Genomic DNA, 41,219 nt, shown 5'->3' on the forward strand with positions numbered 1-41,219 from the left:
GGCGAGCCGAGATAGCCGGTGACGAGCACCGCGGCCTCGTCGACGAGATCGCGCTCCTCCACGCCCCTCAGAAGATCAGCGACGAGCTCCGTCTCCAGCACGCGCCCGCGCAGGCTCGGATAGCGCGGATGGTTCGACAGCAGCGTTGTCGGCACCGCCGCGACGTTCACGCCCTCCGCCTGCACGGCATAGGCCGCCGCGCTGTTGCCGACATGGCCGTGGACCACCTGGCTTTGAATGGAGATGACGAGCATGCAGAGGTCCGTAAGGTCAATTGTTGCGCGACGCAAGCGTAGCTGGCGTAGCCCGGCTGGAGCGAAGCGTAATCCGGGAATCGTGCCGCAAGCTCAAGACCCGGATTTCGCTTCGCTCCATCCGGGCTGCAGGATTTCATACCCAAGCCCCGGCCGCAGCGCCTGCATCTTCCGCGCCAGCCGGCGGTGGCCACTCTCCGCCGACCGCGCCAGGTAGCCGGCGACCGCGACATGGTCCGCATCGCTCTTGTGCTGGTTGAGCTTCGCCTGCCCTTCGATTTGGTCGACCACGAGATCGATGACGCGGATCGCAGCCAGCATGCTCTCGCGCTTGTCCGGCTCCATCTGCGCGAGGTCCCAGGGCTGCTTCGGCAGCCGCGCCTCGGCGACCGCGAGCAGCGCATCGCCGTGCCCGCGGTTCTCGTCGAGCCCGCGCAGATGCGCCACACCCGACAGGTGCACCGCCTCGTAGAGCCAGGTCGAGACGTTGTCTTGCGAGGCGTACCAGTCGTTGGAGATGTAGGCATCGTCGCCGGCAACGATCAGCAGGAAGCGCCTGGTGCCGTCCGCAAGCGGCACGAGTGGATTCCTGGCCGTGAGATGGATCTGCACGACGGCGCGGCCGTCGCGCTGGTCGAGCACGAACGGCACGTGCGAGGCGCGTGGGCCGCGCTCGTCCGCCGCCACGATCACGCCGAAGCCGCGCTCACTTGCGAATTCAAGCGCGCGCTGCTCTTCGATGCGGAACTGGGGACGGAGGACATGCATGGCGCGGCGCTCGATGGCTGGATGAGGACCGCGCGAGGCTATCCCATGATCCGGCGAACTCCGAAACGAAATTGGGCCGCGAATGCAGATGTCAGGAATGATCTCGGCGTCGTGAGAGCTCGCCGAGATAGGCGCAAAACATGTCGGCGAGCCCGTCGGCATGGCGCACGATCTCCGCCTCGCTGCGCGGCGCCTCCGAGAAGTGCTTGCCGACCTCACTCAGCGTCGTCTTGATCAGCTCCCCGGCGAGTTCGCGCGTCGCCTCCGAGGCTTTTGGTAGTGCCTCTTGCATGAAGGCCGCGACGATGCCCTTGCCGGCGGCCCGCGCATCGTGTGCCTCGGGCGCATCACGATAGAGCGGCGCGGCGTCGCTGAGCGCCGTGCGGATCGCAGCCTCCTCGCACTCGGAACGAATGAAAGCCTGGACCAGCGCACGCAGCCGCGCCGGTGGCGGTTTCGCCCGGTCGGCAAGGATGCCGCGCAGCAGTTCGCTCGTGCGTTGCCATTCGTCGCTCTGGAGGCGGAACAGGATTGCCGCCTTGTTCGGAAAATACTGATAGAGCGATCCGACGCTCACCCCGGCCCGCTCGGCCACCCGCGCCGTCGTGAAACGCTGCGCGCCCTCCTTTGCCAAAACCTGAACGGCGGCATCCAAAATAGCCGCGACCAGCTCGTTGGAGCGGGCCTGTTGCGGCTGTTTTCGCGAGGAAACTGAACGACTTCGACGATCGGCCATGATGCGCTCGGGGTAATGCGAATAGGAAATGCGACGAATTAGTCGTATTTCAGTTCGCACGCAAGCCCGCGCATTGCCGCGAACTCTGGAGACACCAAATGACCACCCCGACTATCACGTCGCTGGCGCCGCTGCTGGATCGCCTGTTCGACCAGGACGAAGCAGCACGCAGCGCTACGCGAGCCGCGTTCGCTCATCTCACCGACGCCGACCGGGCGCGAATGATGCGGAGCAAGACCGATTACGCCGACCTCTACGGACGCCTGAAGGACGTCCCGCTCGCGGTCTCCCGCGAGACCGGCGCGCTGCTCTACATGCTGGCGCGCAGCTCCCGCGCTAGAACGATCGTCGAGTTCGGCACCTCGTTCGGCATCTCGACCCTGCACCTTGCCGCGGGCCTGCGCGACAATGGTGGCGGGCGCCTCATCACCAGCGAGTTCGAGCCGTCCAAGGCGGCGCGGGCGCGCGACAACCTCTCGGCCGGCGGGCTGCTCGATCTCGTCGAAATCCGCGAAGGGGATGCGCTGAAGACGCTCAGCGCCGATCTGCCTGATACGATCGACCTCGTGTTGCTCGACGGCGCCAAGGCGCTCTACCCTGAGATCCTGGAGCTGGTCGAACGCCATCTCAAGCCGGGCGCGATCATCGTCGCCGACAACGCCGACGACAGCCCCGACTATCTGGCGCGGGTGCGCATGCCCGGCAGCGGCTACATGTCCACGGCCTTTGCCGAGGACGTCGAGCTCTCCGTACGGATCAACTGACGCTACATCGAACTGCCACGATACCACGGAGCCGCCGCACGATTCATCGCGCGGCGGCTTCGCTTTGTCGGCGACAGATCGCGGAACATCGGATCCGCGCCCGTGTCGCAGCCTCGTCACTCACATGTGATAGCTACTGCTGGCAAGAGCCATCTTCCACGTGCTAAACATACCTACCGCGCGGTATCTTTGTTGCGCACCACGCCCGAACCTGCCATGACCTCCGCCTTCAACGCCTACATCGCGCTTGCCCTTGCCATCGTCTTCGAGGTCATCGCATCGGCCTTCCTGCAGCAGTCCGCGCAGTTCACGCGGCCGTGGCCGACGCTGGCCATGGTGCTGTTCTATGTCGCCTCGTTCTACGCGCTGTCGGTCGCGATCCGGGTGATCCCCCTGAGCATCGCCTATGCGATCTGGGGCGGGGTCGGCATCATCCTGACCGCCACGGTCTCCTTCGTGCTGTTCCGCCAGATGCTGGACGCCGCGGCCTTCGTCGGCATCGCGCTGATCGTGTCCGGGGTCGTCGTCATCAACCTGTTCTCGGAGACGACGGTGCATTGATGCCGGCCAGCGCCTATAGCCGCACCAAGCAGCCGGAGCAGGTGCGGCGCGCCCTGCTCGACCATGCTGCGTCCATTGCCATGGACCATGGCGTCTCCGGCATCACGGTGCAGGCGGTGGCGGCGGCAGCCGGCGTCACCAAAGGCGGCCTGTTTCATCACTTCGGCAGCAAGCAGGCGTTGATCGAGGGCCTGTTCGCCGATCTGCTCGCCCGCGTCGATGCCGAGATCGACGCCGCAATCGAAGCTGATCCCAAGCCGCGCGGCAGCTTTACGCGCGCCTATGTCAATGCGGTGTTCACCGGCAAGGCGTTCGGCTTCACCACGCCCTGGGCGGCACTGAGCATGGTCGTCGTCACCGATCCGTCACTGCGCCGGCTCTGGAACGACTGGATGAAGGCACGCCTGAAGCGGCATCGCGCAACCGACGGCACGCCCGAGCACCATGTCGTGCGCCTCGCCGCTGACGGTGCCTGGCTGTCCTACGTCACGACGGGACAGACGCGCATAAATGCCGAGCTGCGCGCCGCGCATGGCCGGCTGATCGCGCAGACCTATCGGCGCGAATAGCGACCTTGTTCGCGCTGACTACTGGCTTGTCGCCGGCTTTGGCGGACGCGGCGCGGACCGGGATGATTTTGCGCCGGGCTTGGCCGCGGCCCGCGGCGGCGGCGCATCGACCGACACCAGATACGCGGCGAGCGACTTGGCGGAGTCGGAACTGGTCGCGTAATGGTCCTTCAGGAACCAGGTCAGCGTCAGGCTGAAGCGCCCCTTGGCAAGACCGCGCGGGCTCCGATGGCAGGTCGCGCAACCATCGGCAAACAGCTTTTCGGGCGACTTGCCGGCATCGAGATTTTGCGCGAACGCGACCGTCGCCGTCAGTGCGACGGCGGCTGAAAGAGTCATCAGGAGCGCGATCAGGTCGCGCCCCGGCCGAAAGTGCGAAGTCAAATGTCGTCCCCTAGCCCCGTCCTGCGGTCACGCCGCCAGCAATTGATCGAATTCGGGTGGCGCGTAGGCCTTGCCGTCCTGATCGGTGATGACGACCCGCCACCCCTCGCTCGCCCACACCCTTGCCTTCGCCACGATGAGCAGCCGGCTCTCGCGGGCGAAACTGTACTTCTCATTGTCGCGTTCTGCGACCATTTTGTAGGCCAATGCGCATCCCCTCGCGTCGCCCCCGCGCCCGCTCCCCTCGTGGCAGCGGGCTTTGGCGGCAATTCGCCGGGAGCGTGGCAATTTGGTGCCATCCGCAGGCAGCATCGCACCGGCGCACCCGCAGCCGGGTGACCGGGATCGAGCGCTCCGCACTGGTAGCAGGGCCGGCCCGTCACATCAGCAACGGAACCGATCGCGCCCTGTCCGAGCTCCGCTAATGGACGCGGATGATGTGCGGACGGCCGAGATCGATCAGCCCTTGCACCGCCGACAGGCGATCGTCCAGGGCCGCGATCGTGAGCAGCAGATTGTTGCGCCGTTCGTCGAGAGCACCCATCTCGGCGCCGGACAGCTTGGTGTTCGCCCGCTGCTTGCGGATGCCGTCGAGCGATTCACGCAGTGTGGCGATCAAGCCGGTCAACTGCTTGACCTCTTTTGTCATCGACCGCTTCGCGACATTTTGGCGGCGCGTCTCCGCCTGATTCTGTCTCATCGTCATCCTCCCGTGCCCCGCTGCCCCGAGTGGATGCTTACAGCTTTGGATAGACATATTACGATCGATGAAATCTACCCGCGAAGAACCTTCTTAAATTGTACGCGCACGGAACCCGGCCCGCTCCGAAAAGAAAGCCCGGCACGAGGGCCGGGCTTTCGCAACGACGTTAGCGCTTCTCGTGACCGCCGCCGGGACCACCGGCGGGCGCGCCGCCACGCGGAGCGGCGTTGATGTGCGGAGCACCGCCGCCTGGATGCGGCGTCGCAGGTGCTGCCGCGCGCGGCGCAGGCATCTGCGCATGGGCATTCATCGGCGAGCCGTGGCTGACGTTCGGCTGCGCCACATGCGGCGTCGCGGGCCGGGCCGCAGGCGCGGCCGACACACGCGGAGCTTCATGAGCACGCGCCATCGGCTGAGTACGCGCCATCGGCTGCGCATGCGTTGGCTGCGCATGCGTTGCGGCGCGGCTCGCCGCATGCTCGTGCACCATGCGCGCCTGCGCATCGCGCGAGTTGCGGTTCTGCTGCACGCTCGTCCGCGCGTTCACCAGGCGATCGCTTCGTCCGGCGCGAGTCCGGTCCGCCGCAACCGCAGCGTCACGCTTTGTGATCGCAGCGTCGCGCTTGGCGGTCGCAGCGTCGCGCTTTGCGATGGCCGCGTCATGCCGTGCCGTCGTCGCATCACGGCCGGAGATCGCGGGAGCGGCCTTTGCGTTCGCGCCGCCGCGTCCCAGTGCGATCGCCGCGTCGCGCGTCGCGGCACGCCCGATACGCGCCGCGCGCGGATCGATCGTCATCCGCGTCGCGAAGCGCTCGTGCGAGGTCCAGTAATTATTCCAGTAGGCATGGCGGCGATACCAGGGTCGCCCCTGATAATAGCTCGACCAGTACGAGGTCAGCACGAAGGGCACGACGGGCACGTCGATCTCGTCGACATAGTCGGGGAGATAGACGTAGTGATTGCGGTAGAGATATTCGAGATATTGCGACGACACCCAGCCGCGATCGTCGGAGAAGCTCACGTCGCACCAGGCATTGCCGCGCAGGCAGCCATGGATGTTGACGCGGGCGCCCTCGGGGATGCTATCGACCACGGGGAATCCCGAACCCGGCCCGGCGCGCAAGCCGGTCGAGACGGTGACGATGCCCGGCGCGGCCAGCGCGGCCGTCGGGGCGAGCAGCAATGCTGCAACCAAAATGCTTCTGAGTCTCATGGCGTGTTCCTCCTCTGCGAGTCCGAACGCGCGGGAGGAACGAGCGTTCCGCCTGGAGCGGCCGCATCAGCCGAAAGATTGAATGCGCGCGGAGTTCAGTATTCATCCGCCGTTCATCTGCACGACGAGCGCAACACCGCGAACGTCAGTTCACCGGCAGCATGAACCCGTCGAAGTACGACGCGAGCCCAGTAAAATCGTCGAGCGGCAGCACGTTCGCGACATATTGGTCCGGCCGCACCACGACCATGCAGCCGGCCTTCCGATCGATGCCGCGCATCGCAAGCACGTCGTGACCGCTCTTGATAGCCGGACAGAACATCTTTTCGTAGTCGAGCAAACCGTAGCGGCCTTTGCGCGGGAGCAGCAGCGACGGCATCGCCTCGACGGCGAGCTCGCGGTGATCCTGCTGGAAGACCGCCCGCAGGTCGATCACGGCGTCGATGTCGGCGCCTTCGGGGGTATATCGCCTCACCGGCGATTCCCTGGCCTCGGTGAGAAAGTTGCACAGCGCGCGAATGGCAGAGCCGGCCGCCGCCGGATTCTCCGCACCGGAAAATGCATAGATGCGGAAGCGTCCGTCGGCCTGCGCGGCGTGGCCGAGATGAACGGGCTTGGCGTCCGCCAGCCGGATCACCGGCGCGGAATGGAAGCGCTTGCCGATCACGAGGCCTTGCGCGAGATGCTGATGGGACGCAGCCCCCGTGAGGATCGACGGCCTGTAATGCGTCGCGGTGCCCGCCGTGTAGCGGCCGTGCCGGACGAAATAGTCCTGCGTCCTGGCGGCATCGGCGCCACCGGCCTTGGCGGCAGAGGCCAGAATGCCCGCCCATTCGCGGTCGAAGTCGATCAGCTCTTTCGCAACGGCCTGACGCTCCGCCGAATAGGAATGCAGCAAGCTTGGCGCACTCTGCTTGCGGAGCACGGCGGCGAGCTTCCAGCCGAGATTGAAGGCATCCTGCATCGAGACGTTCATGCCCTGCCCCGCCTTCGGGCTGTGGGTATGGCAGGCATCGCCGGCGATGAAGATGCGCGGCAGGCGGGTCGCGATCTCGGCCTCCGGCACGTCGTCGAATTTGTCGGTCAGGCGCTGGCCGATCTCGTAGACCGACCACCAGGCGATCTCCTTCACCTCCAGCGTATGCGGCTTCAGGATCCGCTGCGCCTTGGCGATCACGTCATCGGCGGTGATGTTGCGGCTCGCGACGCGCTCGCCGACGTCGAGCTTGGCGAGCTCGACATAGATGCGCACCATGTAGCCGCCTTCGCGCGGAATGATCAGCAGGCTGCCGTCGTTCGCCGACTGGATCAGGGCCTTGAAGCGGATGTCCGGAAAATCGGTCACCGCCAACACGTCCATCACGCCCCAGGCGTGATTGGCGGAATCGCCATGCAGCTCGCGGCCGATCGATTTGCGCACGGTGCTGCGCGCGCCGTCGCAGCCGACGACATAGCGTGCCTTGACCGTCTCGACCTTGCCCTCGCTTCCGGGATCGACGCGTTCGACGCGCACGGTCACGGCATGGTCGCCGGGCCCCGCGGCCGGATCGACCTGGAGGTCGAGCAGACGGCGGCTGTAATGGGGCTCGAGCTTGGCCGGCGATTTGCGCATGAGGTCGAGAAAGCCGTCATGGATGCGCGCCTGGTTGAGGATGACGTGCGGGAATTCCGACAGCCCGTCCTCGACGTCCTGCACCCGGCCGCTGCGGACGATGGTCTCGGGCCGCCGTTCGTCCGGCTTCCAGAACGTCGTCTCGTTGACCCAATAGGCCTCCTTCAGCACGCGCTCGCTGAAGCCATAGGCGTGGAACATCTCCATGGTGCGGCAGGCGACGCCGTCGGCCTGGCCGACCGACAGCCGGCCCGGCTTCTGCTCGACGATGCAGGTCTTGATGTCCGGAAATTGCGCAAGCTGGGCCGCGAGCGTCAGGCCCGCGGGCCCGCAGCCGACGATGAGGACGTCGGCCTCCTCGGGCACGGCGCCCGCCGCGCCGGGGGCCTGAACGCGTTCGGCGGGATCGGCGATTTCAGGGTCGCCCGGCTGAAATCCATTGAGATGGAATTGCATGAGCACCTCTCCCGTCAACGTCTTCTTCGACATTGCTCAGTATGCTGACTATCAGTATACTTGTCAACGTTCCCGCACCGTCACTGCGGCTGAGGAGAATTCGGTGAAAGACAACAACGACATGCCCGGTCATCTGGCGCGTCGGTTCCAGCAGATCGCGGTCGCGGTCTTCCTGACCGAGGTCGGGGATGCCGGCTTCGACCTCACGCCGGTGCAATTCGCCGCGCTCGCGACCATCAAGGCCAATCCGGGGCTCGACCAGGTGACGCTCGCGGGATTGATCGCCTATGACCGCACCACCATCACCGGCGTGATCGATCGCCTCGTGCAGAAGGGGCTGGCGGAACGCCGCGCCTCGAGCCGCGACCGCCGCGCCCGCGAACTCGAGATCACCGACGAGGGCCGGCGCACGCTGCGCAAGATCACGCCGGCGGTCGAGTCCGCACAGCGCATCATGCTGCGCGGCCTCAGCGCCAAGGAAGGCGAGGAGCTGATGCGTCTGCTGCGCAAGGCCATCGCTGCTGGCAACGAGCTCAGCCGCGCGCCGCTCCGCGATGTGCAGGCTTAAGCCGCATCCAGGTCCGTACTTGTCGCGGTGCCGCGAAACCAGGAACTAACTTTCGGCTGCTACCGTCGGCCCCATTCGGCGTTTAACGCGCGATTAACTTTGCGGCCCGGGAGTTTCGGATGTTCAGGTTCCTCATTGCGGCCGCGGCCATCGCGCTCTCGACCGGTCATGCGCTCGCAAACGGCCATGGCGGCGGCGATGCGCCTCCTCCGCCGAAGCCCGAGGCGACGACCGCGCCGGCGAAGGTGGTCATCACCAAGCAGGGTCCCAAGCTCGTCGATCTCAAGGGCATGACGCTCTACTATTACGAGCGCGACACCACCGGCAAGACGTCGAACTGCAACGGCAAGTGCGCCGAAAGCTGGGTTCCGCTCGCCGCAACGGCCGACGCCAGGGCCGTCGGCGACTTCACCGTGATCAGCCGCAACGACGGTAGCAAGATGTGGGCATACCGCTATCGCCCGCTCTACACGTCACCCGCCGACAAGGCGCCGGGCGATGCCAACGGCAACGCCACGACGCTGCAATGGCGCGTCGCACGGCCTGGAGAGTAGGACCCGAGCGGCGGCAGCTCCGATCAGCGCTGTGACGCGCTCGTCACCTTCGCATGGGTCGTTGGACCGGCCGAGGCATAATTCACCTCCGGATCCCAATGCAGCGCCATATACACGGCCATTCCGGCCAGGATCGATCCATAAAATGCAACGGTCACCAGCCGCCACTTGCGGACAACCCGGCGATCGCCTTCGGTCAATTGATCAATGAATTTTTGCATGATGCCTCCAATGGCAACCGGCCATCGAAGCATAGCGCAAGGCGAGCGGATCGCCTGTGAACCAGTTCACCCTTGCGGAATCGCAGATCCCGCGCGCATTCACGCGTGAGTGAGCGCCCTTCTCACCCGCGCCAGTTCCTGGCCGTCTCGGCCTGCGCGTTCTGCCCGGGCGGCAGCACCACGACCATCGAATTGAGTTTCACCCGGTCGTAGAGATCGATCACGTCCTCGTTGCGCATCCGGATGCAGCCCGACGAGATCGCCTGCCCGATATATTCGGGCTGGTTGGTGCCGTGGATGCGGTAGAGCGTGTCCTTGTTGCCGACAAAGAGATAGATGCCGCGCGCGCCCAGCGGATTGGCGGGACCACCGGCGACGCGCGCCGGATACGGTCCAAGCCGCGCCTGGATGTCCGCAGTCGGAACCCAATCGGGCCATTCCGCCAAGCGGCCGACGCGCGCGACGCCCGAGAAGGCCATGGCCTCCTCGCCGACCGCGACGCCGTAGCGGATCGCCTTGCCCTCGGGCAGCACGAAATAGAGATAGCGCGCATCGGTATCGACCAGGATCGTGCCTGGCTGCTCCTTACGCGGGTAATCGACGATATGACGGAGATATTGCTCGGGCACCTTCGCCTGCGCGTATGGCGTATGTGCGAGCAACTGACGGTCGCGCGGCGTCATGCTCGCATCCGTCGATGGCGAAAGCGTCGTCTGCATGCAGCCGCCGAGCGGCAGCAGGGCAACAACGAAAAGAGCGAGAACAGATCTTGGCACCGCCGGCCCCCCTATAGCGGATCGCAGCACCCCCAGCAGCCTCAGATATTGCCAAAATCGTGCTGAAAACAAGGCAATGCGGAACACGACCGCGTGTTTTTCCGGCGGAGTTCCATCACCACAAACGGCAGAAGACCGTCGCATCATCTCCATCTCCTCGCCTTGCTTTGGTCAAACCCGGCTGGACTCGTGCGTCATCAGACTTGGGATGGGGCTCACCTCAACAGATCGGCTCGCGCCAATGCGGACGACGAAGGCTTCAAAGGAGCTGCGATGCTCGCGATGCTGAACAGCAAGCAAATCGTCGATGAGATCGTGAAGGACACGGTCAAAGACAATGATCCGCACGACGCGGTTCAGATCTCGCCGGATATCGTGCTGGCCTCGCGCCCCATCAGCGTTGCCCCCGCGCTGGCGCCTGACGTCACGCCCCGTCCCGAGCCGAAATTCGCGCCGGGGCCCAGGAGCAATCCGGAGCCGAAGTTCAGTCCTGTCGTGGAGCCGCAGCCGGCGGCCCCCTCGGTCGACACCGCGGTGCGCATAACTGCAAGCGATGGTCACGGCCGGCGGAAGCGATCCTCCGTCGGCAAGTGGCTGCGCGGCGCGTTCCTCACGTTTCTGTTCGCGGGCGGCAGCGCCGCTGCCACCATCGCCTGGGAGAAACACGGCGACGTGGCGAGGCAGATGTTCGCCGACTGGAAACCCGTATTGGCGTCGCTGATGCCTTCGTCGCTGACGCCTTCAACGTCACAACAGACGGCGCCGGTCGCGGCCGCGCAGGCCGCTCCGCCCGCGGCGGAAGCGGCAACCGATCAAACAGCCGACCAATCCCCGACGTCGGCTACGGCTCAGTCTGCGGCCGTGCCCGCAGCAACGCCGCCCGAAGCAGTTCAGTCGGTGCAATCGATGACGCGCGATCTCGCCGCGATGGCGCAGCAGATCGAGCAGCTCAAGGCCAACATCGCCGAGTTGAAGGCCGGACAGGAACAGATGGCGCGCGAGATGGCGAAGCCGTCCGCACCGAAGCCGATGGCTGAGACGAGGCCGATCGATCCGCGCCTCGATCCGCGCGCGCGCGTTTCCGCGCTACCGCCGCGGCCTCAAGCCCCGCCGGTTCGCAAGCCGAAGCCGGCCGTGTCGCAGACCTACATGCCGGCGTATTCGCCCGCACCGGTCGCATCACCGCCGCCGCCTTCGCAGGCTGCCGCGGTCCCGCCGCCGGTCGCGCCGGTCACCACGACACAAGCCGTTGCCGATGACGACGGACCTGTCGTGCGTCCGCCAATGCCGCTGCGCTAGACCAACGCAAGGCGATGCACGGCGTCGCTCACGCAGCGTCACTGCAAGCTGTCCGACTCGATGTGATGCGTTGAGTCCGGGCGACTACGGAGATCGATGCTTCGATCGTCTTCCGCCAAACGAATCCGCCAAGAGAAAAGGCCGTCGGGATCTATGCCGACGGCCTTCTCTTGCAACTGCCGGTTCCCGGAGCCCGGTTCTGTTGCAATTCCATGCCTCATGATCACGCTGACATATTTAATAAAATCTTAACACGCCTGCGCGCTGCACATGATTTCTGCGCCATACGCACAGAGATTGCGCGCTTCGCTCGTTCGATAAAGATCGACTCAGTGGTACCATCCGACATGTGTTGAGACTTCCGTTGAAGACTTGTTTTCCAGACTTGTCGTCGAGACTTGGGTCGTCACAGCGGGGAATTCAGATGCCGTACTACTACTTCGATCTCGTGGTTGGTGAAGAGTTCAAGAACCAGGGCGGAATCATCCTCGAAGACATCGAGGTCGCCTCGGATCGCGCCCAGCAACTGGCCAACGAGCTGTCGCAGGTGAAGCCGGAGCTTCAGCAAAAGGGCTGCGCGGTGCGCGTCACCGACCGCGATCACAACGAGCTCTATCGCACGCCGCTAGATCCCGTGCCGGCCTGGCAACGCTAAGCTACTCCAGCACCGGCGCGTCGAACCAGTTCGTCAGCGACAATCCGCCGTCAACGACGAAGGCTGCGCCGGTGACGTAAGCTGACAGCCTGTTCGACAATACGGTCAGCGCCATCGGCGCAAGGTCTTTTGCCTCGCCGAGACGCCCGAGCGGGATGTGCCGCGCCAGCGAGGCATCCGCGACGAAACCGCCGGCCGCGATCGCACCGGGCACCAGCGCGTTGACGCGGATGCCGTGGCGCCCGAACGTCTTGGCGAGCTCCTTCACCAACATCGCCATCCCCGCCTTCGCCGTCGAGTAATGCGGCAGGTTGCGCGGCGTGGCCGCATGCAGCGAGGTGAGGAACAGGAACGAGCCGGGCCGCTTCGCCGCGATCAGCCGCTTGGCGATCTCGCGCGCCAGGTGAAAACCTGCATCGAGATTGACGGCGTGCATCTCCTGCCAGGTTTGGCGATCGACCGCGAGCGCATGATCGGCCTCGCGCCGCGGCGGCGAGGCGCTGTGCACGAAATGCGTCACCTGCCCCAGCGCGGCGTGTGAAGCGGCAAGCAGCGCATCGCAGGCGTCCAGCTCGGCGAGATCGCCGACCCAGGGCACCGCGTGTTCTGGCCGCTCGCTCGCGCCGATTGCGGCACTCACCCGTTCCGCACTCAGATCGGCGAACACGGTCCGCACGCCCTCGCCGACCAGGGCCTCCGCGATCGCGCGACCGATGCCGTTGCCCGCGCCGGTGACGAGCGCCGTGTCGTGCTGGGGATCGAACGGCGTGCTGAACAGGCTCATGGCGCTCTCCGGGTCCGGGAGGAGCCAATTTAACGCAACGCACGCAGACGCGACAATTGCGTCCCGGCACCATTGCGGAGCGGCGCGCCGGACGCTAGCCTCCCAAAAAAATCGAGGAGGGACCAAGGATGCGCTATGGTTTTCTGATGGCAGGCCTGTTGCTGATCGCCGCACCTGCCCGGGCGGAGGATCATCCACGCTCGGCCTATGTGACGATGGTCTTGCAGGCCTTCGCCGCCAGGGTCGAGTGCCCCAACACGGATCTCGTCTATCAGGACCTCGTGCAGAAGGCACAGCAGATGCAGCTGCCCGACGGCACCACCGAGAAGGTGCGCAAGGCAATCGCCTGGATGCATACCGGCGGCAAGATGGGCGAGAAGCAGGACGACGACCTGATGGCCGAGGTCGCGGTCGCGACGCAGGCGACCGATATGGACCAGCGCCGTCTCGGCATGCCCGGCTGGTGCGAGGCCCAGAAGACCAACCTCGCCGGCCTGATCCGCAGCAAGGGCGGCTAACCGGCTTTTCCAGGCGTTAAGCACACAGCGGCGGAACCGCCGCCGCGGCCAATAATCGTCACAATCCTCGCCAGCATGCGGGCCTCTTCGAATTCGAACAGGGACCCCCTCATGCGGAAGATCCATTTCGTCTTCGCCGGCACGCTCGCGGCCGTCACGGCGCTGACCGTCCCCGTGCTGGCGAAGAATTCAGACACCCAGAAAGCCGAGGGCAAATCGCCCTCCTCCACCTGCAGCGCGTATCAGCAGGCACCGGATGGTACCTGGGAACAGCTTCCCTGCAAGGAGACCGGCGATCGCAGTCAGCCGCAAACCCAACGGTCCCAGTCGCAAGGAACCGAGCACGAGGACCGCTGAGGCGTTTCCTGTCCGGCGATCAGCTATGGTGCGGTCCGCGCATGATCTTCATGGCATCCTCGATGTGACGCCACTCCTTGGCCTCATCGGCCTCGCCGCGGCCCTCGCAGGCCTGGGCCTGCTCGGCGGCCTTCGCAATCGCAGCGAAGCCGTGCCGTTCGAGCATCTGGCGTGCGACGGTGTGGATTTGGAGCTCCGATATCATGGGCGCTCTCCCGTTTGATGGAACCGCAGTGCACGCTTGGTGGGTCCGCGGATTTCCTACAACGATCAAGTCGCAGGTCTCGTTCCGATCATCCGCAGCGACGACAAAAGGCGGCCCGCCATGCCCGGCGGACCGCCTTCTCACCCACCCCAAAACCTGAAATCGCCGGCCGCGTCCCCTACGCGACCGCCACGCGCTTGCGCTCGAAATCGTTGGGCACCTCGATATCGACCTCCAGGGTCGACACCTCGTCGCCGCGCTCGAGCCGAACGATGACCTTGGTCGGATCCAGCATGACGTGCCTGGACACGACAGCGAGGATTTCCTCACGCAGCACACCGAGCAGATCGGGCTGGCCGCGCATTCCGCGTTCATGGGCAAGCAGGATCTGCAACCGTTCGCGTGCGACGGGTGCCGAGGCCTTCTTGCCGCGGAGAAGTCGAAGCAGACCCATGCTCATGCAGCCCTCCGTCGCAGCAGACGATCCATCAGACCTCTGCGCTCGGCGGGAACGTGCATCGTGACGTTCTCGCCGCAGAGGCGCTTGGCGGCGTCCATATAGGCCCGCGCCGGCGCGCCGTCCGCATTCGACAGGGTCACCGGTGTGCCGACGTTGGACGCCTTCAACACGTCCTGGCTCTCGGGAATGATGCCGAGCAAGGGCGTGGCAAGGATCTCGAGGATGTCGTCGATGGTCAGCATCTCGCCGCGCGCCGCGCGGGAAGCATCATAGCGGGTGATGAGAATGTGCTTCTCGACCCGCTCGCCCTTCTCGGCCCGCACCGTCTTGGAATCGAGCATGCCGATGATGCGGTCGGAATCGCGCACCGAGGAGACTTCCGGATTGGTGACGATCACGGCCTCGTCGGCAAAGCGCATCGCCATGGAGGCGCCGCGCTCGATGCCGGCCGGGCTGTCGCAGATCACCCAGTCGAAACGGCCGCGCAGATCGTCGATGACCTTGCCCACGCCCTCTTCCGTCAGCGCGTCCTTGTCGCGGGTCTGCGAGGCCGGCAGCAGCCACAGATTCTCCAGCCGCTTGTCGCGGATCAGCGCCTGCGGCAGCTTTGCCACGCCCTGCACCACGTTGATGAGGTCGAACACCACGCGGCGTTCGGCGCCCATCACGAGATCGAGGTTGCGCAAGCCGACGTCGAAATCGACGACGACGACCTTGTCGCCGCGCTGCGCGAGCGCAGCCCCCAGCGCGGCGGTCGTCGTCGTCTTGCCGACGCCGCCCTTGCCTGATGTTACGACCAGTACCTTACTCATCTGAAATGTCTCCTTTGCTGGTCAGTTCAGCGCTGTAATTCGCATGGTATTCCCCTGCAGCCAGGCCTGCGCCGGCTTGCCGCGCAAGGCGGCGTCGATGTCGTCCGCAGTCTGGTAAAACCCGTCGATTGCAAGCAGTTCAGCCTCGATTTTCTGGCAGTAGATGCGCGCGCTCGTGTGACCGTTCACGCCCGCCATGGCGCGGCCGCGCAGCGCGCCATAGATGTGGATGGAGCCGCCGGCGACGACCTCGGCGCCGGAGCCGACCGAGCCGAGGATGGTGACGTCGCCTTCGGGGAAGATCACGGTCTGGCCCGAGCGCACGGGGGCCTCGAGCAGCAACGAGGTTGGCTTGGCCTCGGCCTTCGCTTCGGCCTTTTTCGGCGCGCTCGGCTCGACCACGCAGCTGCGCCCGCCCGAGAGCAGCGGCGGCATCATGGGGGTCAGCCGGCCCTCCTCCACGCCCTCGATTCCGAGCACGCGGATGTTGCGATCCTGAAGGCTGGTAAGCAGATGATTGATGCCGGACTGGCTGAGATCGACCGAGGACAGGTCGATCACCACGGGCCGGCCGGCGAAGAAGCCCGGCGAACGCGCGATGGTGGTGTCGATCTCCTGCAGCCAGTCCTGGATCGGAACCGTCGGCACGAACACGAAGGCCACGTAGGAGCGCCCGCGCAGGCGCACCATTTGGCGTTGGACTTTTGCTGCAGCCTCCATGGCGGCCGACTCGTTCCCTGTTATTGAATGGTTAACGATGCGGCGGATATGGTTAACGGCCGGTTAATTTCTCCCTGGGGCTACGTGAGGGGTGGCCTGGGCTTGCCCGTGGGCATGGACGCGAGACAGCCGCCTCAACCTCCAGTGTCGTCCTGGCGAAGGCCAGGACCCATACCGCGGAATCTATCGATTGCGGACGGTGGGAGTACCGAACGACAAGTCTTCGCCAAACGACGTCTTGGGGTAATGGGTCCTGGCTTTCGCCAGGACGACGAAGCCCCCCTACTTCTTCACCTTGCTCGCATCCATCTTGATGGCGGGATCCAGCATCCTGGTCGTGAACGCCGTCGTCACGTCGAACGGCTTCTCCATGCCGAGATAGGTCTGGACCAGCTCGTAGTCCTTCTTCATGCGCTCGCCGTCGATCCAGCCGAGGCTCTTCGTCGTCGTGAACTCGTCCGTCATCAGGAACTTGATGCGCTCCCACTGGCGCACCTGGTTCTCCTTGTCGAGGCCGGAGACCTGGTCGAGCAGCGCCTTCAGGCACGGGGTGACGTCGGCGACGCAGGCCGCGAAGGCCTTCTGCGTGACGCGCACGAACTCCTCGACCAGCTTCGGGTTCTTCTGGAGATAGGCACCATTGACGATCAGCGAATTGCCGTAGGGGTTGAGGCCGATGTCCTTCCAGTTGACGTAGCCGAGATCGGGTCCGAACTCGATCACCTTGAGGTCGTGCTCGTTGTAGAAGTCGCTGATGATGTCCACGGTGTGGCTCTTCAGCGCCGCGATCTTCGCAGTCGGCCCGACATTGACGAAGCCGACCGCATCAGGCGCAAGCCCTGCGGCCTTGGCGAAGGCCGGCCACATCACGCGCGAGGCGTCCCCGGGCGGATTGCCGATCTTGTGGCCGGCGAAATCCTTGACGCCGTTCACGCCGTAGCTCTTCAGCCAGTAGAAGGTCTGGCCGGTGTTGGCGTAGACGCTCATCACCGCGACGGTGTCGGCGCCCTTGCTCTTGGCCACCAGCATGGTGGCGAGGTCGGCGACGCCGAACGGCGAGCCGCCGGAGCCGACCTTGGCGGCGGAGACGCCGGAGCCCTTGCCGGTCTCGATGGTGAGGTCGATGCCGGCCTTCTCGTACCAGCCTTGCGCCTTCGCGTAATAATAGGGCGAATGATCGGCCGTCGGCGTCCAGTTCAGGATCATGTTGACCGCCTCGCCCGCGTTCGCGGGCACGCCCGGCAAACCGAGCATCAGGGTCACAACCGCCGCCTGCAAACGCTTCATCGCATGTCTCCTCAATGCCGCGACCCGGCTTGTCGCTCTCCCCTTGTGAGGATACCAATGCAACAAGCCCGCCCTCCACTTGTCAACTGTTTGGTTGGAAATGCCCGCAAAACGATCTGGCGACACCGTGCCGCAGCGGCGCGACCCCGTTGCCACCCGCAAGAAGCTGCTCACCGCGGCGCGCCTGGAATTCGCCCGGCACGGCCTTGCGGGCGCCCGCGTCGACGAGATCGCCGAGCGTGCCGGCGTCAACAAGCAGCTCGTCTACCACTACTTCGGCGACAAGGACACGCTCTACCTCGCCGTGCTCGAATGGGTCTATGAGGACATCCGCGAGCAGGAGCGCAGGCTCAATCTGGAGGGCCTGCCGCCCGACAAGGCGATCCGCCGGCTGATCGAAGCCTCGTTCGACCACCTTGCGGCACACCCTGATTTCATCGTGCTTCTGAACGACGAGAACCGCGGCGGCGCCCGCCATGTCCGCGGTTCCACGCGGCTGGAGGCGATGCATTCCCCGCTGGTGAAGAGCGTCTCCCACATTCTCCAGGAGGGCGTGCGTAGCGGACTTTTCCGCAAAGGGATCGACCCCGTCCAGCTCTACATCTCCATCGCGGGCCTCAGCTATTTCTTCTTCTCCAACACGCCGACGTTGTCGGCGATCTTCGGCAAGGACCTGTCGAGCCGCGCCCAGCGCCGCGCCCGCCGCAGGCATGTCGTCGACCTGGTGCTCCAGTCGCTCCGCCCATAATCAACCAACTGGTTGAAACTTGCCCCGGGGACGGTTAGGCTTGCCGTCGCGGCGGAGAGGCCGCGAGCAACGGGGAGCCAAAAGGTGGCAGGTGACGGAGCAGGCCCGGCCCGCAACTTTGCGATCATCCTGATCGTGCACCTCGCCGTGCTCGTGCTGTGGCAGGTCGCGGTCGATGCCTTCCACGTGCCGAAATTCATCCTGCCCTCTCCGCTCGCGACCGTGCAGACGCTGGGAACCGCGAGCTATGCCTGGGGCGCCAATACGCTGGTGACGGCGATCGAGATCCTCGGCGGCTTTGCGCTCGGCGCATTCGTCGGCGTCACCCTCGCGGTGATCTTCAGCTGGGCGCCGCTGGTGAGCCTCGTGCTGCTGCCGCTGTTCGTGACGCTGAACATGATCCCGAAGGTCGCGCTCGGCCCGCTTCTGATCGTCTGGTTCTCCTACGGCATCGTGCCGAATATCCTGATCGCCTTCAGCATCTGCTTCTTCCCGATCCTGCTCACCACCGCCCGCGGCCTGCGCGAGGTCGAGCCGGACCTGCTCGATCTCGTCAAATCGCTGCGCGGCTCGCGCTGGACGCTGTTCCGCAAGATCCAGCTGCCGGGATCGCTGCCTTACGTGTTCTCCGGCATGAAGGTCGGCGCCATCCTGGCGGTCGCCGGTGCCATCGTCGGCGAGTTCATCGCCTCCGAGCGCGGGCTCGGCTACCTGATGATCCAGGTGCAGTCGTCGCTCGACACGCCCGCGATGGTGATGGCCGTCGTGCTGCTGACGCTGCTCGGCGTCGCCCTCTACGGCCTCGTGCTCGCCCTCGAACGCATGTTCGTCGTGGGCGACGCCCGGCAGACTTAGCTAAAGGAACGATCCATGCTCCTCACCCGCCAGACGCTGCCGAAGACCATTCCGGATATCGCAGCCCTCGACGATCTCCTGTGCCGGCCGACCCAGGCGCTGATCGACGACCTCGCCAAGGTCGAGGGCGACATCATGATCCTCGGCGTCGCCGGCAAGATGGGCCCGACGCTGGCGGGGCTCGCCAAAGCGGCCGCACCGGATCGCCGCGTCATCGGCGTGGCGCGCTTCAGCGAGGCGGGCGTCAAGGATTGGCTGCATGGGCGCGGCGTCGAGACGATCAATTGCGACCTGCTCGATGAGGCCGCGATCAAGGCGCTGCCGAAGGCGCCCAACATCGTCTTCATGGCCGGCCGCAAGTTCGGCGCCGAGGGCGATCTGTCGCTGACCTGGGCGATGAACGCGCATGTGCCGGCGCTGGTCGCGCAGGCCTTCCCGTCGTCGCGGATCGTCGCGTTTTCGACCGGCTGCGTCTATCCGTTCGTGCCGGTCGACGGCCAAGGCGCGACCGAGGACATCGCGCCGAACCCGCCCGGCGAATACGCCCAGTCCTGCGTCGGCCGCGAGCGCATGTTCGAATATTTCTCGCGCAAATCTGGAACGCCCGGCCGGCTGTTCCGGCTCAATTACGCGATCGACATGCGCTACGGCGTGCTGCACGACATCGCCACCAAGGTCCTCACCGGCACGCCGATCGACGTCAGCCTTGGCCATGTCAATTTCATCTGGCAGGGCGATGCGTCCGCGCAGGCGCTGCGCTGCCTCGCCCATTGCACGGCGCCGACCTCGCCGATCAATGTCAGCGGCCACGAGATCCTGGCGGTGCGCGATCTCGCGGCGAAATTCGGCGCCCGCTTCGGCCGCGCACCGGTGCTGACCGGCAAGGAGGAGCCGACGGCGTGGCTCACCGATACCTCGCAGGCGGTCGGGCTGTTCGGCCTGCCGGTCGTCGACACCGAGCAGTTGATCGCCTGGACCGCCGACTGGGTATCCCGCGCCATGCCGAGCCTCGGCAAACCCACCAAATACGAGGTGCGCGATGGCCGCTACTGACACCCCGCCCATCCTCAAGCTGGGCGCCGACGACGCCATCGCCGGGCTGGTGCTGTCGGTCGAAGCGCACTGGAACCAGACCGAAGAGGACTGGCGCATCTTCCTGCGCGATGGCGTCGTGTTCGGCATTCGCGACGGCATGCGGCTGGTCGCAACCGCAGCGCTGCTGCCCTATTCCGGCAACAACGCCTGGATCAGCATGGTGCTGGTGACGGCGACGCATCGCCGCCGCGGCCTCGCAACGCGCCTCGTCGATGCCTGCCTGGAAACTGCGCGCAAGAACGGCCTGACGAGCTGGCTCGACGCAACGCCCGACGGGGCTGCCGTCTACGGGCCGCTCGGCTTCACGCCGACACTGCAATTGCGCCGGCTGAAGCTGGCGAAACCCTCGCGAGCCGAAGCGCCGCGACCTTCTTCCGCGACAATCGAGGCGCTTCGCGCGCGGGACCGGCGGGCCACCGGCTTCGACCGGAGCGCCCTCCTCTCCGCCTTCGCACAACGCTCCGGCTCGCGCATCGTCTCCGCGGACGGCGCCATCGCGCTGGTTCGCGACGGCAGAACCGCCCGCCATATCGGCCCGTTGTTTGCGAATGACGCCGTGGAAGCATTGGCTCTGGTTGGTGCGATCGTCCGATCCGAGACCGCCCCTCTGCTGATCGATGCCGTCGCGTCACAAGGCGCGTTCCTGGAAGGATTGACCGCATCCGGCTGGACCGTCGAACGGCCGTTCCAGCGCATGCGCTTCGGCCCCGCCACCGCTACCAGCGAGGAAATGCCGTTCGCCGTCGCCGGCCCCGAATTTGGATAGGACATCATGCACCACAGCCAGATCAACAGCGACATCCGCAAGCTGATCGCCGAGGGCACCGTGCTGCCGGCGCACCCTCTCGCGCTCACCGCCGAGCGAAAGCTCGACGAGAAGCATCAGCGCGCGCTGACGCGCTACTATATCGACGCCGGCGCCGGCGGCCTTGCGGTCGGCGTGCACACGACGCAATTCGCGATCCGCGACGTCGGCCTCTACCGTCCCGTGCTGGAGCTCGCCGCCGAGACCGCCGCGAGCTGGACCAGGCGTCCGTTGGCGATGGTCGCGGGACTTGCCGGTTCGACCCGGCAGGCAACCGCCGAGGCGCGCACGGCCCGCGACATCGGCTATCAGGCCGGCCTGCTCAGCCTGGCCGCGATGAAGAGCGCCTCCGAGGACGAGATCATTGCGCATTGCGCTGCGGTCGCCGCCGAGATCCCGCTGGTCGGCTTCTATCTCCAGCCGGCCGTCGGCGGCGTCATCCTGTCGAGCCGGTTCTGGCAGCGCTTTGCCTCGATCGACAACGTCATCGCGATCAAGATCGCGCCGTTCAACCGCTACCGCACGCTCGACGTCCTGCGCGGCGTCGCGGCGGCGGGGGCGCTCGACCGCGTCGCGCTCTACACCGGCAATGACGATCACATCCTGCTGGACTTGATGCTGCCGTTCGACCTGCGCGACAACGGCGTCACCACGCGGACCTACTTCAAGGGCGGCCTGCTTGGCCACTGGTCGGTGTGGACGGCGAGCGCGATCAAGCAGTTCGAGCGCTGCAAGGCGGCGCGACACAAGGACAGCGTGCCAGCGGATCTGCTCGCGCTCGATGCCCGCGTCACCGATTGCAACAGCGCCTTCTTCGACGTCGCCAACAACTTTCACGGCTGCATCGCCGGCTGCCACGAGATCTTGCGGCGTCAGGGCCTGATGCAGGGGCTGTGGTGCCTCGATCCGGCCGAGGGCCTGAGCCCCGGCCAGAAGGAAGAGATCGACCGCGTCTGCCGCGAGCACGCCGACCTCAGCGACGATGCCTTCGTGGCCGCCAACCTCGACAAATGGCTGGCATGACGGAAGAGCCCTTCATCAGCCTGCGCGGCGTCCGCAAGGTCTATCGCAGCGGCGGAGCCGAGTTCCTGGCGGTCTCCGACGTCACGATGGACGTGCAGGAAGGTGAGCTCGTCTCGCTGGTCGGCCCGTCCGGCTGCGGCAAGACCACGGTGATGAAGATTCTGGCCGGCCTGCACGGCGCCGACGGCGGCACCGTGAAGATCGGTAATGCCACAAGCCCATTCGACCCGACCCGCGACATCGGCATGGTGTTCCAGCAGGCGCTGCTGCTGAAATGGCGGACGATTCTGGACAACGTGCTGCTGCCGGCCGAGATCGTGGGCTTGCCGATGAAAGCCGCGCGCGAGCGGGCGCGCGATCTGCTCAATCTGGTCGGGCTTTCCGGCTACGAGCAGAAATATCCGCAGCAGCTCTCCGGCGGCATGCAGCAGCGCACCGCGATCGCGCGGGCCTTCATCCACGATCCCAAACTGATCCTGATGGACGAGCCGTTCGGCGCGCTGGACGCCTTGACGCGCGAGCAGATGAATCTGGAGATGCTGCGGATCTGGCGCGAGAGCGGCAAGACCATCATCTTCGTCACGCATTCGATCCAGGAAGCGGTGTTCCTGTCCTCGCACTGCGCCGTGCTGACCGCGGGCCCGGCGAAGATGGCCGATTACCTTTCCATTGACCTGCCCTTCCCGCGCGACCTTCCGCTGAAGACCACGGATGCGTTCGGCGCCTACGCACGGCGTATCTATGCAAAGCTGGGGCTGGGCGCGGCGTAGACCGCTCCCTCCGCCGTCATTCCGGGGCGCGACGAAGTCGCGAGCCCGAATCCATCGGGCGGCACTACACGCGGTGAAATGGATTCCGGGTTCGCGCCAAGAGGCGCGCCCCGGAATGACGGTACAGTTTCCAGGGCGCGGCGTAAGCGCCGCGCCCTCTTCCCACACTCAGGTCTTGTTGCGCATCTTGCTGAGCAAATAGTTGTCGTAGAAGTTCTCCGCGATCTGCGTGTAGAACAGCAGCTCCTTCATATACGCGTCGTGGCTCTCCTTGGTCCGCTTGAACAGGTCGCTCTTGGCGGCGAGCTCGTTCAGATGGTCGTGGGTCGCGTTGTAGCAGGCCTCCAGCACCGGCTGCGGGAACGCCTTCAGCTCGGCGCCGTTGGCGATCAGCCGCTTCAGCGCCGCCGGATTCACGCTGTCGTACTTCTCGAGCATCCAGGCGCCGGCCGCCGAGGCGGCCTGGTTGACGATGGCCTGATACTGTTTCGGCAAGCTTGCCCACTTCTCGTCATTGACGATCACGTGCAGCATGGCGCCGCCTTCCCACCAGCCCGGGAAGTAATAGTATTTGGCGACCTTCTGGAAGCCGAGCTTCTCGTCGTCATAGGGACCGACGAACTCGGCGGCGTCGATCGAGCCCTTCTCCAGTGCCGAATATACGTCACCGCCGGCGAGCTGCTGCGGCACGATGCCGAGGCGCGCCAGCACATGACCGCCCATGCCGGCAATGCGGAATTTGAGGCCCTTGAGATCGTCGACGGTCTTGATCTCCTTGCGGAACCAGCCGCCCATCTGGGTGCCGGAATTGCCGCAGAGGATCGCATGCGCCTTGAACGGCTTCAGCGCCTCGTTGGCGAGATCGGCGCCGCCGCCGAAATGCCACCAGGACTCCTGATGGCGATGGTTCATGCCGAACGGCGCGCCGGTGGCATAGGCCAGCGCCGGCTCCTTGCCGATGTAGAAATAGAGCGGCGTCTGCGCCATCTCGACGGACGCCGCGCTGACGGCGTCGAGCGCCTGCAAACCGGGGACGAGCTCGCCGGCCGCAAAGGTCTGGATCTGGAATTTGTTGTCGGTGGCCTCGGCGACGTATTTCGCGAAGGTCTGCGCCGTGCCGTAGATGGTGTCGAGCGATTTCGGGAAGCTCGAGGTCAGGCGCCATTTGATCTCGGGCGCGCCTTGCGCAATCGCAGGTGCGGCAACCAGCGTCGTCGCGCCGGCGACCGCGCCACCCTTGAGGAATGTACGGCGTTTCATGATGGGGTCTCTCCCTAAAGCAAGGCTTCAAATGGATGATTTGGGCCACGGTCTTCGCGGACCGTTTGCCCGTTCCCGTCGCCGAGTTCAAGCCGTGAGGGGAAGGCCTGCAGCCCGGATAGAGCGCAGCGTAATCCGGGGTTCGTGCCACACGGAAGGTCGTACGGTGTGGTTTGGTCTGTCCCGGATTGCGCTTCGCTCCATCCGGGCTACGAAGTGCCGCCTTAAAGCAGCTTGGCGCTGACGAACAGCACCCGCACGGCGTTGGTCGCCTGCACCGCGAGCATGGCGTTGCCGGCGGCGCCTTCCAGGGCCGCGATGGCTTCCTCATGAAGCGAGCGGAATTCCATCCACTCGACCGACTTGAAGTTGGTGAGGAATTGATAGGCCTGGCCGACCGTCGCGATCGCCAGCGTGTCGCCGTTCAGCTTGATCTTGAACGTCGTACGCAGCGGGGTCTCGGAATTCTGGGGATCACTCATGGGCTGCTTCTGGACGAGGACGGCTTAACGAAGGGGAAATGGCAGCCCCGCCGCGGCAGGCAAATATCAGGAATCGGTGCTGGCGCGCTGCGAGGCGGTCGCCGATCCTCTCAGGCTCGGCACCACGACCAGGCGGTTGAACTCGCCATTGTCGTAGGCCTTGAGGAAGCGCTCATAGTCCTTGATCGAGACGCAGCCGTTCGAATCGCCGCGCGGCCCGAGCATGTAGTTGTGGGTGAGAAGGCCGACGCGGCCGAGCGCGCTGGTGCCCTCAGTCGGTGTCAGGCGGAGCGCCCGGACACCATGGAACAGTTTTTCGCGCGGCTTCAGATCGTAGGTCGCCGGCGGGGTCGCGCCCACCATACGCTGGTCAACATGCTGTGGATCGTCCATCAGCGGGCCCATGCCCGAATGCGCTTCCAGCGCGACGCCGCTCGGCAGGTAAAGCGCCTTGGCCGAGATGTCGTAGACCGCCGTGCGCGAATCGTAGCCGAGGGCGGCAAGATCCGGCGCCCTGCCGAGCAGGCCGCTGTCGGGCGTCAGCGAGGCCAGCTTGATCTTGTCGGTGAATTTTTCGAAGAAGTTGCGGTTGTCGACCTTGGGGCTGGTGTCGGCAAAGGCCTGGCTGGACGCGATCTGGGCCGAGAAGTCCGCCTGCACCGGCCGCGAACGCGGCATCGGGACCGCGTCGGCGCGCTGCGAGGGCTGCCGCTCGTCAACCGGCGGCCGGTCATCCTCGGTCAGGATCGAGCGCCAGTCGTCGCCCTGGAGTCTCTGGGCCAGCATCGCCTTGGCATCGCGCAGCTTGAGCTGGACCGCATTCAGGGCGGAGCGCTCCAGCGTCCGCAGGCCGAGCTCGCGGGCGGCCTGGCTGCCAGATGCCGAAGCGAAACGGTCCTCGAACGAAGGGGCGTTGGCCGGCGGCAGCGCGGCGGAAACCAGCGGGGTCGAATCGCCCATGTCGGCAACCCAGGCGGCAGCACCGAGCGACAGCGCAACGGCGGCCAGAGACAGCAATAGCGTCTCGGCCCGCCCGATACGGCGGCGTGACAACAGCCTCTCGGCTCTTGCGGTGTCGGAAACCATCAGATCCCCAAATCGACCCCCGGGGGACCCACCCCCACCCGGAGACTCTATACCAGCTACCACATTGGGAGCCAAAAGTTAGGCATAATCACGGCCGGCGAGGCGCCCCAAAAAGGTATCCAATGACCTCTCCTTTCGATCTGGACCGGTTCGTTCAGGCCCAAAACCCGGTCTATCCCACCGTGACCGGGGAGCTGTCCCGGGGCCGGAAGCAGAGCCACTGGATGTGGTTCGTCTTCCCGCAGGTTGCCGGCCTCGGCTTCAGCGCCATGGCGCAGCGCTACGCCATCGGCTCGCGCGCGGAGGCCGAAGCCTACCTCGCCCACCCCGTCCTTGGCCCGCGCCTGATCGAGTGCACCAGGCTCGTGCTCGCCGTCCAGGGACGGACCATCAACGCGATCCTCGGCGCGTCTGATGACGCCAAATTCCGCTCCTCGATGACGCTGTTCGGCGCGGTGTCGGACGATCCCATTTTCGGCGAGGCGCTCGCCCGGTACTTCGCAGGCGAGCGCGACGGAGCGACGCTGGAGATCCTGTCGCAGCTCGATCCGCCGGCGTAGCGATCAGCGGCCCTGAAAGACGGCAGCGCGACGCTCGATGAAGGACTGAATGCCCTCTTTGGCGTCGGCGCTGCCGAGCACGCGGTCGCGGATTTTCGGGATGTAGGCGATCGCCGCCGCCTCGCCGCCTTCGACATATTTGGCCGCCGCTTCCTTGGTGACCTGGATGCCGAGCGGCGCATTGCGCGCGATGATGGCGGCGAGCGCCATCGCCCGCTCGATCTGCTCGCCCGGCGGCACGACCTCCTGGACGAGGCCGATCGCATGCGCGCGCTGCGCCGAAAACTCATCGCAAAGGAACAGGTGGTACATCGCATCGCCCCAGCCGGCGCGCGACAGGAAGCGGAAATGCGCACCGCCCAGCGGCGCGATGCCGCGCTTGGCCTCCATCTGGCAGAAGCGTGAATCGTCGGCCGCAACCACGATGTCGCCGGCGAGCATCAACTCGATGCCGATCGTGAAGACGATGCCCTGCACGGCGGTCACGATCGGCTTGCGGCAGCGCTTGTTAAGCCCGAACGGATCGACATTGCCGTCCTTGATGTTGCGCTTCTCCGCGGTGGGACCGAAGAATTTCGGCATGTCGAGACCGGCGGTGAAGTCCCTGCCCTCGGCGCAGATCACGCCGACACGATAGGCCTCGTTGTCGTGCAGCTCGGTCAGCGCATCGGACAATTGCTCCATCATCACCGGGGTGAACGCGTTCTTCTTCGCGGCGTTGTCGATGATGACCTTGAAGACGTGGCCGTACACCTCGGTGCGGATCTGACCTTCGCTCATGTGTTTCTCTCCGGATCGTTGGTGTTGGCAGGAAGTCAGGCCGGCAACTGAATCGCCGCACGGATCGCCTCGATCCGCGCCGGCGTGAACACGCCGGAGTCCAGAAGCTGGAGGATCGAGAGCACGCCACCGCGCGATCCCCAGCTTCCCTCGTCGATGATCTCGAAATTGACCCACCAGGTCGGCGACGGCGCCGGCATGCCGCAGGCCTCCGCAAGCCGCGCCAGCACGTTGCGGATCACCTCGGCCCGCACCTCGGCGGGCCAGGCAGCGTCCATCACCGCAATATTGACGGTGATAATGTCGCGCGGCGTGTCCTGATCGGACAGCAACCGGCCGTCGATCGCCATGCAATCGGGCGGCAGGTCGTGGAAGTGCACCTGAAAACCCATCCGCGCCGCCGGCGCGTGCTGACCGACTTCCGGCACAAGCACGGCGTCGGTCAGGCTTTCCGCGAGAAGCCGGCGCTGCGGCAGGCCGAGCCGTCCGGCCGGTGCGGCCACGGTGATGATGGTCAAACTGGCACCTCTCTCACAAATATGACACTCGTCATATTTCAGGACAACTTGCCTATGTCAAGCGTCATAGTCTAGATGGGGGCAGCCAATCGTGGGACCCCGATGACCGCCACCACACGCGACAAGATGATCGCCGGCGCCGCCGACCTGATGAGCCGCCGCGGCGTCAACGCCACCAGCATGCGCGACGTCGTCCGTCACACGGCGACACCGCGCGGCTCGATCAGCCACCACTTTCCCGACGGCAAGCGGCAATTGATCACCGAAGCCGTGACCTTCGCCGGCCGGCAAGTATCCATCCCCCTGGAAAGAGCCATGAGCGAACGCGGCGTGATCGGCGGTCTCAAGACTTTCGTCGCATCGTGGCGCCACCGGTTGGAAGCAACGGGCTTCGAGGCCGGCTGCCCCGTGCTCGCCGTCGCCGTCGACCGCTATGTCGGCGAGCCCAGCGACAAGGACGACGCGGCGGCGCAGCAGCACCTGCTCGACCTCGCCGATGGCGTGTTCACCGATTGGCGCCAGATCATGCGCGCAGCCTTGCTGCGCGAAGGGTTGGCTGCGGAACGGGCGGAGCGGCTTGCAACGCTCGTCGTCGCCTCGATCGAAGGCACGGTCGCGATGTGCCGTGCGAGCCGCAGCGCGGATGCGCTCGATCAGGTTCAAGGGGAGCTGGAGATGGTCCTCTCCGCCGCCCTCGCCCGCACGGCCGGATAGGATGGAGACATAGTGATGGATTTGTCCCGACAGCGCGAGCTCGCCCGCCATCTGGCCGATTTGCGCCGCGAGGGCCGGCAACGAAGCGGACTCGAAGAGCGGCTGGTGCCGCCGGATGCGGACACGGCGTATCGTGTCGCGCAGATGGTGGAAGAGGAATTGGGCTGGGACGTCGTCGGCTGGAAGATCGCCGGCATGAAGGCGGGGCTCCAGCGCCAGCTTCGCATCTCCTCGCCGATCTACGGGCGAGTGTTCGCACCCCTGATCAAGGCCTCGCCCGCAAACGTCGAGCACGCCAGGCAATGCAGCCCGATTCCGGAAGTCGAGTACCAGGCGCGGCTCGGTGCCGACCTGCCGCCGCGTGCAAAGCCCTATACTGTGGACGAGATCGGCGATGCCGTTGCCTCGCTGCATCCCGGCATCGAGCTCGCGGAGTGCCGCTTCGTTCATGACGCGGCGTTTCCGCCGATGCCCGCCATCATGGCCGACGGCTCCGGATCGGGAACGATCGTGCTTGGAGAAGTCCATCGCCGACTGGCGCAATCGCGACATCGCCAATCAGGACGTCATTCTCAATTGCAATGGTGCCGAAAGGCGCCGCGGCAGCGCTGCGGAGGCGATCGACCATCCGCTGGTGCCGCTCACCTGGCTCGCCAACGAGCTGTCACGGACCGGCATCGGTCTCAAGGCCGGCCAAACCATCAGCACGGGCACGCTGACGGGCATGCTGCGGCCGAAGGCGGGGGAGACTTACGTCGCCGATTTCGGTCCTCTGGGAACTGTCAGCGCGACCTACGCCTAGGAGCGTCGCCCAACGGACGCGGGCGCGTGAAGCATGCCGGCCGGCATCGTAAACCCGGGATTAACACCGGCTGCCTATCTTCCGTGCAAAATCATTCTCCCGCGCCAATTGCCGGACAGATCATGAAAATCGGAACGCTCCTGACCACCGCCATCGTCTCGCTCTCGACCGTGGGCGGCGGCCTCGCGGTCTACGTCGCCGTGACGAAATACCAGACGATGGAGCGGATCACCGAGGCACAGGGGCGGCTCGCGATCGTCCGCGCTGCCAGCGACATCCCGCGCTATCTCAACCCCGAGCGCGGCTTTTCGACCAACATCCTCTATGGGCCGGCGAGCATCGACCCTGCGCTGCTCGCCGAGCAGGACAAGCTGCGCAAGCAGACCGATGGCGCCCGCGACCGGATGAATGCGCTACGCAAGGAGTTGCCCGGCCCGTTCGACGACGGCGCCACCACCGGCAACAACATCGACGGCATCAATTCGAAATTCACCGCGCTGCGCGAAGCCATCGACAAGGCGCTCGCGGGACCTGCGGAGGCGCGCAAGGACGCCGCCAAGAAGATCGTCGCCGACAACGCCGTGCTCAACGGCGCCGTGACCGCGCTGCTCAACGAGCAGGTCCGCCGCATGGCGATCCTCAACGGCGACGCCTACCGGCAGGCCAGCTACGCCAATATCGCGATGACGCTGCGCGACGTCGGCGGCTTCAACTCCAGCCTGCACAAGAACCTCGTCGGGGGCAAGAAACCGGCGACGGACGCCGAGAAGGCCGAGATCAGCCGCTCGCAGGGCCGCAACGACCAGATCGTGATGGCGCTGCTCGAATTGCGCGGCAACCCGGCAACTCCGGCGAACGTCGCCGCTGCCCTGGAGAAATTCAACGCGGTCTATATCGAGGAGTTCGGCCGCGAGCTCAAGCTGGTCAAGGATGGCGCGGTCAGCGGCAAGTACGAACACGACATGGACACCTATTACGCCGCCACGCAGCGCGGCCTCAGCACCATCATCGAGGTCCGCGACGCGTTCTACGACAATGCCGAGCAGATCCTCGCCGGCGCTTCGGCAGCCGCGCGCACCAGCTTCACCATCGCGCTCCTCGGCCTTGCCGCCGTGCTGATCGCGAGCGTCGGCCTCGTCGTGACGGTCCGCCGCCGCGTCTGCGCGCCGATCGTCGACCTCACCACGCGGATGTCGCGGCTGGCCGATGGCGACGTTGCCGAGGAGATCCCGGGCGCCGAGCGCTCCGACGAGATCGGGGCGATGGCCGCGGCCGTCCAGGTGTTCAAGGACAACATGATCAGGGCCGACCGGCTCGCGGCCGAGAAGCAGGCCGAGAACGACGGCAAGATGCGCCGCGCCCACGCACTCGACGAGCTCACCCGCGCCTTCGAGGCCAAGATCACCGAGCTCGTCGGCGGCCTGTCCCGGGCCTCCTCCACCATGGAGAGCACGGCGCAGTCGATGACCTCGACGGCGGCCCAGACCAACAGCCAGGCCGCGGTCGTCGCCGCCGCCTCGCAGCAGACCTCGACCAACGTGCAGACGGTCGCCAGCGCCACCGAAGAGCTGACCTCCTCGATCTCCGAGATCGGCCGTCAGGTCGCACAAAGCACCGAGATCGCGGCCCGCGCCGTCGACAATGCCCGCCGCACCGGCGACACGGCACGGGCGCTCGCCGAGGGCGCGCAGAAGATCGGCGACGTCGTCACCCTGATCCAGAGCATCGCGGAGCAGACCAATCTCTTGGCGCTGAACGCGACCATCGAAGCCGCCCGCGCCGGCGACGCCGGCCGCGGCTTTGCCGTGGTCGCGTCTGAAGTGAAATCGCTGGCCGGCCAGACCGCCAAGGCCACGACCGAAATCTCCGAGCAGATCGCGGCGATCCAGTCCGCGAGCGACGAGACCGTGGCTGCGATCCGCAACGTCGCCGACGTCATCGGCGAGATCGACCAGATCGGCACCGCGATTGCCGCGGCGATCGAGGAACAGGGCTCGGCGACCAAGGAGATCGCCCGAAGCGTCCAGGAGGCCGCCCGCGGCACCCAGGAGGTCAACACCAACATTTCAGGCGTGCAGCGCGCCGCCGACGACGCTGGAGCGGCCGCCAGGGAGGTGCTGGGCGCGGCCGAGCAGCTCTCGACCCAGTCGCGCGATCTCGCCGGACAGTTCGACCGCTTTCTCGGCGAGGTCAGGGCCGCCTAGGCTCCGGACGGCACGCAGATTCGTAGCCCGGATGGAGCGAAGCGTCATCCGGGACGGTGCCGTTGACGTACGATATACGGCACGTCTTCGCGGTGAGGGATATCAGTAAGGCGGCGCCTTGCGCGCCCGCTGCGCCTTGGCCGCCTCGATCCACCATGCAAGGTCGTCGGCAAAGCGCGGGAACGAACGCTCCAGCGCCTTGCCGCCCTCGCCGATCGGCTCGGCGTCCGCCGACAGCGTCTGCGCGATCGGGCCGACACCGATGGTGCTCGACACCACCACCATGCCCATCTCCGACAGCGTGCCGTGCCAGGCGGTCGCCGCGCGCGCGCCGGACAGGCGGCCGGCGGAATAGCTCACGATCGCGGCCGGACGCCAGAACCATTCTTCGAGGAAATGGTCGGTGAGGTTCTTCAATCCGGGCTGAATGCCCCAATTGTATTCCCCGGTGACGAAGACAAAACCGTCGGCGCCGCGGATCTGCCCGGCCAGCTTCTCCAGCGCCTCGGGCGCGGCGCCCTTGGGATATTCCTTGTACATGCGGTCGAGCATCGGCAGGCCGATCGCCTTGGCGTCGATGAACTGGACATCCTCGCCGCGCTCGCGCAGGCGATTGATGACGAAATTCGCAAGGCGGATGCCCATGCGGTCGGAACGGTAGGAACCGTAGAGGACGAGGATGCGATTGCTCATGGCGGGCAGGCTAGCACGAAATGACGGAACGGACCCAATCCGATTGTCTCGCTACGCCCTTCGCCCACGCTCCAGCGTTTGCGACGGCGTCTCGCCGAACTGGTCGCGATAGCTCTTGGAGAAGTCGCTGAGATGCCAGAAGCCGAACGCCAGCGCCACGGCCTTGACGCTGTCGGCTCCCGCGAGCAGCCGCCTGCGCACCAGCCACAGCCGGCGCAGGCGTAAATAGCGGTGCAGGCTCATGCCGCGATAGCGGCGGACGACATCATGCAACGTGCGGACGGAAAGGCCGAGCTTGTGCGCGATCTCCTCGCTGTAGATGGGCTGTGAGAGATCGCCGGACAACAGCGCGCGGATTTCCTGAAATGTCTTGAACTGCCGCCCGTCGTTCGGTCGCACCGTCCATCGCGCAGGAACCAAATCGGCGAACGCGGCATCGACTGCCCCGAACAAGGACTCCTTCATCGCCGCGGCCTTCAGCGGCACATCGGCGGGATCGATGGGCTCGGACGCGGCGGCCACCACCTCCCTGACAACTTTCCGTAGCCAGTGCAGCGCCGGCGTGCTCGTCTCGAAAATCTTGAAGCAGGAGTGCGTCTCGGGCCAGCCGCGGTCCGTGACCTCTGGTCGGAAGATGACCGAGGCGATTTGCCGCTCCACTTCCTCAATGGTGTTGTAGGCCGCACCGCTGCCGCCGATGACGATGACCGCGCGGTCGCGTTGTGCGCCGTTGAAGCGAATGGGAACTTCAAGGTCGTCCATCGCAAAACCAACCGCCGTGCAATCCGCGATGAGCTGCGCATCCACGACGCGCGGAAACGACCGCGTCACGTTAACGTCGCAGCCGGGCAGTTGCAAAATGATCTGCTCGGCCGCAATCGTTCGCACGAACGGCGTGAACTCGAAATTCAGACCGCGGATCGCGTTGCGAAACTCATCCACGTCTGTAAAGCGGAATATCTTTGGCGCCAGCCCAGGCGCATCATCAATATTGGTCATGGCAAATGAAAAGCAGCGTCGCGAAACGACGCGCATCCGGCGACAGTACCGGTCTGATTCCCCCCTTTCGGTTGCCCGTTAGATCGAAAGAATCATCCTATCCCCTCTCGATCAGTTGGCGATGGTCCAATTCAAAGGACAAGTGACGGTTCCCGCCCTGCCAAATTTCGATAGCGTTTCCAGTGAAGACGACGGTGCGGCGATACCCGAGAGATTACGTGCGTAAGTCCAAATTAACAACTATGAGGCGCAATGAAACTCGTTGAATAGTTGAAGTCATTTGAATTTCAGGCTCCTGCCATGATGGCAAATTCGCCTGCTGATATTCTTGTCGAATTGGAAGAAGCGGTCGCAGCGAGCCCGCCGGAGCGCTGCGCGCGTATCCTCTCCGACATTGTGCAACTTCTCACTAGCAGGCACGACAGGGCCCATGAAAAGCTCGTCAACGTAGTCGACAGCATCCTCCTGCGCCTGGCTGAGAGAGTCACTTCCAGCGCGCTCGTCCAGCTCAGCAAGGCACTTGCTGAATTCAATGTTGCACCGCAGGACACATTGCGGCACCTGGCTTCGCACGACGATCCGGAGGTGGCGTGCCCGATCCTGCTCAAATCGCAGGCATTGTCCGCGCTCGACCTTGAAGCGGTGGCGAGGTCCTGCGGCGAAAGGCACCAGCTTGCGATTGCGACCCGAGACAAAGTCGAAGCGGCCGTAGCCGAGGCACTGGTCAGGCGCGGTGGCCGCGCGATCTACCTTGCGCTGATCAAGAACCCTGGAACGAGATTCTCCGGTGCGGCCTATGCCGGGCTCATTGAGAAGAGCGCGGCGGATAGCGAGATCACGAAGACGCTGGCGCTCAGGCCGGGCACACCCGACGTCGTCTTGCGCAAGTTGCTCGCTGCTCCATCCGGTGAGAATGCGCCGGCCAAGCCCAACGCTTCCTCCGTGCCGCCGGCGCAAGACGCCGCCTCGAGCCCAATACCCGCTCGAATCGTACCAAAACGGCCTTGCTCGACCGACTATGCGAACGCAAGGCCCGAGATCGTCGCACTCAGCCGCGTCGGCAAGCTCAACGACTCCACAGTGAACCGCTTCGCGATCCGCGGTGAGATGGCCAACCTCTTCACGGCATTGTCGGTGCTTTCCGCGGTCCCGATCGAGATCATCGAGCACGTGATGACCGATGCCGACTGTGAGGGCCTGGTCATGGCCTGCCGGGCGTCGCGCCTGAACTGGCAGACCACGCTCGCGATCCTCAGCAACCGCGGCGGTGCACGTCTCTCCTTTGCCGAGCGCGAACGAGCGCAGCAGATTTTCGACACGCTTCTATTGTCGACCAGCCAATGGACAGTGCGCTGGGGGGAAATTGCAGCGAGTGCCAACACAAGCGATCCGGGGCGGCACAAAAACGGGGGGTAACCGATGAGGTTCGACGGTCGCAAGGCGCTTCGCGTACGGATGGATCACAAGCAGGCTGTCAATCTGATGGGCTCGGACGGCACGTGGCGACGCAGCTGCGTCCTGCTCGACGTGTCGCAGAGTGGCGCCAAGATCGAGGTCGAAGGCACGCTCGACGTCCTCCAGGCCAAGGAATTCTTCCTGCTGCTGTCGTCGACGGGTCTCGCCTACCGCCGCTGCGAACTGGTGTGGATCGACGGCACCATGGCCGGCGTGCACTTCATCACCGCAGACGGCAAGAAGAAGCCGGCGAGCGCAAAAGCTGCTGCTGCGCCAAACTCCATTCCGAGCAAATAGGCTCCCGAATTCATCAGCTCATTCAATGTCATCATAGTCCCGGTCCGCCGTGCAGAGTGCCCGAACCATATCCAGCCCCGTCAAAGGCGACGGCGGCATCCGAAAGGCGGAAGCGGCTCGCCCCTTCGTGCATGTGCTGGCCGATTCCTCCGACAAATTGGCAAGCGTCTGCTCGATCCTCGAACAGCAGTTTACCGTCGCCGGTGAACGGCTCGATGCGGAAGCCAAGCTGTCGCAAGTGCCATTCGCATACGTCATTCGCGCGGAGCTGCGTGACGTCTGCAACATCGCGGCCATCAAGAAGCGGGCCGCCAAGCTGGCGAGGGCCACGAAACGTGTCTTCCTCGTCGAGCACTCCGCTCACGTGAGTATCTCGCAGGCCTACGCGCTGGGCGCCACGCTCGTTCTTCCCGGGACGATCAACAAGATCAATCTGCTGACGGCGCTGGCTGACCCGGCCGAACCGGCCTCTGCGGCCTTATCGAGCGACACCCCGCAGCCGGACAACGCCGTGGAAGCCGCGGCGACCGCCATCGCATCGATGTTCACGGCCGTCACGCTCGGCGAGCCCCTTGATGTCAACGGCACAAAAGAGGTCGGCCGCAAGATTGCCGATCGCATCAGCGAACACGGTCTGTCCGAATGGCTCACGACGGTGCGGCGCCATCACGAGGGAACCTACCAGCATTGCCTGCTGGTGACCGGCGTTGCGATCGACTTCGGGCTGAGCCTCGGCGTCGGGCGAGCCGACCTGGAGCGCCTGTATTCGGCGGCCATGTTCCACGACATCGGCAAGGCCCAGATTCCCCTTGCGATCCTGGACAAGCCCGGCCGCCTCGACGCCGAGGAGCGCGCCATGATCGAGACCCATCCGGTTGCCGGCTACGAATTTCTCAAGAGCCACGAGAAGATATCGCCCGAGATTCTCGATGCCGTGCGGCATCACCACGAATATCTCGACGGGAGCGGTTATCCCGACGCGCTGTGCAGCGAGAGCATCAATGACGTCGTCCGCATTCTGACGATCTCGGACATCTTCGCCGCGCTGATCGAGCACCGGCACTACAAGCCGACAATGCCGCGCACCGAGGCTTACAACATCCTTTGCGGGATGACCGGAAAGCTGGAGAAGGCCCTTGTAACCTCGTTCAAGCAGGTTGCGCTCACGCGATGACCGCGCAGGCGGGGCGATCCCGCAGCGAGGACCTCGTTACGAACCGCGCTTAGTGCGTGGCCCGGTATTTGGCGCGATACGGAATCGACCGGGAAGCCAGTCCTTCCGCAAGCAGCTTCATGTCCTCGCGTCTGCCGCTGCGGATCAGCTTGCCGAACTCATCGGATGTGAAGGGAAGATTTGGATCGTCATCGATCGGGTACCTCGGTCGCGGACCGAAGAACCGTCGAACCAGGCTAGCCAGCCGCCGCATGTCAATTCCCTCGCGCCAGCAACAAACCTTTCACTGCGCGTATTGTTCCTCCCGTGCGTTCGAGATTGCAAGAGCCACTAATGGCTCGGCATCAAAAAATATTCTCCTCCCCGCCGCCACAGTCAGCTCTCCGCGTCAGTGACTTCTCGCGCTAGTCGGCAAAGCCGACATAACGCACGAAATCGTCGTTGTGCTCGCGATCCGAGCGCACCGCGTTGGCGGCAAAGCCGCCGTCGGGATAACCCATCGCGACGCAGGTCATGATCACCTCGTCTTCGGGGATTCCGGCAACCTCGCGTACGATATCGGAGCGCATGATGCCCTGCCCGTTGATCACCGAACCGAGGCCGCGGTCCCAGGCTGCGAGCACGATGCCGTAGCAGAGCGCGCCGAGATCGAAATGGCAGACTGCGCCGGGATCGAGCACGCGGTCATAGGTCAGGACCAGCGAGACCGGCGCGTCGAACTGGCGGAAGCCGCGCAGCACCCAGTCCTGGCGCATCGGCTTGTCGTCACGCGCGATCCCCATCGCGCCGAACAGTTTCTTGGCGATGTCGACCTGCCGCGTGCGATGCACGCCCTGGTACTCGCCATGGCTGATGATGTCGCGCTTGACCCTGGCGCCGGCGATCATCTCTTCCATGTTGCGGCGGCGCACCTCTTCCAGCGGACGGCCTGTCAGCACGTGGACGTGCCAGGGCTGCGTGTTCATCGACGACGGCGCGCGCTTGGCACTCTCGATGATCGCTTCGATCACCGCACGCTTCACCGGCTTGTTCTTGAAGCCGCGCACGCTGCGGCGCGACTGGACCAACGCTTCGAATTCCAACTCGAGACCTCCCTGCCCGTTCATTCCGCGGCATTGCCGTTGCCGATGCGGCGCGCGAAATCTATGCTAAGCCGCAAGCAAGACCAAGAACCCTGGCAAGAATCCCGTGAGGACCCGCAAATGGCCGCACCGCTCGATCCCGTCATCGCTCAGATCATTCCGCTGCTGCCGCTGCGCGATCCCACCACGATGACGCCACAGAGCGCCCGCGATTCCTTGCGCGCACTGGCTGCCGCGCGCGCGGCCGTACCGCCGCCGCCGGTCGAGACCGTGCAGGATATCAAGGTCAAAGGCGGCGCCGGCCCGCTCGATGCACGCGTGTACCGGATCGGCACCGATCCCGCGCCGACCGTGGTGTTTTTTCACGGCGGCGGCTGGGTCGCGGGCGACATCGAGACCCATGACCGGCAGGCGCGCAACCTTGCGATCGAGACCGGTGCGGTCGTCGTCTCCGTCGACTATCGTCGCCCGCCGGAGATGCGCTTTCCCGGCGCCTTCGAGGATGCCTTCGCCGCGGTGAGTGACATCTTCAACCGCGTCGCGGAATTTGGCGGCGTCGCAAAACGCCTCGGCGTTGCCGGCGACAGCGCCGGCGGCAATCTCGCGGCCGCCACCGCGATCGCCTGCCGCGACGCCGGCATCAAGCTCGCCGCGCAGCTCCTGGTCTATCCCGTGACCGACGTCCTCGGCGCTTACGCCGATGCGCGCGAGAACGCGCGCTATCCCTCGCGCGCGGAGAATGCCGACGGCTATTTCCTCACGCGCGCCACGATGGAATGGTTTTGCGGCCATTATCTCGCCGAACCCGGCCATGCCAAGGACTGGCGGGTCTCACCGCTGCGCGCTGCATCCCTTGCAGGTGTCGCACCCGCGGTCGTGACCACCGCCTGGTTCGATCCGTTGCGCGACGAGGGCGCGGCCTACGCGCGGGCGCTCGAAGCCGCCGGCGTCCGGGTCAGGCATCATGAGGGTCCCGGCCTGATCCACGGCTATTTCGGCCTGGGCGACGCCTCGGACGTCGCCAGGGCCGAGGCGCAGCGCGCGCGGGCCGACTTCAAGGCGCTGCTCGTGCGGGGCGTGTGATCACGTTGCGATCAGGCCCGACCGATTTGCCAGCTCATCTCGTCCGTCTCTTCATCGGCTTCGTCGCCTCGCTGGCGCCGGTCGCGGCCGTCTCCGCCGCACCGCAGACGGTCTATTTTCGCAGCGCCGACAACCGCACCGCGCTCGTCGGCTACCTGTTCCAGCCGACGACGCCGGGCCCCTGGCCTGCCGTCGTCATGCTGCATGGCCGCGGCGGCCCCTACTCCAGCAACAACAATTCCGGCTGCACGTCCGTCGGCGCCGGTACCGCTTCGCCCTGCGACGCCACCACCCTGTCCAAGCGCTACAGGATGTGGGGCGAATATTGGTCGGCGCACGGTTACCTTGCCTTGCTCCCGGACAGTTTTGGCCCGCGCGGCAAGGCGCACGGCTTCGGCCGCTTCACCCACGACGATCCTGACCGTGCCGACGTCAACGAACTGACCGTGCGCCCGCTCGATGCCGAGGGGGCGCTCGCTTATCTGCGCGGGCGCAGCGACGTGATCGGCAGGCAGGTCTTCCTCCAGGGCTGGTCCAATGGCGGCAGCACCGCACTGAACGTGATGATCCGGCAGGGCGACAAGACAGCCGGTTATCGCGGTGCGCTCGTGTTCTATCCGGGCTGCGGACGGAAGGCACAGGTCGCGCCGACCATCTCCAGCGCCGCTCCAATCGCGATGTTTCTCGGCGCCGACGACGAAGAGGTCTCGCCGCAGACCTGCCAGCAATTCGCCGACCGCTCGCGGCAGGCCGGAAGCCCGATCGACGTCACGGCCTATCGCGGGGCAACCCACGGTTTCGACGAGCCCTCGTCCCGGCGGCAGTAGACGCCCGGGAATCCGGCGGCGATGAACGACGCGCGCATCAAGGCCATTGCCGCCCTCGACCGCTGGAAAAATGAACCGCACGAAGACGCGTCGGCGCCGATCCTGCTTGATTGCGCCACGATTCCCGGCTCCAATCCGCTCGCCATTTCTGGTTTAGGGAGACACCCATGATGAAGCGGATTTTCCTCGCAGCGATCGTCGCGACCTTTGCAGCGGGATCGGCCTTCGCGCAAGAAACCTGCGAGAGCAAGGCGGTCGGCAAGGACGGCAAGCCGCTCGCAGGCGCAGCCAAGACCTCGTTCCTGAAGAAGTGCAAGGCCGACGCCTGCACGCCCAAGGCCGTCAGCGCCGACGGCAAGCCGCTGGCCGGTGCCGCCAAGAACAGCTTCATGAAGAAGTGCGAGGTCGGCGCGTAAGACGCTGAGAATTCGCTGCTTCCTTAGCGAACAATCGCTCCACAAACTCGTCATGCCCGGGCTCGTCCCGCCTGCGCGGCCAAAGCCGCTTCGGCGCGGCGACGGCCCGGGCATCCACGTTTTCCGGTGCATGTGAATGATCGTGGATGGCCGGGACAAGCCCGGCCATGACGGCACTTGACTTGCAACCGGTTCGACCCGGTCGCGAATGCCCCCTTTCGGGCATGAGCATAGCCGGACATCGGCTCACGATTTCTGCTATATAACCATTCAATTTCCCCGAGCATGGGGGTGCATCTTGAGCAGTGAGCACGTCGAGCGGCGACTGGCGGCTATTCTGGCGGCGGATGTCGCTGGCTCTTGCCGCTTGATAGGGATCGACGAAGAAGGCACGCTGGCGCAACTGAAAGCTCTTAGAAAGAAGCTTTTCGATTCCAAAATCGTTGAGCATCACGGACGTGTCGTCAAGAATACAGGCGACGGCGCCCTCGTTGAGTTCGGGAGCGTCGTGGATGCCGTACGCTGCGCCGTCGAAATTCAGTGCGGTATGGCTGAACAGAATATCGATGTGCCGAAGGTCAAGCGGATCGAATTCCGCATCGGCATTCACGTCGGTGACGTCATTTTCGATGACAACGACATCTTCGGCGATGGCGTCAACATTGCTGTCCGCCTTGAGGGCATCGCCGAACCGGGCGGCGTCTGCATGTCCGATGATGCCTATCGGCAGATTCGGGGCAAGGTCGAGATTGCCTGCGATGATATGGGACCGCAGCCCCTCAAAAATATTGCCGAGCCTATACGGGCCTGGCGGGTTCGGCTGACTGGTCAAATCCCTTCCGTAGTAGAATCAGGTTCGGCTGTGAGCCAACCTCAGGCGCTCCCGCTTCCCGACAAGCCGTCCATCGCCGTGCTGCCGTTCCAGAACATGAGCGGCGATCCGGAGCAGGAATATTTTGCGGACGGGGTAGTGGAGGAAATCATCACAGCGCTGTCTCGTTTCAAGGCGCTGTTCGTCATCGCCCGCAACTCGAGCTTCACATACAAGGGGCGCGCAGTCGACGTGAAGGTGGTCGGGCGCGAGCTTGGGGTGCGCTACGTGCTGGAAGGGAGTGTTCGCAAGGCGGCAAATCGAGTACGCATCACGGGACAGCTCGTCGATGCCGCCACTGGGGCACATCTTTGGGCAGACCGGTTTGATGGTGGTCTCGGCGACATCTTCGATCTGCAGGACCAGGTGACCGAGAGCGTTGTCGGGGCGATTGCGCCGGCGGTAGAAAAGGCCGAAATCGAGCGTGCCAAGCGCAAGCCGACCGACAGCCTCGACGCCTATGCCCTCTATTTGCGCGGTTTGGCCAAGTTTTATCAGTTTGCTGGCCGGCAAGCGAACGACGAGGCACTGCGCCTGTTCAACAGCGCGATCGAGCTCGACCCGGATTTTGCGGCCGCCTACGGTCGTGCCGCCTCTTGCTACCTCATTGCCAAGACCAATGGCTGGTTTTCAGGCACTCCGAATGAGATTGCCGAAGTAAAGAGGCTCGCTCATCGGGCGGTTGAGTTGGGCAAGGATGACGCGATAGCGCTCGCCACCGGCGGGTATGCATTAGTGTATGTCGTTCGCGATCCCGGGGTAGGCGCCGCCTTAATCGATCGCGCGCTTGTGCTCAATTCCAATTTGGCCGAGGCATGGTTTTCGGGCGGCTGGGTAAAAGTCTTTCTCGGCGAGCCGGAAGCGGCGATCGAGCGCTTCGCGCGTGCCATGCGCTTTAGCCCACTTGATGCGCGGGTGAACGGGATGCGAGCGGGGACCGCGCATGCAGATTTCTTCCTGGGCCGCTATGATGAGGCCACATCGTGGGCGGCAATGGCATTGCAGGACAAGCCGGACTATCAACCTGGATTGCGCATCGCCGCCGCGAGCAACGCAATGGCCGGACGGCTGGACGAAGCACATAAGGCAGTGGCTCGGCTGCGGCAACTGAATCCCGCGCTACGTGTTTCCACTCTCAAAGACGTGTGTGGCCCTTATCGGCGTGCCGAAGACCTCTCGCGATACCAGGAAGGATTGCGGCAAGCCGGGCTGCCCGAATGACCATCACGGCCAGGTGCTCGCCCGGTCGCGACGAGTCGATCGAGTGAGTGCGACTTCCGTTCCTGGCCGATCGCGTCATTTCGACGTGCTGCGGAATTTGGTCGCTATCGGGGCATAGCGGACTCTAGCAGGCCGACCGACCGGCAGATTTATGGGTTCACGG

Annotated in this window: 51 protein-coding genes (1 of these 51 only partly in view); 27 read left to right on the forward strand and 24 right to left on the reverse strand. The window is 65.2% G+C overall.

Annotation, left to right across the window (positions count from 1 at the left end; translation table 11 throughout):
- From pdxY to XI08_RS27260, 3 genes are all read right to left on the reverse strand, one after another.
- On the reverse strand, positions 1-254 hold the 5' end (the start) of the coding sequence (pdxY, locus tag XI08_RS27250) for a pyridoxal kinase (RefSeq protein ID WP_271576730.1). It extends 559 nt beyond the left edge of the window; the window shows 254 of its 813 coding nt (coding positions 1-254); it begins with the start codon at positions 252-254; the stop codon falls past the left edge of the window.
- Between the two features lie 93 nt (positions 255-347).
- A complete protein-coding gene (locus XI08_RS27255) occupies positions 348-1,022 on the reverse strand; it encodes an FMN-binding negative transcriptional regulator (RefSeq protein WP_271576731.1) in 675 nt (224 codons plus the stop codon).
- Between the two features lie 91 nt (positions 1,023-1,113).
- A complete protein-coding gene (locus tag XI08_RS27260; protein WP_271576732.1) occupies positions 1,114-1,758 on the reverse strand; it encodes a TetR family transcriptional regulator in 645 nt (214 codons plus the stop codon).
- A gap of 98 nt (positions 1,759-1,856) precedes the next feature.
- Between XI08_RS27260 and XI08_RS27265 the strand changes: the two genes are divergently transcribed.
- From XI08_RS27265 to XI08_RS27275, 3 genes are all read left to right on the forward strand, one after another.
- Positions 1,857-2,522: an O-methyltransferase gene (locus XI08_RS27265; protein WP_271576733.1), complete on the forward strand. Its 666-nt coding sequence runs from the start codon at positions 1,857-1,859 to the stop codon at positions 2,520-2,522.
- A 216-nt stretch (positions 2,523-2,738) separates the two neighbouring features.
- A complete protein-coding gene (locus XI08_RS27270; RefSeq protein WP_027542538.1) occupies positions 2,739-3,083 on the forward strand; it encodes a DMT family transporter in 345 nt (114 codons plus the stop codon).
- Positions 3,083-3,652: a TetR/AcrR family transcriptional regulator gene (locus XI08_RS27275; RefSeq protein ID WP_271576770.1), complete on the forward strand. Its 570-nt coding sequence runs from the start codon at positions 3,083-3,085 to the stop codon at positions 3,650-3,652. Before XI08_RS27270 ends, XI08_RS27275 begins: the two co-directional genes overlap by 1 nt.
- Before the next feature lie 18 nt (positions 3,653-3,670).
- On the opposite strand, the gene XI08_RS27280 is transcribed toward XI08_RS27275, so the two are convergent.
- From XI08_RS27280 to XI08_RS27300, 5 genes are all read right to left on the reverse strand, one after another.
- Complete coding sequence (locus tag XI08_RS27280; RefSeq protein ID WP_271576771.1) at positions 3,671-3,991, reverse strand: hypothetical protein; 321 nt, start codon at positions 3,989-3,991, stop codon at positions 3,671-3,673.
- A 72-nt stretch (positions 3,992-4,063) separates the two neighbouring features.
- Complete coding sequence (locus XI08_RS27285) at positions 4,064-4,243, reverse strand: hypothetical protein (RefSeq protein ID WP_027542535.1); 180 nt, start codon at positions 4,241-4,243, stop codon at positions 4,064-4,066.
- 214 nt (positions 4,244-4,457) lie between these two features.
- Positions 4,458-4,736, reverse strand: a complete 279-nt coding sequence (locus XI08_RS27290; protein WP_027542534.1) for a hypothetical protein — start codon at positions 4,734-4,736, stop codon at positions 4,458-4,460.
- Positions 4,737-4,905: 169 nt separating this feature from the next.
- Entirely contained in the window at positions 4,906-5,952 is a 1,047-nt protein-coding gene (locus XI08_RS27295; RefSeq protein WP_271576734.1) for an SH3 domain-containing protein, read from the reverse strand.
- A gap of 145 nt (positions 5,953-6,097) precedes the next feature.
- Positions 6,098-8,020, reverse strand: coding sequence for an FAD-binding monooxygenase (locus XI08_RS27300; protein ID WP_271576735.1), 1,923 nt, complete (start codon positions 8,018-8,020; stop codon positions 6,098-6,100).
- A 103-nt stretch (positions 8,021-8,123) separates the two neighbouring features.
- Between XI08_RS27300 and XI08_RS27305 the strand changes: the two genes are divergently transcribed.
- Together XI08_RS27305 and XI08_RS27310 are read left to right on the forward strand one after the other, a co-directional pair.
- Positions 8,124-8,588 (forward strand): MarR family winged helix-turn-helix transcriptional regulator, encoded by a 465-nt coding sequence (locus tag XI08_RS27305; protein WP_271576736.1) that lies wholly within the window; start codon positions 8,124-8,126, stop codon positions 8,586-8,588.
- A gap of 119 nt (positions 8,589-8,707) precedes the next feature.
- On the forward strand, positions 8,708-9,142 hold the full coding sequence (locus XI08_RS27310; RefSeq protein WP_271576737.1) for a COG4315 family predicted lipoprotein: 435 nt from the start codon (positions 8,708-8,710) through the stop codon (positions 9,140-9,142).
- Between the two features lie 23 nt (positions 9,143-9,165).
- Here the strand turns inward: XI08_RS27310 and XI08_RS27315 are convergent, their stop codons facing one another.
- Together XI08_RS27315 and XI08_RS27320 are read right to left on the reverse strand one after the other, a co-directional pair.
- Entirely contained in the window at positions 9,166-9,363 is a 198-nt protein-coding gene (locus tag XI08_RS27315) for a hypothetical protein (RefSeq protein WP_271576738.1), read from the reverse strand.
- Between the two features lie 122 nt (positions 9,364-9,485).
- Positions 9,486-10,139, reverse strand: coding sequence for a L,D-transpeptidase (locus XI08_RS27320; RefSeq protein ID WP_442869864.1), 654 nt, complete (start codon positions 10,137-10,139; stop codon positions 9,486-9,488).
- A gap of 273 nt (positions 10,140-10,412) precedes the next feature.
- Between XI08_RS27320 and XI08_RS27325 the strand changes: the two genes are divergently transcribed.
- Both XI08_RS27325 and XI08_RS27330 read left to right on the forward strand, forming a co-directional pair.
- Positions 10,413-11,438, forward strand: coding sequence for a hypothetical protein (locus XI08_RS27325; protein WP_271576739.1), 1,026 nt, complete (start codon positions 10,413-10,415; stop codon positions 11,436-11,438).
- Between the two features lie 424 nt (positions 11,439-11,862).
- Positions 11,863-12,093: a DUF6894 family protein gene (locus tag XI08_RS27330; RefSeq protein WP_027542526.1), complete on the forward strand. Its 231-nt coding sequence runs from the start codon at positions 11,863-11,865 to the stop codon at positions 12,091-12,093.
- A gap of 1 nt (position 12,094) precedes the next feature.
- Here the strand turns inward: XI08_RS27330 and XI08_RS27335 are convergent, their stop codons facing one another.
- A complete protein-coding gene (locus XI08_RS27335; RefSeq protein ID WP_271576740.1) occupies positions 12,095-12,877 on the reverse strand; it encodes an SDR family NAD(P)-dependent oxidoreductase in 783 nt (260 codons plus the stop codon).
- 128 nt (positions 12,878-13,005) lie between these two features.
- Here XI08_RS27335 and XI08_RS27340 point away from each other — a divergent pair, with 128 nt between their 5' ends.
- Positions 13,006-13,395 carry a hypothetical protein gene (locus tag XI08_RS27340; protein ID WP_025575372.1) on the forward strand — a complete coding sequence of 130 codons (390 nt, stop codon included), beginning with the start codon at positions 13,006-13,008 and terminating at the stop codon, positions 13,393-13,395.
- A gap of 111 nt (positions 13,396-13,506) precedes the next feature.
- Positions 13,507-13,752 carry a hypothetical protein gene (locus tag XI08_RS27345; RefSeq protein WP_271576741.1) on the forward strand — a complete coding sequence of 82 codons (246 nt, stop codon included), beginning with the start codon at positions 13,507-13,509 and terminating at the stop codon, positions 13,750-13,752.
- Between the two features lie 19 nt (positions 13,753-13,771).
- On the opposite strand, the gene XI08_RS27350 is transcribed toward XI08_RS27345, so the two are convergent.
- The 5 genes from XI08_RS27350 to XI08_RS27370 all read right to left on the reverse strand — a co-directional run bounded on the left by XI08_RS27350 (position 13,772) and on the right by XI08_RS27370 (position 17,236).
- Positions 13,772-13,957: a hypothetical protein gene (locus XI08_RS27350; RefSeq protein ID WP_271576742.1), complete on the reverse strand. Its 186-nt coding sequence runs from the start codon at positions 13,955-13,957 to the stop codon at positions 13,772-13,774.
- Between the two features lie 178 nt (positions 13,958-14,135).
- Entirely contained in the window at positions 14,136-14,417 is a 282-nt protein-coding gene (gene minE / locus XI08_RS27355; protein ID WP_271576743.1) for a cell division topological specificity factor MinE, read from the reverse strand.
- On the reverse strand, positions 14,414-15,229 hold the full coding sequence (gene minD, locus XI08_RS27360; RefSeq protein ID WP_025575380.1) for a septum site-determining protein MinD: 816 nt from the start codon (positions 15,227-15,229) through the stop codon (positions 14,414-14,416). Before minD ends, minE begins: the two co-directional genes overlap by 4 nt.
- Positions 15,230-15,250: 21 nt before the next feature.
- The gene (minC, locus tag XI08_RS27365) at positions 15,251-15,949 is read right to left on the reverse strand and encodes a septum site-determining protein MinC (RefSeq protein ID WP_025575382.1); all 699 of its coding nucleotides are present in this window, start codon (positions 15,947-15,949) and stop codon (positions 15,251-15,253) included.
- Between the two features lie 282 nt (positions 15,950-16,231).
- Positions 16,232-17,236 carry an ABC transporter substrate-binding protein gene (locus XI08_RS27370; protein WP_271576744.1) on the reverse strand — a complete coding sequence of 335 codons (1,005 nt, stop codon included), beginning with the start codon at positions 17,234-17,236 and terminating at the stop codon, positions 16,232-16,234.
- A 100-nt stretch (positions 17,237-17,336) separates the two neighbouring features.
- Here XI08_RS27370 and XI08_RS27375 point away from each other — a divergent pair, with 100 nt between their 5' ends.
- The 6 genes from XI08_RS27375 (at position 17,337) to XI08_RS27400 (ending at position 22,532) form a co-directional block, all read left to right on the forward strand.
- Positions 17,337-17,984, forward strand: a complete 648-nt coding sequence (locus XI08_RS27375) for a TetR/AcrR family transcriptional regulator (protein WP_271576745.1) — start codon at positions 17,337-17,339, stop codon at positions 17,982-17,984.
- 84 nt (positions 17,985-18,068) lie between these two features.
- Complete coding sequence (locus XI08_RS27380; RefSeq protein WP_271576746.1) at positions 18,069-18,839, forward strand: ABC transporter permease; 771 nt, start codon at positions 18,069-18,071, stop codon at positions 18,837-18,839.
- 15 nt (positions 18,840-18,854) lie between these two features.
- Positions 18,855-19,892, forward strand: a complete 1,038-nt coding sequence (locus tag XI08_RS27385; protein ID WP_271576747.1) for an NAD-dependent epimerase/dehydratase family protein — start codon at positions 18,855-18,857, stop codon at positions 19,890-19,892.
- Positions 19,879-20,700, forward strand: a complete 822-nt coding sequence (locus XI08_RS27390) for a GNAT family N-acetyltransferase (RefSeq protein WP_271576748.1) — start codon at positions 19,879-19,881, stop codon at positions 20,698-20,700. Before XI08_RS27385 ends, XI08_RS27390 begins: the two co-directional genes overlap by 14 nt.
- Positions 20,701-20,706: 6 nt before the next feature.
- Complete coding sequence (locus XI08_RS27395) at positions 20,707-21,762, forward strand: dihydrodipicolinate synthase family protein (protein WP_271576749.1); 1,056 nt, start codon at positions 20,707-20,709, stop codon at positions 21,760-21,762.
- Positions 21,750-22,532 carry an ABC transporter ATP-binding protein gene (locus XI08_RS27400; RefSeq protein WP_271576750.1) on the forward strand — a complete coding sequence of 261 codons (783 nt, stop codon included), beginning with the start codon at positions 21,750-21,752 and terminating at the stop codon, positions 22,530-22,532. Before XI08_RS27395 ends, XI08_RS27400 begins: the two co-directional genes overlap by 13 nt.
- Positions 22,533-22,700: 168 nt before the next feature.
- Here the strand turns inward: XI08_RS27400 and XI08_RS27405 are convergent, their stop codons facing one another.
- From XI08_RS27405 to XI08_RS27415, 3 genes are all read right to left on the reverse strand, one after another.
- The gene (locus XI08_RS27405) at positions 22,701-23,792 is read right to left on the reverse strand and encodes a TRAP transporter substrate-binding protein (protein WP_271576751.1); all 1,092 of its coding nucleotides are present in this window, start codon (positions 23,790-23,792) and stop codon (positions 22,701-22,703) included.
- Between the two features lie 224 nt (positions 23,793-24,016).
- The gene (locus XI08_RS27410) at positions 24,017-24,274 is read right to left on the reverse strand and encodes a hypothetical protein (RefSeq protein ID WP_027542512.1); all 258 of its coding nucleotides are present in this window, start codon (positions 24,272-24,274) and stop codon (positions 24,017-24,019) included.
- 66 nt (positions 24,275-24,340) lie between these two features.
- Positions 24,341-25,291 carry a DUF2778 domain-containing protein gene (locus tag XI08_RS27415; RefSeq protein WP_271576773.1) on the reverse strand — a complete coding sequence of 317 codons (951 nt, stop codon included), beginning with the start codon at positions 25,289-25,291 and terminating at the stop codon, positions 24,341-24,343.
- Between the two features lie 191 nt (positions 25,292-25,482).
- Here XI08_RS27415 and XI08_RS27420 point away from each other — a divergent pair, with 191 nt between their 5' ends.
- Entirely contained in the window at positions 25,483-25,920 is a 438-nt protein-coding gene (locus XI08_RS27420) for a DUF1810 domain-containing protein (protein WP_271576752.1), read from the forward strand.
- A 3-nt stretch (positions 25,921-25,923) separates the two neighbouring features.
- Here the strand turns inward: XI08_RS27420 and XI08_RS27425 are convergent, their stop codons facing one another.
- Both XI08_RS27425 and XI08_RS27430 read right to left on the reverse strand, forming a co-directional pair.
- Entirely contained in the window at positions 25,924-26,700 is a 777-nt protein-coding gene (locus XI08_RS27425) for a crotonase/enoyl-CoA hydratase family protein (RefSeq protein ID WP_271576753.1), read from the reverse strand.
- Between the two features lie 35 nt (positions 26,701-26,735).
- Complete coding sequence (locus XI08_RS27430) at positions 26,736-27,218, reverse strand: tautomerase enzyme (protein ID WP_271576754.1); 483 nt, start codon at positions 27,216-27,218, stop codon at positions 26,736-26,738.
- A gap of 126 nt (positions 27,219-27,344) precedes the next feature.
- Between XI08_RS27430 and XI08_RS27435 the strand changes: the two genes are divergently transcribed.
- The 3 genes from XI08_RS27435 (at position 27,345) to XI08_RS27445 (ending at position 30,938) form a co-directional block, all read left to right on the forward strand.
- Positions 27,345-27,932: a TetR/AcrR family transcriptional regulator gene (locus tag XI08_RS27435; RefSeq protein ID WP_271576755.1), complete on the forward strand. Its 588-nt coding sequence runs from the start codon at positions 27,345-27,347 to the stop codon at positions 27,930-27,932.
- Between the two features lie 514 nt (positions 27,933-28,446).
- On the forward strand, positions 28,447-28,734 hold the full coding sequence (locus tag XI08_RS27440) for a hypothetical protein (protein WP_271576756.1): 288 nt from the start codon (positions 28,447-28,449) through the stop codon (positions 28,732-28,734).
- Positions 28,735-28,856: 122 nt separating this feature from the next.
- Positions 28,857-30,938 (forward strand): methyl-accepting chemotaxis protein, encoded by a 2,082-nt coding sequence (locus tag XI08_RS27445; protein ID WP_271576757.1) that lies wholly within the window; start codon positions 28,857-28,859, stop codon positions 30,936-30,938.
- 102 nt (positions 30,939-31,040) lie between these two features.
- Here XI08_RS27445 and XI08_RS27450 read toward each other — a convergent pair whose 3' ends face one another.
- Both XI08_RS27450 and XI08_RS27455 read right to left on the reverse strand, forming a co-directional pair.
- Entirely contained in the window at positions 31,041-31,631 is a 591-nt protein-coding gene (locus XI08_RS27450) for an NADPH-dependent FMN reductase (protein WP_271576758.1), read from the reverse strand.
- A 51-nt stretch (positions 31,632-31,682) separates the two neighbouring features.
- Positions 31,683-32,630 (reverse strand): helix-turn-helix domain-containing protein, encoded by a 948-nt coding sequence (locus XI08_RS27455; protein WP_271576774.1) that lies wholly within the window; start codon positions 32,628-32,630, stop codon positions 31,683-31,685.
- A 300-nt stretch (positions 32,631-32,930) separates the two neighbouring features.
- On the opposite strand from XI08_RS27455, the gene XI08_RS27460 reads away from it, so the two are divergent.
- Genes XI08_RS27460 through XI08_RS27470 form a run of 3 tightly spaced genes read left to right on the forward strand, consistent with a single transcriptional unit; the run spans position 32,931 to position 35,556 of the window.
- Positions 32,931-34,046 (forward strand): DUF2336 domain-containing protein, encoded by a 1,116-nt coding sequence (locus XI08_RS27460; RefSeq protein WP_271576759.1) that lies wholly within the window; start codon positions 32,931-32,933, stop codon positions 34,044-34,046.
- Between the two features lie 3 nt (positions 34,047-34,049).
- Positions 34,050-34,382 (forward strand): PilZ domain-containing protein, encoded by a 333-nt coding sequence (locus tag XI08_RS27465; RefSeq protein ID WP_271576760.1) that lies wholly within the window; start codon positions 34,050-34,052, stop codon positions 34,380-34,382.
- A 49-nt stretch (positions 34,383-34,431) separates the two neighbouring features.
- A complete protein-coding gene (locus XI08_RS27470; protein WP_271576761.1) occupies positions 34,432-35,556 on the forward strand; it encodes an HD-GYP domain-containing protein in 1,125 nt (374 codons plus the stop codon).
- A gap of 404 nt (positions 35,557-35,960) precedes the next feature.
- On the opposite strand, the gene XI08_RS27475 is transcribed toward XI08_RS27470, so the two are convergent.
- A complete protein-coding gene (locus XI08_RS27475) occupies positions 35,961-36,638 on the reverse strand; it encodes a nitroreductase (RefSeq protein WP_271576762.1) in 678 nt (225 codons plus the stop codon).
- Positions 36,639-36,758: 120 nt separating this feature from the next.
- Here XI08_RS27475 and XI08_RS27480 point away from each other — a divergent pair, with 120 nt between their 5' ends.
- From XI08_RS27480 to XI08_RS27500, 5 genes are all read left to right on the forward strand, one after another.
- A complete protein-coding gene (locus tag XI08_RS27480; protein ID WP_271576763.1) occupies positions 36,759-37,721 on the forward strand; it encodes an alpha/beta hydrolase in 963 nt (320 codons plus the stop codon).
- 26 nt (positions 37,722-37,747) lie between these two features.
- Entirely contained in the window at positions 37,748-38,548 is an 801-nt protein-coding gene (locus XI08_RS27485) for a dienelactone hydrolase family protein (protein ID WP_271576764.1), read from the forward strand.
- Between the two features lie 21 nt (positions 38,549-38,569).
- Positions 38,570-38,719 carry a hypothetical protein gene (locus XI08_RS27490; protein ID WP_271576765.1) on the forward strand — a complete coding sequence of 50 codons (150 nt, stop codon included), beginning with the start codon at positions 38,570-38,572 and terminating at the stop codon, positions 38,717-38,719.
- Entirely contained in the window at positions 38,716-38,964 is a 249-nt protein-coding gene (locus XI08_RS27495) for a hypothetical protein (RefSeq protein WP_038970146.1), read from the forward strand. The genes XI08_RS27490 and XI08_RS27495 overlap by 4 nt, the downstream gene beginning before the upstream one ends.
- A 298-nt stretch (positions 38,965-39,262) precedes the next feature.
- A complete protein-coding gene (locus XI08_RS27500; protein WP_271576766.1) occupies positions 39,263-41,056 on the forward strand; it encodes an adenylate/guanylate cyclase domain-containing protein in 1,794 nt (597 codons plus the stop codon).
- Positions 41,057-41,219: the final 163 nt, after the last annotated feature.

Source organism: Bradyrhizobium sp. CCBAU 11361, from assembly GCF_028128935.1.
GTDB lineage: Bacteria > Pseudomonadota > Alphaproteobacteria > Rhizobiales > Xanthobacteraceae > Bradyrhizobium > Bradyrhizobium niftali.

What these genes read in the sequence shown, in the direction of transcription:
- XI08_RS27390 (WP_271576748.1), top strand. Translation starts at nt 19,879, where the DNA reads ATGGCCGCTACTGACACCCCGCCCATCCTCAAGCTGGGCGCCGACGAC.
- XI08_RS27280 (WP_271576771.1), bottom strand. Translation starts at nt 3,991, where the DNA reads ATGACTCTTTCAGCCGCCGTCGCACTGACGGCGACGGTCGCGTTCGCG.
- XI08_RS27330 (WP_027542526.1), top strand. Translation starts at nt 11,863, where the DNA reads ATGCCGTACTACTACTTCGATCTCGTGGTTGGTGAAGAGTTCAAGAAC.
- XI08_RS27425 (WP_271576753.1), bottom strand. Translation starts at nt 26,700, where the DNA reads ATGAGCGAAGGTCAGATCCGCACCGAGGTGTACGGCCACGTCTTCAAG.
- XI08_RS27290 (WP_027542534.1), bottom strand. Translation starts at nt 4,736, where the DNA reads ATGAGACAGAATCAGGCGGAGACGCGCCGCCAAAATGTCGCGAAGCGG.
- XI08_RS27465 (WP_271576760.1), top strand. Translation starts at nt 34,050, where the DNA reads ATGAGGTTCGACGGTCGCAAGGCGCTTCGCGTACGGATGGATCACAAG.
- XI08_RS27445 (WP_271576757.1), top strand. Translation starts at nt 28,857, where the DNA reads ATGAAAATCGGAACGCTCCTGACCACCGCCATCGTCTCGCTCTCGACC.
- XI08_RS27400 (WP_271576750.1), top strand. Translation starts at nt 21,750, where the DNA reads ATGGCTGGCATGACGGAAGAGCCCTTCATCAGCCTGCGCGGCGTCCGC.
- XI08_RS27340 (WP_025575372.1), top strand. Translation starts at nt 13,006, where the DNA reads ATGCGCTATGGTTTTCTGATGGCAGGCCTGTTGCTGATCGCCGCACCT.
- XI08_RS27495 (WP_038970146.1), top strand. Translation starts at nt 38,716, where the DNA reads ATGATGAAGCGGATTTTCCTCGCAGCGATCGTCGCGACCTTTGCAGCG.
- XI08_RS27350 (WP_271576742.1), bottom strand. Translation starts at nt 13,957, where the DNA reads ATGATATCGGAGCTCCAAATCCACACCGTCGCACGCCAGATGCTCGAA.
- XI08_RS27385 (WP_271576747.1), top strand. Translation starts at nt 18,855, where the DNA reads ATGCTCCTCACCCGCCAGACGCTGCCGAAGACCATTCCGGATATCGCA.
- XI08_RS27460 (WP_271576759.1), top strand. Translation starts at nt 32,931, where the DNA reads ATGATGGCAAATTCGCCTGCTGATATTCTTGTCGAATTGGAAGAAGCG.
- XI08_RS27315 (WP_271576738.1), bottom strand. Translation starts at nt 9,363, where the DNA reads ATGCAAAAATTCATTGATCAATTGACCGAAGGCGATCGCCGGGTTGTC.
- XI08_RS27420 (WP_271576752.1), top strand. Translation starts at nt 25,483, where the DNA reads ATGACCTCTCCTTTCGATCTGGACCGGTTCGTTCAGGCCCAAAACCCG.
- XI08_RS27265 (WP_271576733.1), top strand. Translation starts at nt 1,857, where the DNA reads ATGACCACCCCGACTATCACGTCGCTGGCGCCGCTGCTGGATCGCCTG.
- XI08_RS27370 (WP_271576744.1), bottom strand. Translation starts at nt 17,236, where the DNA reads ATGAAGCGTTTGCAGGCGGCGGTTGTGACCCTGATGCTCGGTTTGCCG.
- XI08_RS27375 (WP_271576745.1), top strand. Translation starts at nt 17,337, where the DNA reads ATGCCCGCAAAACGATCTGGCGACACCGTGCCGCAGCGGCGCGACCCC.
- minC (WP_025575382.1), bottom strand. Translation starts at nt 15,949, where the DNA reads ATGGAGGCTGCAGCAAAAGTCCAACGCCAAATGGTGCGCCTGCGCGGG.
- XI08_RS27310 (WP_271576737.1), top strand. Translation starts at nt 8,708, where the DNA reads ATGTTCAGGTTCCTCATTGCGGCCGCGGCCATCGCGCTCTCGACCGGT.
- XI08_RS27490 (WP_271576765.1), top strand. Translation starts at nt 38,570, where the DNA reads ATGAACGACGCGCGCATCAAGGCCATTGCCGCCCTCGACCGCTGGAAA.
- XI08_RS27450 (WP_271576758.1), bottom strand. Translation starts at nt 31,631, where the DNA reads ATGAGCAATCGCATCCTCGTCCTCTACGGTTCCTACCGTTCCGACCGC.
- XI08_RS27275 (WP_271576770.1), top strand. Translation starts at nt 3,083, where the DNA reads ATGCCGGCCAGCGCCTATAGCCGCACCAAGCAGCCGGAGCAGGTGCGG.
- XI08_RS27395 (WP_271576749.1), top strand. Translation starts at nt 20,707, where the DNA reads ATGCACCACAGCCAGATCAACAGCGACATCCGCAAGCTGATCGCCGAG.
- XI08_RS27325 (WP_271576739.1), top strand. Translation starts at nt 10,413, where the DNA reads ATGCTCGCGATGCTGAACAGCAAGCAAATCGTCGATGAGATCGTGAAG.
- XI08_RS27405 (WP_271576751.1), bottom strand. Translation starts at nt 23,792, where the DNA reads ATGAAACGCCGTACATTCCTCAAGGGTGGCGCGGTCGCCGGCGCGACG.
- XI08_RS27480 (WP_271576763.1), top strand. Translation starts at nt 36,759, where the DNA reads ATGGCCGCACCGCTCGATCCCGTCATCGCTCAGATCATTCCGCTGCTG.
- XI08_RS27255 (WP_271576731.1), bottom strand. Translation starts at nt 1,022, where the DNA reads ATGCATGTCCTCCGTCCCCAGTTCCGCATCGAAGAGCAGCGCGCGCTT.
- XI08_RS27270 (WP_027542538.1), top strand. Translation starts at nt 2,739, where the DNA reads ATGACCTCCGCCTTCAACGCCTACATCGCGCTTGCCCTTGCCATCGTC.
- XI08_RS27300 (WP_271576735.1), bottom strand. Translation starts at nt 8,020, where the DNA reads ATGCAATTCCATCTCAATGGATTTCAGCCGGGCGACCCTGAAATCGCC.
- minD (WP_025575380.1), bottom strand. Translation starts at nt 15,229, where the DNA reads ATGAGTAAGGTACTGGTCGTAACATCAGGCAAGGGCGGCGTCGGCAAG.
- XI08_RS27335 (WP_271576740.1), bottom strand. Translation starts at nt 12,877, where the DNA reads ATGAGCCTGTTCAGCACGCCGTTCGATCCCCAGCACGACACGGCGCTC.
- XI08_RS27295 (WP_271576734.1), bottom strand. Translation starts at nt 5,952, where the DNA reads ATGAGACTCAGAAGCATTTTGGTTGCAGCATTGCTGCTCGCCCCGACG.
- XI08_RS27435 (WP_271576755.1), top strand. Translation starts at nt 27,345, where the DNA reads ATGATCGCCGGCGCCGCCGACCTGATGAGCCGCCGCGGCGTCAACGCC.
- XI08_RS27455 (WP_271576774.1), bottom strand. Translation starts at nt 32,630, where the DNA reads ATGACCAATATTGATGATGCGCCTGGGCTGGCGCCAAAGATATTCCGC.
- minE (WP_271576743.1), bottom strand. Translation starts at nt 14,417, where the DNA reads ATGAGCATGGGTCTGCTTCGACTTCTCCGCGGCAAGAAGGCCTCGGCA.
- XI08_RS27410 (WP_027542512.1), bottom strand. Translation starts at nt 24,274, where the DNA reads ATGAGTGATCCCCAGAATTCCGAGACCCCGCTGCGTACGACGTTCAAG.
- XI08_RS27260 (WP_271576732.1), bottom strand. Translation starts at nt 1,758, where the DNA reads ATGGCCGATCGTCGAAGTCGTTCAGTTTCCTCGCGAAAACAGCCGCAA.
- XI08_RS27345 (WP_271576741.1), top strand. Translation starts at nt 13,507, where the DNA reads ATGCGGAAGATCCATTTCGTCTTCGCCGGCACGCTCGCGGCCGTCACG.